Here is a 57,671-nt window from a genome sequence, read left to right on the forward strand (position 1 = left end):
CATCCTCCCCGCCGCTTTCTCTCACCGGAAAGGAATCGCTCTCCCGGTAGGAGACAAAGAAGCCGCTCCTCTCCCTCGCCTCGATATAGCCCTCTTCCTCGAGGAGGCGGCAGCAATGCTCCACCGTGATCACGGAAACCCCGTGCTCCTCCGCAAGAAGCCGCTTCGAGGGAAGTCTCTCCCCCAGGCGATATCGCCCCTCCGTGATATCCTCCCGTATCTCCCGGTAAAGCTGAAGATAACGGGGCAGCCGTCTCTCCTCCATACTCCTTCCCTCATGATTTCTATCATATCCCCGTAAAGAAGACGGGAAATCGGATCCCTGAGAGCGGTTTTTCGCTCTTTTCCCGCGGGCATGCTGTTTTTGGCATGAATTCAGTATAGCAGAAAGTTCCGGTTTTTCCCAAGGAAATACAGCTCCGTTGGCACAAAATACTCTGATTTTATAACCGCATGGCGGGCTTATCTTCCAATGTCTTATCCCGATTCCCGATCTCCAAATACCGCCTTGAGCGGGCAGAAGCACTCCCCCTGTCTCTGCCGATTACGCTGAATTTCTACCGTTCCGGAAGAGAAATTGTGCCTTCTCCCCAGCAAAATACCTGAAAAAGCACTGTTTTCACGAAAATAATTTCAATACTTGTCAAGCTTTCCTCCTATCCCTTATACTAAAGATAACGAATTCGTTTTTCACTGTCGACGGCAGCTTTTTGGAGCCGATATCTCTCGGAAGCTTTTTAAAGCTTTTCGATCCGTAATGCCGGGGTCTCCGGCGCGGCCCTTTTCCATCCGGTCCTTTGCCGCCCCCCATGCTCCTTTGATACCGGCTTTCCTTCGGGACAGTTGCAAAGTCCCAAAGAGGCGGAGTTCCTCCGTCTTCCCGGCCGAGCTTCGGGGCGCGTCTCCTCGAGATCTCCAGAGAGCGAGGAAGCCGCTTTCCCGATTGCTCAAAACCATTCTTTCTTTTGCACAGGGCGGCAGGAGCTCAGGATTTCCATCCACCCCGGGGAGTCCGCCCCCGTGCATTTTCGGAGATCACTATGTCCAGCCGAAAAGCCTCGAAAAACGAAAAACTGTCTCAGCCTGATACCGCAGTAAGCAGAAGGCAAGGGCTCTCCGGAAAGGAGAAGATCCAAAAAGCGGGCTTCCCGGCCTCTGACAGTTCCCTTCCCGCTCCGCCTCAATGGGAGACTCCAAAGCACGGACTCTCCCGCATCGCCCAGCTCGATAAGGCGAAAAAAGAGGGCGCAAAATACCGGGAGCAGAAAGAAAAGGAGCGGGATCAGAAAAAAGCGGGTCAGAACAGGTTCAGTGAAAAGCGGCAGAACGCAGGACGCCGCTCTGTGGACTCCACAGCTCCTGAGCTGCAGTTCTCCCAGACTCTGATCGACAGCTTTTTCGAAGAGAGAGAACCCATCCCTCCTCTCAGTGATGAGGAGAAGAGGGAAATCTACCGGCTTGTGAATGAATACTATCAGGAACACCCGCCCAGAGGTTCCGATTACCTCGTGAGCGGGGCGGCCTTTATCTGCAAGTATTGCCAGGAGAGGAACGGAAGCTGCAAACCCATGCAGATTCTCTATCCGGATCACGGCGTCTATGCGGACGGCGGAAGCTCCGCTCTTCTGAGCTCCCGGGACCGAATCGACAGCGACACGATCTGCGGGATCTGTCCCTATCGGCCGCAGTCCACCGCCAATGACTCCAACCTCTCCGATACCGCCTTTTGTAAAAACGCCCCGCACTGGTTTCGCACAGCGCCGGTTTTCCTCCGAGACGGAGGCAGAGCACTCACGATGGACTCCTATACCATCTGTCAATATCATCCCGAGGCTCTGATCGTCCCGATCTCCTCCGGGCAGGAGTATATGAAAAAGGTCTGGATCAACGAGCATGAGGGGAATCCCATCATTATCGTCCCCGGAATCATGGGAAGCCGCCTGTACCGAAGTGAGACCGAGTTCACGGCGGAAAACCGCATCTGGGACCCCCAGGCTTCCCTAAGCTATATTGACCGCATTCCGTCAGCTATGGCGAAAGTCGGCATCTATCTGAAACCGAATTCATCATACTCCCTCTCGGTGAGGCCCTGTGAAAACCAAAATTACAGAAAAATAATCTATGCTCAGGGGAGTGTGAAGAAATACGGCAGAGAGTATGGGGCACAGGACTCCGCCAAGGCTTTGATCGACGGGCTCTGCGATCGCAGGGAACTTCGAAATCGAAGGATCTATTTCTTCAGCTACGATTGGCGGAAAAGCAATCTGAGCACCGCGCTGAAGCTCCGGGATTTTATCGAAACGCTCTGCCGGAGAGACGGCTATGAGAAGGTAGATCTCATCGGACATTCCATGGGAGGACTTGTGATCTCCGCGCTCTATGCGGGAATCTCCGCTCTTCCCCTGGCAAAAGGAAGCTGGTATATCGATCGCTCCATCCGCTCTAAGATCGGAAAAATCATCACTCTGGGAACACCCTATGAGGGAGCGCCCAAGCTGATCCAGGCGGTTTTGACGAAGGAGGTCCTGGGGAACGAAAAAGAACTTGATATTAAGACTGGGATCGGAAATTCCCTGCTCGAGTCCTGGGGAAATCTGTCTCAGGAGATCAAGTCCGCCTTCCCCGGCATCGCAGAGCTGATCCCCACAAGGCGATATGTGGAGGCCGGCAATATCTTTCAAATGAACCTCGATCTTGATAAAAAATATGGGATGGATATCCCGCAAAGGCTCCTCCTTTATCGGATGAGCCCCGTTTCCTATCCAAAGTATCTCCATTTCCTCCGAAGGATATGGAGGGAAGATCAGATCCGAGGCGTACTGTATTTTCAGGAACTGATTCGTGAAAACGGGGTAAATGTTCTCTACCACTGCCCCGACGCCTTTTTCCTTATCGGGACGGACCTTCCGACCCCTTACCGGCTTGTTTTCAGTGTGAGCGGTGATCGGCTGGGAGATGTACTCTATGACGAGGATGAATTCGAAAAAAAGAAAAAGAAGGAGGCCAAGGAAAATGAAGGCAAGGGAAACGAAGATGAGGATGAGAAGGATAATAAAAACAGCGACGATAAAGCCATAGACTGGGAGAAAACCTGCGGAGACGGAACAGTCCCTTTTTTCTCCTCCAGCATGGGATTTAAAGTATTCGAAAGGGACAGGAGAAGAGAAAAAGAGAATATGAGAAGGTTCCGCCTGTACAGCAAAGGAAAGCATGTGGAGCTCAGTTCCAATTCCGATTGTTTGCGTGATAGAGGAGGGAACAGCATTATCGATAATATCGTGAATATCCTAGTCAACGGTGCGATGATTCCACTGAAAAATGAGAAGAAACAGAAAGAAGAGGGGAGGGCATGATGAAATCCGGATTTTTAACGTTCTTATCCCGCTGCCGGGCTTTCCTCCTCAGCTTTTCTCTTCTTTCTCTCCTCTTCCTATCTGCGCATTTTCTCATAGTGGCTCAGTCCGATTTCCTCTTCACGGTAGAGCACTCCTCCTCACACTTCCTTCTTCGCTTCCTTCACCTCCCCATCCCGGATGACACACACTATGCGGTGTTTCACGCTCTCCCTGTCCCCATCCGAGTCTCCGGCCTGGAAATGTTTCTTTTAGGGCCAAAGCTTGATGCGAAATCTGATGTCACGCCGGCTGTGCTCCATACCTATCTGAACGCCGACTACTTTTCTTCCAGGGAGATTCCGGATCCCCGACATTATAAGAAGTATCGCTTCACGAGCAGAAAAAGCTTCTGGTACTGGAGAAATCCGATCGATCCGAACTTTGAAGAGAATCTGGCGCTGATTCTCCGGATATTTGAGGAAAGAAACTATATTTCCTCTGCCAGATTTCAGATCGAAAGGATCGAAGAGCTCTCCGTCATATGGAGTGAGAAAAAAATCTACCTTTTGCATGGAGACAAACTTACACGAGTCTTCCTCTGCCAGAGAGGCGATTCCATCATAGGGACCCGCTTTATCCGAGGGGGATGATCCCCACAGCCCGCTTTTCTCTGTCCTCCTGCCCGGGAAAGGAGCCCCGCCATGTTTTTTCTTCTGAAAGCGATCTTCTTTTTAAAGCTATTTTTGCAAAAGCACAGAAAGATACTCCTCCTGCTCCGCCTCTCTCTGATCTACCTCCTGCTCCACTTCCTGATCGTCTCCAATTCCGATACCCTGCTCCGCCTGCGATGGCTTCCTCCAGGCGGCTTCCTGCCTCCCATAGTTGATCTCAGCTTCTTACATCCGGATAAATACTACGCCGTCTCCTGGGGCAGAGCCTATGAGCTTTATTTCTGGGAAAAGCCCTTCCTCCTCTCTTTTCAAAAAGAAGAAGAGCCCATCAATTCATATTTTATCTATGCCTCAGCATCCGAACAAAAAAGGGATCTGGATCGGCAGTTATTTTACCTCCGTCTCGATGACGGAAGACTGGCAGAGGTCTCGACAGAGATTGGAGATCCCTCCTATGGAAAGGAGGATCTGTATCTCTCCGTTCAATTTTTCAAAGAATATGAGTCCAATTTCCTCAACGATTATGTAATTACGCATCACAAAAATACCTGCATCCTTCAGGGATATTTCAAAACTCCCTTTATCCTCCGGGATGGGAAATTCAAGCCCCTGCTCCCGCCCCGGACAGATCTCTATGGATTTGAGGAAGTCATCTTTCTGAAGAAATGGAGCCTAGAACGCGGGGTCGAAGATGTTATTCTTGACTAACCCAGCAGCTCCATGCCAGAATGTCCCTGTTGTGAGGGAGTAGCATACGCGCTGCGCAGCAAGTCAACATACTGGCCGGATGGCCTGGCTTGCTTTAAAATGCGAGACTCATGTACACCTATGCTGTACATGAATCGGAAAAATCAGGATTTCGAGACAGGTACGGCAACCGCTGTACCTGTTTTTATTATCGGGAGAATTCAATTCCATGGAGCTTTTATTTATGCTAAACAGCGCGGCCCTCGGAGCGGGACTCAGCGCAGACGCCTTCTCCGTTTCTCTGGCAAACGGTATGAACGAACCCGGGATGTCCGCAAGGAGGATGAACACCGTGGCCGCAGTCTACGCCTTCTTCCAGTTTCTCATGCCCCTTCTCGGCTGGCTTTTCGTCCGGAGCGTCGCGGGGATCTTCCTCTCCTTTCAGAGGCTGATCCCATGGATCGCCCTTTCCCTGCTCCTCTATCTGGGCGGAAAAACGCTCCTTGGAGCCTTTCTCCCGAGGCCTGAGGAAGCAGATGCCGCGGAAAAGCTGAGCGGAAGCGAGCTCATATTACAGGGCATCGCCACCTCTATCGATGCGCTCTCCGTCGGCTTCACCTCCGCAGCCTACAGCATAAGCTCCGCCCTTCTCTCCTCTCTCATCATCTCCGCCATCACCTATCTCTTATGCTCCTTCGGAATCCGAGTCGGGCGGAAATTCGGGACCGCCCTCTCCCGAGGCTCCTCCGTCCTCGGAGGCCTGATCCTCATTCTGATCGGGCTGGAGATCTTCCTCTCCGCCTCCTTCTGAAAAAGCCCCGGAAGGACTAAATCATAGATCAATTTTATGCATCCTCGTGAAACTTCACTTCTTCGAAGCGAAGGACTCGGCTTCGCCCGGCCGGCTTCAGCCGATCTCCCTTCGCAAGACACTTCTTCTTGAGAAGGCACCAGTATGTTCCAAACTGCCGCCCTGCCTGTTTGTCTGTCCGCGCACAGGCCGTCTGACGCCCCGGCGTTTAGCGATCTGGTTTCTTAAGATCGCTTATGCGCCGCTGGTCGCGGCAGCCGGAGCGGGAGCGTCCTGTGCCGGGCGGATATGGCGCGGAGAATGCAAACTGCCTTCCGCTGTAAAAATCCGTAAATTATGCTATGATTAGGCCCGGGCTAAGCAGATCGGGAAAGGAGAGCTCATGGGCGGTTTTTTTGCGGCGGCGCTGAAGGAAGACTGTATCTTCGATCTTTTCTTCGGGACGGATTATCATTCTCATCTTGGCACCAGGCGGGGCGGTCTCGCGGCCTTTGACAGGAAGAACGGCTTCTGCCGCTCGATCCACGATATCGGAAATTCCCCCTTCCGGACGAAATTTTCCGCAGAGCTGAACGAGATGAGGGGGAATCTCGGGATCGGCTGCATCTCCGACTATGACCCCCAGCCTCTCCTGCTCCGCTCCCAGCATGGGAGCTACGCCATCGCGGCCATCGGAAAGATCAATAATCAGGAGGAGCTCCTCCGGGAGATCTGCCGGGAAAACCGCCTGCACTTCTTCGAGATGACAAGCGGAGAGATCAATCAGACGGAGCTCGTAGCGGCCCTCATCAATCAAAGGGATCATCTCGTGGAGGGGATACGTTATGCGCAGGAGAGGATCGACGGCTCCATGTCAATTCTCATCCTCACGAAAAAGGGCATCTATGCGGCGAGGGACTTATACGGCCGGACACCTGTCATCCTCGGCCGGAAGAAAGAGGGCTTCTGCGCCTCCTTCGAGTCCTTCGCCTATTTGAATCTCGGCTACCGGGACTACCGGGAGATGGGTCCGGGGGAGATTTCCGTCATAACGCCGGAGGGCGTCACCGTTCTCGCAGAGCCGGGGAAAAGGATGAAGATATGCAGCTTTCTCTGGATCTACTACGGCTACCCCTCCTCAAAATATGAGGGGGTCTCTGTCGAGGCGATGCGCTGCCGCTGCGGGGCCATGCTGGCGAAGCGGGACATAATGAGCCGGGAGGACGCAGACATCGTCGCCGGCGTCCCGGACTCCGGGACAGCGCATGCGATCGGCTACGCCAACGCCTCCGGCATTCCCTTCTCCCGCCCCCTGATAAAGTACACTCCCACCTGGCCCCGCTCCTTCATGCCTCCCACTCAGAAAAAGCGGGAGCTCATCGCGAGGATGAAGCTCATCCCGGTGAAGGATCTCATCGAGGGAAGGCGCATCCTTCTGATCGACGACTCCATCGTCCGCGGCACCCAGCTTAGGGAGACGGGGCAGTATCTTTTTGAGACGGGGGCGAGGGAGATCCACGCCCGCCCCGCCTGTCCGCCTCTCCTCTTCGGCTGCAAATACCTAGGCTTCTCCCGCTCCGGCTCTGAGCTTGAGATGATCGCAAGACGGGTGATCCGTGAGGAGGAGGGGGATGCGGCAGAGGAAAGCGTCCTGAAGGACTATGCGAATCCGGACAGCGAGCGCTTTCGGATGATGCAGAAAAGGATCTGTGAGAGAATGCATTTTACGAGCCTTCGCTATAACCGCCTGGACGATACGCTCGCCGCAGTCGGGATTCCGGCGGAGAGGCTCTGCACCTATTGCTGGAACGGAGAAGAATGAAGGAGGATACCGCCTTTACTGTCTCTCAGAAGGAGGAGGAGAAGAGCTTGCCGGAAAAGAGCAGCGGGTTTTTAAAAGAGGGAGAGGCGGGAAGCGAAGAAGAGACCGGAAAGGATATCTTCTCTTCCCTCCTTCTCCGCTGGTTCTCCCTCCACGGCCGGGATCTTCCGTGGAGAGAGGAGCCCAGTCCCTACCATGTCTGGCTCTCGGAGGTCATGCTCCAGCAGACCAGAGTGGAGGCCGTAAAGGGATATTACCGGCGCTTCCTCAGCTCTCTTCCGGATATCCCCGCCCTTGCGGCCGCGGAGGAGGAGCTCGTACTGAAGCTCTGGGAGGGGCTTGGCTACTATTCGAGAGCCAGAAATCTCCAAAAGGGTGCGAGGCTTCTCGTTTCCCAATACGGCGGAAAGCTGCCGGAAAGCGCGGAGGAGCTCCGGAGGATTCCGGGAATCGGGGACTATACCGCCGCTGCCATTGCATCCATCGCCTTTAAGGAGAGGATCCCGGCGGTCGACGGGAATCTGCTCCGGATATTTTCACGTCTCACAGCCTGCGGGAGTTCTATGAAAAGCAGCGCGGCGAAGGAAAGGGCGCGGCTCTATTTTCTGGAGAGAATACCGGATCCCCCGGCAAAGAAGCTCGTCTCAGAGGCCCGGGCACGCTATGGCTTCCTGCATGACAGCAGGGATTTTTCGGATCCCGGAAACTTCAACCAGGCCCTGATGGATCTCGGCTCCTCCGTCTGCCTGCCAAACGGCACGCCGCGCTGCGCCCTCTGCCCCCTGAACCGGCTTTGTGCTGCCCATAGGCTCTCCCGGGAGGAGGACTTTCCCGTCCGGGAGGAGAAAAAGCCGAGAAAGATCGAAAAGCTCACCGTTTTCCTCCTCCGAAGGGGCGGAAAAAGTGCTCTTCGGCGGCGCCCCGGGAGGGGACTCCTCGCGGGGCTCTATGAATTCCCGAACCTGAAGGGGCATCTCTCCGAAGAGGAGGCGCTCTCCTCTATGAAGGAGCTCGGCCTCCGGCCTCTTCATATCCGAAGTCTTCCGGCGGCAAGACATATTTTTACACACCGTGAATGGGATATGATCGGCTATGAGATCCGACTCGATGAGCTTTCCCCGGAGCAGGACAGCTTAATCTTCTACGAAAATGAGGAGATCGAGAAGAAGCTCTCGATCCCCTCGGCTTTTTCCGCCTTTTTGAAGGAGCTGTGAGCCGGAGCAGGCAGCGGGCGGGGAAGGGGAAAGCCCTCTCCTAGCCCGGCATCTCCTCCAGTCTTTTCAGGATACGGTCTCTGAAAATCTGTCTTCCCGTCTCCCTGAGCTCAAGGATGGTCACGGCCTCGGAATCCTTATAGCGAAGGATGTCCAGCGCCCAGAGGCTCTCATAGACCGGCTCGAAGCTCAATCGGAAAGCGGAGTCCGACAGGAGATAACGCTTCAGGATATCCTCTCTCCCCTCCCTCTTATAGCGGGCGGCCAGAACATTCCGAAGCTGCGTGTCGCACCAGCTCCTGGTCTTATCCCTCGGCTCCCGCTTTCCGAGCACATCAATCGCATCCATCAAGCGAAAGCGCGGTCTGTTCTCCTCCTGAATCCCGAGCTCCTTTCCCGCGCTATCTGTAATGAGGAGCGGGACTTCTTTATTCAGCAATGCCTTTACATCCATTCTCTTCCCATCCTTTCTTCCGACCTCAAAAATGCGGCCTTCCGCGGAGGCAGTATTTGATCGGGCCCGCGCCCATGATCCGCCTTCCCGCACGTGCAGCTCCCGGCGCAGTATTCTTATCCTTCCGCATGCTTAGTATAGCATATTTTCCCCGTTATATAGAAGCTTTCCCGCCGCTTCCGCCTCACTTCAGCGCACTCTTTTGGCCTATGCTCCCTCCCGCTTCCCTCGTCCGCGCTCTTTGATCTATAAGTCCTTCCCGCTTCACCTCATCTCCGCCTTTTGCTCCATCGGCTTTTCCCAAAGGATCGTCGTTCCGGCAAGTCCCTCCAGCGCTTTTAACGCATTTTCTCTCTGACAGATAATTGCTCTCCTCCCCTCCCCGGATTCTGTGAATTCGATCGCGGCCTCCACCTTCGGCCCCATGGATCCCTCTTCGAATTCTCCGGCGGAGAGGAAGCGGCGGGCCGTCGCACTGTCCAGGCGGCGAAGCCCTTCCTCCTTCTCCGTACCGTAATGGAGAAAGAGCTCCGGCACTCCGGTGGAGAAAAGGAGAAGCTCCGCGTCCAGCTCTCTCGCAAGGAGCGAGGCCGCAAGATCCTTCTCTATAAGGGCCGCCGCGCCCCGGAGTCCCGCTCCCTGCGGCATGACGGGGATGCCGCCTCCCCCGGCCGAAATGACGATCTGTCCCGCGTCGAGAAGTGCCCTCACCGCATCGAGCTCGATGATCTCCCGGGGCTTCGGGGAGGGAACGAGCCTCTGGAAGGAGCCGTCCGGGAGCGCCCTGACCTCATTGCCTCTCTCCTCCTCTTCCTCTGCCTCTTCCCGGGAAAGCCGCTTTCCGACCAGCTTTCCCGGGTGATAGAAGCTTTCGTCGTAGGGATCGACCCTCGTCTGCGTGAGAACGGTGCAGACAGGCCTCGCGGATCCCCTCCTCCGAAGCTCCGCGCGAAGGGCATTTTGAATATCATAGCCGATGAAGCCCTGACTCATCGCGGAGCAGACGGAGAGCGGCGTAGGGCAATAGCGCTCCGGATCACTGCGCCGAAGCTCCTTCATCGCCGTATGGATGAGTCCAAGCTGCGGGGAATTTGAGAATACAACCGCAAGCGCATATCCTCTTCCGGAGAGCTCCGCGAGCATCTTCGCGCTCTCCCGCACTTTGAGAAGCTGTTCCGGCAGCGTACCCCCGAGATCCCTGTGTCCGAGCGCGACAACGATTCTTTTTCTGTCCATCTCTCCTCCTCAGAATGAAGCGATATCCACAAGGCTCAGCTCTTCGATTCTACTCTCCAGAGCCTCTGCCAGCGCCCGGGCGGTATCGATCGCCGTCAGAACATAGACCCCCGTCTCCACAGCATTTCTCCGGATCTCGAAGCCGTCCCGGGATGCCCCGGCCCCATCTCCCGGGGTGTCAATGATGAGATCGAGCTCGTGACCGAGCACAAGGTCCAGAATATTCGGGGATTCCTGCTCCAGCTTCCGGACCATATGGCAGTCGATCCCCCCTTTTCTCAGAGCCTTCCAGCTTCCCCTTGTCGCGAAGATGCGGTAGCCCAGAGCGGCGAAGCGCCCTGCGATCGGGAGGATCTCTTCCTTATCCTCATCCCGCACTGTGATCACCATATTTTTATGCTTCGGGAGCTGGACCCCCGCCCCGCGGAAGGCCTTGTACAGGGCCTCATGGAAGTCTTTCGCGATGCCGAGACACTCCCCGGTCGACTTCATCTCCGGTCCGAGCGCGATATCCGCCCCCCGCAGCTTCTCAAAGGAAAAGACCGGCATCTTGACCGCGTAATAGCCTGTCTCCGGGAAAAGCCCCGGCCTATATCCCTGCTCGTGCAGACTGTGCCCGCAGAGAATCCGCGCCGCGATCGAGACGATCGGGATCCCCGTGACCTTGGAGAGGTAGGGAACCGTCCTGGAGGAGCGGGGATTCACCTCTATGACGTAGATCTCGTCCTCTCTCGCGATGAACTGAATATTGATGAGCCCCCGCACGCAAAGAGCCCTGGCAAGCTTTTCCGTCGCCTCCAGGAGACGCTTCCTCGCGAGAGGGCGGAGGCCGCGGGGCGGATAGACGGAGATGGAATCCCCGGAGTGGATTCCGCTCCGCTCGATGTGCTCCATGATGCCCGGGATCAGGATCTCGCTCCCGTCATAGACCGCGTCCACCTCAAGCTCCTTCCCCCGTACGTATTTATCTATGAGGATCGGATGCTCCTTCGCGCTTTCATCGATGGCGAGGATATATTCCTCAAGGTCAGAGTCGGAGATCGCGATCCGCATCCCCTGCCCTCCCAGGACATAGGAGGGGCGTACCAGAACGGGATAGCCGAGCTCGGAAGCGGCATGCTTTGCCTCCTCCATCGTGCGGACGCTCCTCCCCTCCGGGCGCCGGATCCCGTTTTTCTCGAGGATCTCATCGAAGAGCTCGCGGTCCTCGGCCCGGTCCACATCCTCCGGAGAGGTCCCGAGTATGGAGACTCCCATCTCCCTCAGAGCGCCCGTCAGAGAAATCGCGGTCTGCCCGCCGAACTGGACGACCGCGGCGTCCGGCTTCTCCAGCTCTACGATGTTTCGGAGATCTTCGGGGCAGAGCGGTTCAAAGTAGAGTCTGTCCGAGATATCGAAATCCGTGGAGACGGTTTCCGGATTATTGTTTACGATGATGGTCTCCCAGCCCTCCCCGGAGAACGCGAAGCTGCAATGGACAGAGCAATAGTCGAACTCAATCCCCTGCCCGATCCGTATGGGACCGGAGCCGAGGATCAGGACCTTTTTCTTCCCCGCCTGCTCCCGGCCCTCCCGCCCCGCTTCATCCTGTGAGCCGTAGACAGAATAGTAGTACGGCGTCTTCGCCGAAAACTCGGCGGCGCAGGTATCCACCATCTGAAAGGAGGCCAGGATCCCAAGCTTCCTCCGCATCTCAAGGATCTCTCCCTCACTCTTCCCGCAAAGCTCCGCGATCACGCTGTCCGGAAAGCCCAGACGCTTGGCCTCTAGGAGAAGCTCCCCCGAGAGCTCCTCCCCGAGAAGTCTCCCCTCCATCTCTGTGAGTCTCCTGAGCTTTCCGAGGAACCATAGATCGATCCCCGTGAGTTCATGGATCCTCTCAAGCTTCATGCCCCGGCGGATCGCCTCCGCGCAGACGAAGATCCTCCTCTCATCGACTCTCAAAAGGAGCTCCCCGAGCTCATACTCATCCAGCGCGCTGTAGTCATGGGAGCGAAGGCCCGAAAGATGCTGCTCCAGGGAGCGGATCGCCTTCATAAGCCCCGCCTCAAAGCACTGTGCGATCGCCATGACCTCTCCCGTCGCCTTCATCTGGGTCCCGAGAAGATGCTCCGCCGTCCGGAACTTGTCGAAGGGGAGTCTCGGCATCTTTACGACGCAGTAGTCCAGGGCCGGCTCAAAGGAGGCGTAGCCCACTCCCGTGACCTCATTTCTGATCTCATCCAGCGTGTAGCCAAGCGCGAGCTTCGCCGATACCCTCGCGATGGGATAGCCCGTCGCCTTCGAGGCGAGCGCAGAGGAACGGGAGACGCGGGGATTGACCTCAATCACAAAGTAGCGAAAGCTCTCCGGATCCAGGGCGAACTGGACATTGCAGCCGCCCGTGATTCCAAGCTCCGTGACGATGCGGAGGGCGGAGCTCCTCAAAAGCTGGTATTCCCGGTCCGAGAGGGTCTGAGAGGGGGCGCAGACGATGGAATCCCCGGTGTGCACGCCGACCGGGTCGAGATTCTCCATATTGCAGATGCTGACCGCGTTTCCCGCACTGTCCCGCATGAGCTCGTACTCGATCTCCTTCCAGCCCGCAATGCTCTGCTCCACCAAAACCTCATGGACTCTGGAGAGGCGGAGACCGTTTTCCAGGATCTCCCTGCACTGCTCCCTCTCCTGCGCGATGCCTCCCCCGGAGCCCCCCAGAGTATAGGCCGGGCGGAGGACGACGGGGTAGCCGATCTCCTCTGCCGCAAGGAGCCCCTCCGAGACGGAGCGGACGATTCTTGAGGGGGCGACCGGCTCCCCGATCCTCTCCATCGTCTCCTTAAAGAGCAGCCTGTCCTCCGCCTTTCGGATCGTGAGCTCTGTCGTGCCGATCAGGCGGACGGAATGACTCTCGAGGAAGCCGGACTCCGACAGGGCGACCGCGAGATTCAGTCCGGCCTGTCCCCCGAGAGTCGGAAGGATGGAATCTGGTCTCTCCCTCTCGATGAGCTTCTCCACGACCTCCGTGCACAGCGGCTCGATATAGACATGGTCCGCGATCTCACGGTCTGTCATGATTGTCGCGGGATTCGAGTTCAGCAAAACGACCTCCACTCCCTCCTCCCGGAGCGAGCGGCAGGCCTGCGTGCCGGCGTAATCAAATTCCGCCGCCTGGCCGATCACGATCGGACCCGATCCGATGACAAGAACCTTCCGGATGCTTTTATCTCTCATGCCCTGCCTCCATCATATCCATAAAGCGGTCAAAAAGAAAAGCGGAATCTCCGGGCCCCGGGCACGCCTCCGGATGAAACTGAACGCTCAGAATCCTCTTTCTCAGGTAGCGGAAGCCCTCATTGCTCCCGTCGTTCACATTCCGAAAAAGCTCTGCAGCGATCTCCGGATTCATGCTCTTGGCGTCCACCGCATAGCCATGGTTCTGCGAGCTGATATAGACTCTCCCGCTCTCAATATCCTTTACGGGCTGATTGCCTCCACGGTGCCCGTACTTCAGCCGGTAGGTCTTCGCCCCGACAGCCAGCGCCATGAGCTGATGGCCTAGGCAGATGGCAAAAATCGGGATCTCCGACTCATAGAGCCTTCGGACCTCCCCGATCAGCTCCCGTTCCTCCGCGGGATCTCCCGGGCCGTTCGAGAGAAGGATGCCGTCCGGCGCGAAGCGAAGGATGCTTTCCGCACGGGTCGCGGGCGGGTAGAGCGTCACATGGCAGCCTCGTTTTTGAAGGGAGCGGATCATGTTCTGCTTCGCCCCGAAGTCAAACAGCGCGACACGGAAGCGGGGTCTCTCCGCTGTCCACATTCCCCCGTCCCCGGAGGGCGGATACTCGGAGATCTCCTTCCTCCCCGCTCTCCTTACCGCATCCCTCACCCGATAGTCCCGGATCCTTCGAAGAAGCGCCTCCCGCTCCTCTCCTTCATAGTGCCTCCCGCTGATGAGTCCGTTCATCGTCCCGTGCTCCCGGAGCTGCTTTATAACAGCCCTCGTGTCCAGCCCGCTGATCCCCGGAATATCATATCGGATGAGGAAGTCGCGGAGATTTCCCTCAGAGCGCCAGTTGCTCTCAAGCTCCGCGAGCTCCCGGACGAGGAGGGCGGAGAGGAGAGGTCTTTCGGACTCCATATCCTCCCGGCAGACTCCGTAGTTCCCGATCAGAGGATAGCTCAGCACCACGGCCTGCCCTGTGTAGCTTGGGTCTGTCACAAGCTCAAGATAACCGCTCATCGAGGTGTTGAACACGATCTCCGATATGAGCTCCTTCTCCGGCCCGATAAAGCATCCGTGAAACTCCGCGCCGTTCTCCAGTAAAAGATAGGCGTCCATTGGACCTCCCTCCCAAATCTTAAAGCTCCCGCCCCGCACGGGGAAGGGGCCTGATACCAATTCTGCTTCTCCGCCGCTCTTCCTTTTGCTCTTCCTGCCGCTTATCCTGCCGCTTATCCTGCCACTTTGTCCTTTCGCTTTGTCCTTTCGCTTTGTCCTTTCGCCGGAGCAGGCGGCGATAAAGCATAGCTCTTCCAAAAGAGCGGCTCCTCCATTAGCAAAAACGCCCCGGCGGAGCCCCGCATCTTCGCGGAGCCCCGGCGGAGCGTCTCCTTCACCTCTTCCACTCGCCGCTGAAAACCTCCTCGGCCGGACCCGTCATATAGTAATGCCCGTCGGAACGCTCATAGCGGATCGTAAGATCTCCCCCGAGAAGGTGCAGCCTCACCTCATCAGAGAGCTTTCCGGACAGGATCCCCGCGGCGACGGCTGCCGTCGCGCCGGTCCCGCAGGCGAACGTCTCCCCGGAGCCTCTTTCATAGACCCGGAAATTCAGCTCCGAGGGACTCAGCACCTCAATGAACTCGGAATTTACCCGCTCCGGAAATCTCTCATGCCGCTCGAAGGCCTCCCCGAGGCGGGAGAGATCGAGAGCAGAAAACCCCCGCTCTTTGAGCGCGGGATTGTCCTCCAGGAAGTAAACCGCGTGGGGATTTCCGACATCGATCCCGATAAAGGAAAGCGGCAGACCGGAGACCGTGATCCTCTCCGGAAGCTCGCTTGTGAGCCTGGCCTCCCCCATGTCAACCGTCACCTCCTTCACCTTCCCGTCCTCAAGGAGAAGAGAAAGCTTCCGGATCCCGGATTTCGTATCGATCAGAACCTCCCTCCTCTCCTTCGGGATGAGGCCGTGCTCATAGAGATACTTCGCGGTGCAGCGAATGCCGTTTCCGCACATATTCCCCTCGGAACCGTCCTGATTGAACATATGCATATAGGCGTCAGCCCTCCCGCTTCTTTCGATCAGAATGAGCCCGTCTCCCCCGACTCCGAAGTGCCGGTCGGAAATCTCTCTGGCGAGCTCCTCCGGCCGCTCCACCCTCTCCGAAAAGCAGTCGACATAGATGTAATCATTGCCGCAGCCCTGCATCTTCGTAAATCTCATCTAAAGCTTCCTCCTTCCCGGGATCAGCCAATCTCCCCTTACGAGAGACATTTCTCTTCTTCGATGCCTCCGTCTCATCGGCAGCTGCCCGAATTTGCCGCCCTGACGCTTTGCCGATCCATAAGAAGGCCGTCTGCCGCCCCGGCGTTTAAGGACTCGGCTTCGCCCGGGAGGCTTCAGCTGACCTCTCTTCGAGAGGCACTTCTCTTTGAGAAGTGGTCAGGTACGCTCCGAGTCTGCCTGATGGCAGACTTCTACGCTTATGCGCCGCTGGATGCGGCAGTCGGAGCGAGAGCGTCCTGCGTTGGATCGACAAAGCGGAAGAAATGGCGGCAAAGCCGAGAAGACTCTTAGAAGTGAAGCGAATCGATATTTCGAAATTCTCCCTGCTCGACGCCGACGAAGAAGACCTGATCCCGAAGCGCGTTTCTCTCCTTATCGAAGCGAATCTCTCCGCTTAAGCCATGATAGTCGATATGGGAGAGCGCGCTTCTGAGCTTCTCCGGCTCTGTGCTCCCTGCCTTTTCCGCTGCATCGCAGAAGAGCATATAGCTGTCATAGGCGAGGATCGCAGTATCCGTCACGGTATCGGAAAGGCCCTTTCCCCTCAGGTACTCCCGGTAGCCGCGGATCGTTTCCCTCCGCCCGGACTCTGTCTCTAAACTCCCGGAGCCGGACTCCGCCTCTGTCTCGGATTTCCCGGAGCCGACCTCCGCTTCCGCCTCGGACTTCCCGGAACCGGCCTCTGCCTCTGTCTCGGAAGCAGTCCCGGATGCCGAGCTCCCGGCCTCTAGCTCCGTTTCCCTCTCCCCGGACTCATCCTGTCCCTTCGTTTCGTTTCCCTCTCCGCCTTCCTCTGTCCCCTCCTCCTTCTCGTTTTCCTCCGGAAGGGGGCAGCTCAGAGAAAAGAAACAGTCCTCCGCCGCTCCCTCCCCGTCCTTAAGAAGGGAGGGGAGCTCCCAGGACGGCCCCGCCGCGATCGGGGCACTGAGTGAGAGAGAGGATGCGGCCTTTAAGATGCTTATCCCCGCTTTTCCGGAGGAGGGCGCATAAACGAAGTCCGGATTCTGATCCTGCAGGGAGCCTAAGAGCTTCTTCAGCTCCTCTCCGTCCTCCGTGATCTCCCCCTCTCCGAAGGAGCTTTCCGCCGCGATTTTTCCTCCGAGCTCCAGGAAAGCACCCCGGAAGCATTCCGAAAGCGCGGCGGCGTCCGGATCGTCCTCCTGAAAGAGGATTGCGGCGTTTCGGCAGCCCTTCCGATAGGCCTCATTGGCCATGGCCGTACCCTGCAGGAGGGAGGAGGCCGCGATCCGGAAAAGCCAGGGATCTTCCCTCGTCAGATAGGAGCAGACGGAGCTTCCGTTTATCATCGGAATCTTCTGCTCCGAGAGCGCCGAGCGAAGGAGAAGCGTCTCCTCCGTCCGGAAGCAGCCGAGACAGGCCGCCGGTCTCTTCTCTTTTTCAAGGATTTCCTGCAGTGCCGCCGGATCGTTGGGATCTTTCTCCAAAAGCTCCAGCTCGTACTCCTCCCCGCCCAGCTTCAATGTCCCCCGGGAGAGCTTCGCATAGCGAATCGCTTCCAGCGCCTGCTGCCCTCCCTCAGAGCGGGGATCCTCGAAGACCAAAAGCCGAAGGCTCTTCCTTCCGCCGCTTCCCGACGCTCTCTTACAGGAGGAAAGGAAGAGGGAGGAGAGGAGGAAGAGAAGGAAGAGGGAAAAGCCCGCTCTGCCTTTTTGCCGCACATTCCGCTCCCTATCCGCTCTCATCCGCTTCTCCTCCCGCTTTTCCCGCGCTCTCTCCGCCGAAACTCTTTTTTTCTCCGAAGGAAATACCCGGGGCGCCTTCCTCCGCCCGGCGGGCAGAGGAACCCTCTCCTCTTCGCTTCTCTTCCTTTCTTCTTGCCACGAGATTTCGAAACTCTTCCTCTGACAGCTTGAGCTCGGAAAGCCTCTGCCTTCTCCGCTCCTTCATCCGCTTGGAAAGCTTCCTGTCATCGTGAATTCCCTTCGCCGTGACCGCCGCCCCTCCTCCAAAGAGAAGGACGAGCGCCCCGATCAGGACGGAAAATCCGCTGATTGTCACGACGGCAACCGCGGCCTTTGTGCTGCTGGGCGCATTTTCGAAGAGAAGTCGGATGGAGGGCTCCTTTTCGATGAAATACTCCCCGACGAGATGCTGCTCCAGAACGTATTGGATTCTCGCGACGGCCTTCTCCGGGGCGTTCTTTGGCATATTGTACTGCAGCTGCCAACTCATCCCCTCCTGGGATGCTCCCCCCGGAAGAGAGACCAGCTGCTCCCCTTCGATATGTAGGTCACTGTCCCTGCAGTTCTCATCGACGATCGTATCCTTAAGAAGCTTCTCCCTGACTGCGGAGCGGTCGAAGATCCCCTCCGCGAGCGGCTGGTTCTCCGTCTGCCCGAAGCCAAGGTCAAAGAGTGCACGGGTATCACTGTAGTGATACGGCGTCTTGTCTCCGAGCACGACCGCGATCAGACGACGCTTTCCCGACTGCGCCAGCGTTAAGAGAGTATTTCCCGCGTCCTTGGTAAAGCCCGTCTTTCCCGCCACCACTCTCTCATCATAATAGGGGGAGTTTTGCAGGAGCATCTTGTGCTCCATATAGATTGTGATCCCCTCCGGATTCCTGCGGCAGCCCTTCAGGGTATAGCTCTTCTCCTTCTCGATGTCCAGAAAGCGCTTATCCCGAAACGCCGCCTGCCCGATCAGGGCCATGTCATGCGCCGTCGTGTAGTGATCCTCCGAGAACAGCCCGGATGGATTGGAAAAATGCGTGCCGCTGCAGCCGAGCGCCGCGGCCTCCTCATTCATCATCTCCGCGAATTTCTCACGGGAGCCCGCCACATGCTCCGCGAGGGCATTCGCCGCCTCATTCGCAGACTTTAGGAGAAGGGCATGGAGGCAGTCGGAGACCGTCAGCACATCTCCCTCATCGATCTGCGCGTTGGAGGAGCCGTAGTCCACATTGTAGACCGCGTCGTGGGAGAAACTGACCTGATCCTCGAGATTTGCGTGCTTCAGCACGACGAGGGCCGTCATGACCTTGGTGATGCTAGCGGGGTACATCCGCTGCTCTCCGTTCTTCTCAAAGAGCACCGCCCCCGTATCCGCATCCATCAAAGCGGCAGAGACCGCCGTGAGATCGGCGGAGGGCCAGCTGAGCTCCGCATAGGAGGACAGGAGAAAGCAGGGCCCCCAGAGCTCCAGAAGGAGACAGAAGAGGAGGGCCGCTATGCGTTTTCCGATCCGCCGGATTCTCATAATTCCGCTGCCTAGCCGATCAGCCGAAGTCCGAGGAGGACAGCGGCGAGCCAGAAAAGGAGGAGAAGCACAGAGATAAGAGCGGCGATCCGGATGGGAAGAAGGTTTCCCCTTCTCCGGGAAAGCGCCGGGAGGAAAAGTCCCAGGCATTCCAGAGCGAAAAGAATCGCCGAAAGCCCCAGTGCTCCGAGAAAGAGCGGCCCCTCTCCCCTCCTCCCCGCGGCGAAAAGCACGGAAATGACTGTGAGCAGAAAGGAAACCGCCATAGAGGCGAGTGCAAGCCATGTACCGGCCGCAAGCTTCTTTCGGATATAATTGTAGCGCCGTCCCTCCGTAAAAACCTCCTTATCTTTCGCCTCTCCCGAGAAAGGAAAGGGCCTTCCCTATCCTTCTATCCCCATCTAGGCCCGATCCTCCCGGGATGTCCACAGTCTCCGAAGCTCCCGCAGTCTCTGTACCAGCTGAAAGAGCAGATAACCGAGAAAGGCCCCGAAGCTGTTCAGAATCAGATCGTCCACATCACAGCTCCCCGCCCGGAGCAAAAGCTGCGCGGCCTCGATCGAGAAGGAGAGCAGATAGGCGGAGATCACAGTATTGTACCAGTGCCTCCGGCACCTCCTGGAGAAAATCGGCAGGATAAATCCAAGCGGCAGAAAGCCGAGGATATTCCCCCAGAGATTCAAAAGCACACCGAAAAAGCCGATCTGCTTCCCGTGAAGAAAATAGCGCCGGATCTCCCGAAAGGGCACCAGATTATAGGTATAATCCGGCTTTACCAGCACCCCCCTCTCCTGCATCTCCGAAAAAAACATGAGGTAGAACAGAAGGCTCAGATAAAGGACAAAGAGCAGAAGTCCGAGCCAGCGATTTCTCGTCATCCGCTTCTCCCGCATCTTCCCTCCTCTCTTTTCCCTCTCTTCCTCGCTTTCTCCTCTCAGAAGGTGATCTCTCTCCTTCTCTTAAGGAGCAGCGCTCCGTTTATGATAGACAGCACGCCGCAGGCCGCTCCCAAAATCAAAAGCACAATCCCCACGATGATGGAGACCATGCCCGTGTAGCTCATCGTCTTATAGACCTTCTCCATAGTAGCTTCCTCCTTGTATGAGCTAATATACGTTCTCTGCCGCTGTCCTGCCCTTCCCTTCCGGCCTTCTGAGTCAAATCCCTGTCAGCAGCGGGATTGCTCCTTCTTTCTGAGCTTTTCGCCAAGGTCGAAGCAGCAGATCCTGTCCGTCACGATATAGTTTTCGCTCCGGTAGAGGGAGAGCGCCGGAAGATTCCGGGAATCCGCCTGGAGCAGGATCCTCCGGTAGGGCCCGGCCTTATACTGCTCTGCCTTCTTTAAGAGCGCTCTCCCGTGCCCCTGCCTGAGATAGGAATCATATACCAGGAGTCCGTAGAGGTAAAGCGTGTCCTTGCTGTAGGGCGTAAAGTGGAGCTCTCCGAAGCGGTCCGAAAGGCTGTCCCCCGGATCCGAGATCCCCCGGGGAAGAAGCTTCTCCAGGAAGAGCTCATCCTTCTTCCGCTCCGCCCCGATCGAGAGGAGGCAGTGCCTTGTGTGCTCCGGGATCTCCCCCGCCTCCTCCCTCCCCGCCGCGCATTTTACGAGGAAGCGGTAAGAGAAGGATCGGAAATCATCCCGAAGGCTGTTTAAGCAAAGGCGGAACAGCCCCTGTCTCCGGATCCCGTGGTGCGTAAAGGCGGAGACAGCGAGCCTCTCTCCCTCCTCCGCGTCTCCGCCCAGGCGGTAGGCGGAGAGGAAGGAAAGGAGCTCTCCGGAGACAGCAGTCTCCGACGCTTCCTCATTTCGGATGAGATAATAGAAGTCCCCCTCCGTCTCCGCGGAGGGATCATAATTCGTGCCGTCCGTCTCGTTGCAAAGCGCGATCAGCTCCCGCACTGCCCGGCTCTCCCGCTCCGAAAGCTCCAGCTTCAGCACTGCCTCCATGGGCAAACTCCCCTCTCCTTCCTTCTCCGAAAATCCCGCTTTCCTTACTTTTTCAGGCGGATCCTGTTAAGATGCCAGATGTCTTTGACATATTCCTCGATCGTGCGGTCGGAGGAGAACTTTCCGGCGTTCGCCGTGTTCAGCATCGCCGCCCTCGCCCACCATTTCTCATCCTGATAATGCTTCACAGCCTCCTCCTGCGCCTTTGCATAGGCGTAGAAGTCCTTTAAGATGAAGTAGCGGTCCGGGCGGTCGGATTCGTTGGTATTCAGAAGCGAGTCATAGAGCGGCCGGAAGAGCTCCGGGTCCTCCGGGCTGTAGAAGCCGTTCACAAGCTGCATCAGAACCCTGCGGATCTCCTGATCGTTATTGAAGATATCCATGGGGCGGTAGTCTCCGGAGTGCTCGAGCGCGATGACCTCATCGGAGCTCATCCCGAAGATGAAGGCATTCTCCTCTCCGACCTCCTTCACGATCTCCACATTTGCCCCGTCCATCGTCCCGAGCGTCAGCGCCCCGTTCAGCATGAGCTTCATATTGGAGGTGCCGGAGGCCTCCTTCGAGGCGGTGGAAATCTGCTCCGAGATATCCGCCGCTGGGATGATGATCTCCGCGTTCGAGACTCTGTAGTCCTCGATGAAGACGATCTTGATCTTCCCGTTGATGGAGTGGTCGTTGTTGATGACCTCCGCGACATTGTTGATCAGCTTGATCGTGAGCTTTGCGGTGCGGTAGCCCGCCGCCGCCTTCGCGCCGAAGATATAGCTGTGCGGATAGAACTCCATATCCGGATGATCCTTCAGCTGATTATAGACATACATGATGTGGAGGATATTCATGAGCTGCCGCTTGTACTCATGGAGACGCTTCACCATGACATCGAAGATGGAGTCAACATTCAGCTCGATGCCGTTATGCTCCAGGACATAGGCCGCGAGACGCTCCTTATTCCGGCGCTTGATCGCCATGAACTCCGCCTGCGCCCTCTCATCATCCACATAGACGGAAAGCTTCTTCAGCTTCGGAAGATCCGTGAGCCAGCCGTCCCCGATCTTGTCCGTGACCCAGTCCGCAAGCTCGGGATTGGCGTGCAGAAGCCACCTCCTCTGCGTGATCCCGTTTGTCTTATTCGAAAAACGCTCCGGATACATCTCGTAGAAGTCCTTGAGCTCCTGCTTCTCGAGGATTTCCGTGTGGAGCTTCGCGACGCCGTTCACCGCATGGCTTCCGACGATGGCGAGATGCGCCATCCTCACCTGCCCGTCGTAGACCACCGCCATCTTCGCGGTCTTTTCGTCCGCTTCCTCCGGATACTTCAGCTTCACCAGCTCACAGAAGCGGCGGTTGATCTCCTCGACGATCTGATAAATCCTCGGAAGAAGCTTTGAGAAGAGCTCGATCGGCCACTTTTCCAGGGCCTCCGCCATGATCGTATGGTTCGTATAGGCGCAGCTCTTCACGGTGATCTCCCAGGCCTCGTCCCAGTTCAGCCCGTAATCATCCATTAAGATCCTCATGAGCTCCGCCACCGCGACCGTGGGATGCGTATCATTCATCTGGAAGGCGACCTTCTCGTAGAGACGGTGCACATCGCCCTCGTGCCTCTTTGCGTAGTCCGCCACCGCGGTCTGGACGGAGGCACTGATGAAGAAATACTGCTGGCGGAGCCGAAGCTCCTTCCCCGCGTAATGGTTGTCATTCGGGTAGAGGACCTCCGCGATGTTCCTCGCCATGTTCTCGGACTCCACCGCCTTTTGATAGTTCCCCTTGTCGAACTCCTCCAGGTGGAAGATATCCTTCGCCTGGGCATCCCAGACCCGGAGCGTGTCTACGATATGATTGTTGTAGCCGACGACCGGAGTATCGTAGGGGATGGCCAGAACGGACTGGTAGCCCCTTTGGATAAAGTGAAGCCTGCCGTCCTCCTGAACGGTCTCCACCCAGCCGCCGAAGCGGACCTCCTTCTGGAGCTCCGAGCGGCGGATCTCGAAGGGATTTCCGTCCCTAAGCCAGTCATCCGGGGCCTCCCTCTGGAAGCCGTCCACGATCTGCTGCTTGAAAAAACCGTACTTATAGCGGATGCCGCAGCCGCAGGCCCAGTATCCGAGACTCGCCAGGGAATCCAGGAAGCAGGCCGCAAGGCGCCCCAGTCCTCCGTTTCCAAGCGCCCAGTCCGGCTCACTGTCCTCCAGCGCGTTCAGCTTCAGCCCAAGCTCCGAGATGGCATCCCGGATTCCGTCGTGGGCAGAGAGATTCAGGATATTGTTTCCGAGCGCTCTCCCCATCAGAAATTCCATGGAAAGATAATAGAGCCTCTTCTGATCCTCCTTCTCCGCCGCCTTCTGCGTGCAGATCCAGTCATCAATGATGAGATTCTGCACCGCAGCCGCTACGGCATGGCAGGCCTCCTTCTCACTCAGATCCTTGAGCTCTCTCCGAAAGAGCTTTCGGGCATTCCCCTGAATCTCCTTTTTAAATGCTGCCTTATCAAACTTTGTCATCTCTCCTCCTCTCTATCCCTGGACCTTTTTTACCGCGAGGCGAAGCCTCTCGCCGTTGATATCCCATTCCCTCTCATATCTGCCGTCGGAAGGGGGCAGTTCTCCTCGATCGGCGCTGTCTTCTCTCAGAAGCTCAAGGCGGTCTGCGAGTACGACGGGACGGATCTCCGCCTCTCTCCTTCTAAGAACCGCAGAGAGCTTCTCATTCCCCCCCGCAAAGAGCTCGATATGGTCCATGACCTCGAAGCCCGCCTCCTTCCGCATGGTCTGGATCTTTGAGATGAGCTCCCGTACAAAGCCCTCCTCCAGAAGCTCCGGCGTGAGATTCGTATCGAGAACGACCGTATATCCGCTCCCCTCCTCCGTCACGAAGCCGTCCCGCTCCGAGACCTCGATGAGGAGATCCTCTCTTTCCAGGCTCAGCTCCTTTCCGTTTGGAAGAGAGAGGCTGAGCGCCCCCTTTCTCTCCAGCTGCTCCATCGCATCCCGGCTGTCCAAAGAGGCGAGGCAGCTTCTGATCCCGCCAAGCTCCTTCCCGTACTTCGGCCCCACGGTCTTAAGCTGCGGCTTAAAGCTGTAGGAGGCAAAGTCCGAGAGATCCCCCCGGAAGGAAAGGCTCTTCACATTGAGCTCCTCCCGGACGATATCCGAAAAATAGCCGGAGAGCTCCCGCCCCGCCTTCACATACATCGCACTGAGCGGCTGGCGGTTCTTCACACCGGCCTTCTCTCTCGCGGCTCTCCCGAGTCCCACGATCGAGAGGACCTCGTTCATGTTCTCCTCCAGACCAGCGTCAATCCAGTCCTCCCTCGCGCTCGGATAGGAGGAGAGGTGGACAGAGGACGGCGCGCTCTCATCGATGGAAGAGACGAGATTTCGATAGATCGACTCCGTGATGAAGGGGACCATCGGCGCGGCGAGCTTGGATACCGTCACGAGCGCCGTATAGAGGGTCTCATAGGCATTGATCTTGTCCTGCTCCAGGCCCTTCGCCCAGAAGCGCTCCCTTGATCTACGGACATACCAGTTCGACATATCCTCGACGAAGCTCTGAAGGGCGGAGGCGGCCTCCGGAATCCGGAACTCGGAGAGCCTCTGATCCACCGCGAGGACCGTGGAATTCAGCCTGCTCAGAAGCCAGCGGTCCATCACCCCGAGTCCCTCATAGTCCAGAGAAAAGCTCTTTGGGTCGAAGTGGTCGATATTGGCATAGAGCACGAAAAAGGCATAGCTGTTCCAGAGGGTGGAGAGGAACTTCCTCTGTCCCTCGACGACAGCCTTATCGTGGAAGCGGTTCGGAAGCCAGGGCGCGGAGTTCGTGTAGAAGAACCAGCGGATCGCGTCCGCCCCATGGCAGCGGAGAGCCTCCATCGGGTCCACCGCATTTCCCTTCGACTTCGACATCTTCTGCCCGTTCTCATCCTGAACATGGCCGAGAACCAGGACATTTTCATAGGGCGCCCGGTCGAAGAGGATCGTGGACTCCGCAAGGAGGGAGTAGAACCATCCCCTCGTCTGATCCACCGCCTCACAGATGAACTGCGCCGGAAACTGAGAGGAGAAGAGCTCCTTGTTCTCAAAGGGGTAGTGGTGCTGCGCATAGGGCATCGCGCCGGAATCAAACCAGCAGTCAATGACCTCCGGCACCCTTTTCATCCTCCCGCCGCAGTGCGGGCAGCTGCACTCGATCTGATCCACATAGGGCTTATGGAGCTCGATGTGCTCATAGCCCACATAGTCCGAGGAATAGCCCTTCTCCCCCTTCGCCTTGAGCTCCGAGAGAAGCTCCCGATAATTCGTGCTCTTTTCCATGAGCTCCCGGATCGATCCGACCGCGTCCTGATGGCCGCAGGATTCGCACTGCCAGATATTTAAGGGTGTGCCCCAGTAGCGGTCCCGGGAGATTCCCCAGTCCTGGACATTTTCGATCCAGTCCCCGAATCTCCCCTTCCCGATGGACTCCGGATACCAGTGCACAGTGCTGTTGTTTTGGACCAGCTTTTCCTTCACCGCCGTCATGCGGATGAACCAGGATTCCCTCGCGTAATAGATGAGCGGCGTCCCGCATCTCCAGCAGTGTGGATAGCTGTGCGTGAACTTCGGCGCGGAAAAGAGAAGCTCCCTCTCAGAGAGATCCTTCAGGACAGCGGGGTCCGCGCTGACGGCCCCGTTTTTGATCTCCTCCTCCGTCGGCTTGGCCCGCATGCCGGAAAACGGGGTCTCCTCCGTCATTCTTCCCTTCTCATCCAAAAACTTGATGAGCGGAAGATCATTCTCCCGCCCGATTCTCGCATCATCCTCACCGAAAGCGGGGGCGATATGGACGATGCCGGTTCCGTCCTCCGCGCTGACATAGCGGTCCGCGACGATAAAGTGCGCCTTCTTCCTCTGCTTCTCCGCTGCGTCGGCGGCGCAGGAATAGAGCGGCTCATAGTCTGTGCCGACGAGCTCCTCCCCTCGGAAGCTTTCCACGATCTCATAGGCGGGATTTCCGTCACTTGCGAGAGGCCCGAGGACCTGATCGAGGAGCTCACTCGCAAGCACATAGTAATAGCCGTCCGCCGCCTTTACCTTACTGTACTCGAGCTCCGGATGGACGCAGAGCGCGGCATTGGAGGGAAGCGTCCAGGGAGTCGTCGTCCAAGCGAGGAAGTAAAAGTCCCCCTCCTTTGCCTTGAAGCGGACAATGGCGGAGCGCTCTGTCAGCTCCCGATAGCCCTGGGCGACCTCATGGGAGGAGAGCGGCGTCCCGCAGCGGGGGCAGTAGGGAACGACCTTAAAGCCCTTATAGAGGAGCTTCTTCTTCCAGATCTCCTTTAAGGCCCACCACTCGGATTCAATGAAGTCATCGTGGTAGGTCACATAGGGGTGGTCCATATCCGCCCAGAAGCCGACCTTATAGGAAAAGTCCTCCCACATGCCCTTGTACTTCCAGACGTTCTCCTTGCAAAGGTCGATGAAGGGGGCCACGCCGTAGCTCTCGATCTGCTCCTTCCCGTTGATGCCGATCTTCTTCTCGACCTCCAGCTCCACCGGGAGGCCGTGGGTATCCCAGCCGGCCTTTCTCGGAACCATCCTTCCCTTCATCGCATGGTAGCGCGGAATCATATCCTTAAAGGCACGGGTCTCCACATGTCCGATGTGGGGCTTTCCGTTCGCCGTGGGCGGTCCGTCATAGAAGACATAGGAGGGATCCCCCTCGTGTTCCGCGATGGACTTTTCGAAAATCCCCTCGGCCTTCCAGAACTCCTCGACCTCTTTCTCCCTCTCCACAAAGTTCATGTTGGTATCAACTTTTTTAAACATATTGCCGCTCTTCCTCTCTGTCCTCTCCCCCCGGCGCCGGGATCGCCTTTGACGTCCGGACCATTATATCGACGGATCCCCCATAAATCAAGCCGGGCAAAAGACGCGGCGCCTCCGGAATCCGCTCAAAGAGGCCCCCGAGTCCTCTCACGGAAAGTCCTGCGCTCTGCGCTGTCCCTTCGCAAAGAGGCTTCTCTCCGAAAGCCTGCGCTTTGCTATCTTCCTTCGCAGGGGATTCCCCGCGGCTACCTTCCTTCCCCGCGAACGCGCTTCGCCTCCCCGGTCCGCCCTCCGATCAGCCTGTCCGTACTCTATTCAGCCCTGTCCGTACTCCGTCAGAAGCCTCCTCCTGCACTCCCAGAGTTTGTCGGAGAGATCGACATAGACCTCGTGCGGATTCCGAAGCCTCCTGCTCTCATCCCAGAGTGTCTCCTGCTCTTTCCGGCAGATCTCCCGGATCTCCATGACGGAGGGACTCTCATAGACGAGCTTTCCCTCCTGGAAAATCGGGATCAGAAGCTCCCTCAGCCGATAGCTCCCCCCTCGAAAGCAGGTCTTCTTCCAGGTATCCTGCGGATCAAAGACCATGAGATCCCTCTCCGGATCCGGGTGCTCCTCCGCGAGCGTAAGATAATCGCAGAGGATCTTCCCGCTCTTCTTATCGTAGATTCTGTGGATCTGCTTGTCCCCGGGGTTCGTGATCTTCTCCGTGTTCTCGGAGAGCTTGATCTTCGGAATCCATTTCCCATCCTCTCCGCGAACCGCCGCGAGCTTATAGACTCCTCCGAAGCTCGGCTGTGTCTCCGAGGTGATGAGATTGGTGCCGACCCCCCAGGAATTGATAGTCGCACCCTGCATCTTCAAAGAGCTGATCAGATCTTCATTGAGATCATTCGAGGCGGAGATGACGGCATTGGTATAGCCCGCCTCATCCAGCATCCTCTTTGCCCTCTTGGAAAGATAGGCGAGATCTCCGGAATCCATGCGGATCCCGTAGCGGCCGAGGGAAATCCCCTCCTCCCTCATCCTGTCGAAGGTCCGGATCGCGTTCGGGATTCCGCTCTTTAAGGTATCGTAGGTGTCCACGAGGAGGATGCAGTTGTCCGGATAGATGCGGGCATAGGCCAGAAAGGCCTCGAGCTCCGAATCAAAGGACATGACCCAGGAGTGGGCGTGGGTCCCCAGAACCGGGACGGAGAAATCCCTTCCCGCCATGACATTCGAGCTTCCGCTGCATCCCCCGATCATCGCGGCCCTCGCACCGTAGAGACCGGCGTCCGGCCCCTGGGCCCTCCGAAGGCCAAACTCCATGACGCTGTCCCCCTTCGCCGCATAGACGACGCGGCAGGCCTTCGTCGCGATCAGAGACTGGTGATTGATGATATTCAAGATCGCGGTCTCCACAAGCTGTGCCTGGATCACCGGTGCGATGACCTTGACCAGCGGTTCCCTGGGAAAGACCACGGTCCCCTCCGGAACCGCATAGATGGAGCCCGTGAAGTGAAAACCCCGGAGGTAGTCGATGAAGCCCTCATCGAAGACCCCAAGAGAGCGGAGATAATCGATATCATCCTCATTAAAATGCAGATTCCGGATGTATTCTATGAGCTGGGCAAGGCCGCAGCAAATCGCAAAGCCGTTCCCCATGGGGTTCTTTCGATAGAACATATCGAAGATAACCTCTTCCTCCGTCTTATGACAAAGGTAATAGCCCTGCATCATGGTAAGCTCATAGAAATCCGTCAGTAAGGTGAGATCTCGTGCCATAGAATTCCTTTCTCTTTCCTGTAAGCATTCCCTGTTTTCCCGCCGTTCCCTCTTCCTCCCGCCGCCCCTTTCCGCCGCTCTCCCGCCGCTTTATGCCGGACGATCCTCATCGACCGGCATAAGGCCCCGCTGTCCCCTTTTCCGCCGCTTTCTCACCGCTTTGTGCCGGGCTCTCACTCCGGCCATATAACAGCGCCGATATCTGCCTTTCGCGAAAGGATCCTTCGATCGCGGGAGCATATTATCTTATGACAGCGCCGCCTCCGGCGTGTCCGTCTTCGGGAGCCTCCTTCTCACAAGGATAAAGGTTGCGAGATGGCAGGCAAAGGTCAGAGCCCAGCTCACGGGATAGCCGATATAGAGCCAGTGCAAACTGTGAAAATAAGGAAGCTGAAAAAGTGTCATGATAAAAAGGATCCTGCTGCCGCATGCCCCGATCAGACTCACAAGCATCGGCTCCAGACTGTAGCCTATCCCCCGGAGAGATCCTACAATCGTGTCCATTATGCCGCAGAGGAAATAGGGCACCGTGATGAGGAAAAGCCGCTCCCTGGCAAAGCGCGCCACCTCGGGGTCCGTCGTGTAGAAGGTCAGAAGCTGCGGAGCGAAAAGATTGACCAATCCCCCAAGGACCAGGCCGATCAGCGTCACTGCGCCAAGGCAGTCCAGAAGAATCCGGTTGATCCGGCTGTACTTTCCCGCGCCGATATTCTGACTGGTGAAGGAGAGATTTGTCTGATAGATCGAGTTCATGGCGATGTAGACAAAGCCCTCGATATTCTGACTCGCGGTCGCGCCCGCCATTGCGACCGAGCCGAAGGAATTGATCGCGCTCTGGATCACGACATTGGACAGGCTGAAGACCGTGCCCTGCAGTCCCGCCGGAAGTCCCACCCGGATGATGGAGCGGAGCTTGTCCGGATAGATGCGGAGCCTCTTCAGGTCGAGATGCAGCTTTCCCTTGTCCCGCACCAGGACGAGAAAGAGGCAGAACGCCGAGATGATCTGTGAGATGGTGGTCGAGATCGCGACCCCGGCGACCCCGATCCGGAGCACCAGAACGAAAAGGAGATTCAGGGCGACATTGACCGCGCCCGCGGCGAGCTGATAATAGAGGGGACGCTTCGTGTCCCCCGCAGCCCGCAGGATCCCCGCTGTAAAATCATAGACCATAAGGGCCGGCATCCCGAGGAAATAGATCCTAAGATAGATCGTCGAATACTCGATGACATTCGAGGGGGAGCCCATGAGCTCCAGCAAGGGCCTTGCGAGAGCCGTCCCGATGAGGATCAATAAAAGCCCCGAGAGGAGCGCTGTCATAAAGGCAGTGGAGATCGTCTTCGAAAGCTCCTTCCCCTGCCCCGCGGCATAGTTCTGCGCCGCGAGCACACTGACTCCGACGGAAAGCCCCCCGAAGAAATTCACTATGAGATTGATGAGAGAGGACGTGGAGCCCACCGCCGCCATCTGATCGGAGCCCACAAATCTTCCAACCACGATGACATCCGCCGCGTTGAAGAGAAGCTGCAGTATCCCGGAAAGCATGAGGGGCAGGCTGAAGGCCAGGAGCTTTGGAAAAATCGCTCCCCTGCTCATGTCCATCTCATAGCTTTTCGACATTCCCGCCTCCCTTCTCCTCTCCCTCTTCCCTTCGCTTCTTTCTCTCCCTCTCGAGGAGAGAGAGAAGCGAGGCCAGGAGCTCCTCCGCGGCATCCCCTGCAATGATCTGCACCGAGTTTTTCGAGGGGCGGAGGACTCCGATGACGCCGGAGCTCTCAAGCTTTTCCTGATCGACCCGGTCATAGTCCCGGATCCCTATCCTAAGACGCCTCCCCCCCGCTTCCGCGGAGCTGACATTGCTCTCACCTCCAAGTCCCAGGAGCAGGATCTCCGCCATCCTCCCGTAGTCCCCGGATTCCAGGCTGACGCGGAGCGTCCTTCCCTTCGGCGGGGCATAGCGCCCGCTCCGGATCCGCTTTCGAAAGCGCCGGAACAGGAAAAAGGCGGCGAGAAGAAGTATAATCAGCGCCGCAAAAATAAGATATTCCTGTCTCATAATCTCTCCTCCCCGGATGGGAAACGAAGCGCCCCTTCCGGAAAAAGAGGCTGTCCATCCCCCATGCCGTTCCATTCCGATCGGGGAGCGGAATGGAACGCAGATACAGGGCCGCCGCTCCGTCCCCGTGCGCCGCTTCCTTTTATCCGAATGATGTGCCGTTATCCGGAATGATGCGCTATTATCCGAAATGATGTGCCGTTATCCGGAATGATGCGCTATTATCCGGAATGATATGCTCTTATCCGAAATGATATGCTCTTATCCGGATTGATACGCTATTATCCGAAATGATACGCTATTATCCGAAATGATACGCTTATCCGGAATGCTTCGCTGCGGGGGCCGTCAAATACCGGCTGAGCTCCTCCACATAGCACTGCCCGAGCTCACTCAGCGGCATCCTTTTCTTTTTGATATAGCCGATCTGCATCTTCTCCGAAGTGTCCAGACGGATCGCCGTATAGCCGGGCCCGTTCAGCTCCTGGCAGATGATGCCGGAGCAAAGCGTGTAGCCGTTCAGACCGACCATGAGGTTCAGGATTGTCGCCCGGTCATTGACCTTGATGTATTTCTTATAATCATAGGTGCTGAGCACCTCCTCCGAGAAGTAAAAGGAGTTCCTCTCCCCCTGATCAAAGGAACAGCAGGGATAGGGCGCGAGCTCCTCCATCCGTATCCTCTTCTTCTCCGCGAGGGGATTCGACTTCGCCATAAAGACATAGATATCGCAGTCAAAAAGCGGAATGAACTCGAGGGAGGCCTCCCGGAGAATCTTCCCGATGACCTTTTGATTAAATTCATTCCGATAGAGGATGCCGAGCTCACTGATCTGCTTCTTCACATTCTCAATGACCTCGATCGTCTTCGTCTCATGGACCGCGAACTCGTATTCGCTCCCCTCCTCATAGCGCTTTACGAGCCGTATGAAGGCCTCTACCGCAAAGGTATAGTGCTGCATGGAGACCGAAAATTTCTTCTTTCTCGTACCCCCGTGCAGATACTTATCCTCCACGAGCTGGTACTGCTCGGAGACCTGTCTCGCATATCCCAGAAACTCCTCCCCCTCCGGCGTCGTCACGATGCCCCGGTTTGTGCGGATAAAGATCTCAATGCCGATCTCCTTCTCCAGCGTTTTTATGGCCGCGCTCAGACTGGGCTGTGTGATATAGAGGCGCTTCGCGGCCTCATTCATGGATCCGCAGTCCGAGACCGCGAGCACCTGACGGAGCTGCTGAAGGGTCATGATTTCACTCCCCTGACATAGCTGATGAGTCCGGCCGGATCCATGGAGACTCGCTCCGCCTGCAGATACGGATTCTCCAAAAAGCTGAGAGGATTCCTCTTCTCCACTCCCTTTTCCGTCACTCTCTCAAGCACCGCATTCCGATAGAAGCAGCCGTCCCCCTCGTAGAGAAGCGTCCCTGTCTCTCTGTCATAGAGCCGCATCGCCTTAAAGAGAATAAAGGGGAAGCTCCGGTTCGTCTCCATAACGACCTGTCCGGGGGCGCCGAATTCGATCTTCGCATCCGGATGCTCCGCCAAGATATCGATATAGCGGGCGGTCTTCTCGTTGATCTCCTCGATGGGCTTTCCGTTCTTCATCTTTGAGCCGTAGTGGGAGAGGCGCTCATTGTCCACCGTGGTATCCTTAAGAGCTGCCCCGCTCTCATCGACATAGAAATTTCCGACCCACTGCTTCTCCGCCATCCCTCCGTCCTGATTCAGATAATACCAGTTTCCCTTCCAGATGATCCAGCCGCTTAGCATCTCTCCCTGCCCGCAGTAATACCATCTCCCATTACTGAGGACCCAGCCGCTCACCGGCGTCCTCACCCCGTTCTCTTCCTCATAGCAATACCAGTGCCCATCCTGCTGCACCCAGCTTTTCTCCGCTCTTCCCGTGAGGGAAAACGAGAGGCAGAAAAGAAGCATAAAGAAAAGCAACGCTCCGCCTGTTCTCTTTTTCATCCGTACCCTCCTGCGCTCCTTGGCCGCATCCTGAAATATCCCGGAAGAATACCGGCGCTGAATATAAGCGCTGCTGCATTCTCCGGCACAAACAGCAATTTGCATCCCAATGGGAAAGCCGCGCGAAGCCCTCCGGCTAAGGCTGCAAAAGCCGCTCCGCTTCCCTGCCGCTCTCCGGATCCCAAGTGTCAAAAGTCTCCCATCCAAGACGCTCCCTTCGCGAAAATGGATGAAAGACTCTATGACGCGCCTCCCTCTATAAAAGACAGCGTCCCGTAAGCTTAGGACAGTATGGCAGAGAAAATGCCATGCGGAATCCGTCCCGGCACCTGGAGGCTATTATAGCAAGGCTCCCACTATACCGCAAGGGCGCCCAGTTCCTTACCGAAACGGCGCTCAGCCCCTCGCCTGTCCGCTCCGGAAGAATTTTTACATTTGTCTTTTCTCTCCGGCAATCATAAAATGGACAATCATAAAATGGAAGGAAGCAGCAAAAAGAAAGGAGCTTCCATGAAAGTTGTCATTGCCATCGACTCCCTGAAGGGCTCCCTCTCCTCCCTAGAGGCAGGGGCCGCCGTTCGGGAGGGGATACGAAGAGCAGATCCCGCGTGTAAAGTCGCAATTCGGCCTCTTGCAGACGGCGGAGAGGGAACCGTGGAGGCCCTGACGCTCGGCATGGGAGGCAAACTGCGGGAGCTCTCCGTGAAAGGCCCGCTCGGAGAGAGTACCCTCGCTGTATACGGGATCCTTCCCGCATCCCACACGGCGATCCTCGAGATCTCGCAGGCGGCCGGCATCACCCTCGTGCCAAAGGAGAAGAGAAATCCGCTCCATACCACAAGCTTCGGCGTCGGAGAAATGATTCTGGACGCCGTGCAGAGAGGCTGCCGCCGCTTTATCGTCGGGATCGGGGGCTCCGCGACAAACGACGGCGGGATCGGAATGCTGCAGGCGCTGGGCTATGAGTTTCTGGATGCTTCGGGAAGGCCGCTCCCCTTCGGCGCAAAAGGCCTCAGAGAGCTCTCGGAGATCCGAATCGATAAGGCTCTCCCGGAGCTCAGAGAATGCCGCTTCCGCATCGCATGCGATGTCACTAACCCTCTCTGCGGCGAAAACGGGTGCAGCGCGGTCTTTGCCCCACAAAAGGGAGCGGATCCCGCTGTGATCCCCGAGATGGACCGCTGGCTCTCCCGCTACGCGAAGCTGAGCAGAGCCTTTTTTGAAACAGCGGATCCGGATGCACCGGGCTCCGGCGCCGCGGGGGGACTCGGCTTCGCATTTCTAAGCTATACGAATGCGGTCCTCGAATCCGGCGTCCGCATCGTCCTTAAGGAGACCCGGCTCTCGGACTTCATAAAAGACGCAGACCTCGTGATCACCGGGGAAGGGAGGCTGGATGCACAAACCATCATGGGGAAGGCGCCGATCGGCGTCGCGGCAATCGCAAAGGAGTACGGAAAGCCCGTCATCGCGTTTTCCGGCTCGGTCTCCGAGGACGCCGTGAAATGCAATGCGCACGGGATCGACGCCTTCTTTCCGATCCTCCGGCGGGCAGAGCCCCTCAGCCGCTGCATGGAAGCAAAGACAGCCAAACGAAATCTGGCCGATACCGCGGAGCAGGTCTTTCGTCTCCTCAATGCGGCAAAGCAGCTCAAAGGACACTGATTTTCAAAAGCATCCGGCATATTTCCCCGATTTTCGCTTTGCAGCCTCCCTCCGAAGCCCTGATCGCTCCGGGGAGCAGTCCCGGCTGAAATCCGGATCGCTCCGGGAAGCAGTCCCGGCTGAAATCCGGCGGGTATCGGATGGATTCGGCGCCCTTTAGTCCTTTCCTGACTTTACGAGCGGCTCAGCCGCGGCGTCTTCTCCTTCCTCTCAGGATGCGTCAGCGCTACCTTTTTGAGGACGATGAGGGGACAGAGGCCTCGGCCCTCCTCGACTGGGAACTAATCCCTGCTAGAATTCCATATAATGGACGATGAGGGAACGAAGGACTCGACCCTCTTCGGCCCGCTTCCCGGAAAAGCACTGTCTCTCTAAAGGAGAGAGAAGTTCTCCAAGGAAGAAAAAAGCGAAAGGAGCTCGGAGGGATCGCCGCGAAGGCTCCCCTGCACCATCTCCGCCGTCCCCCCTCCCCGGAGGGAAAGCCTCTCTCTCAGGATTTTCTGCATCGCGCGGGCGTCCCCCTTCCGGCTCCCGAGGATATAGAAATACTCTCTCTCCGGCTTGGAAGAAGTCTCTTTCAAGCCGGAGAGCGCTTCCTCCTTCTCAGAAGGCGCCCCCTCCCTTTCTTCCAGGAGAAGGACATATTCTTCCTCTGCGCTCTCCAAAAGGACATTGCAAAGCTCCCGAAGCTCTGCCTCGGAAAAGCCCCTCTCAAAATGGCAGAGGACAGAGCCGGAGCCGCCTCCCTCCCCCCGCTTTCTCCGAAGGCTCTCGGAGAGCATACGGAAATACCTCTCGTTTTGCTCCCGGATCCTCCCCTCCTTCCGAAAAATCTCTTTTTGCTTTCTCTTAAGAGCATCCTCAAGCTCCAGAGGCTTTGCGGAGAGGGAGACCGCGCAGCGCTTCAGGACCTCCTCCTTTCGGATGAGATCCGAAAGAGCGGATTCCCCGGCTCTCATCTCGATGCGGCAGCCCTCCCTCCTCGATGTGACGGAGTAGAGCCGGATCAGGCCGATCTCTCCGCTTTGCTCCACCTGGGTCCCGCAGCAGGCGCAGAGATCCACGCCCTCAATCTCCACGAGCCGCACCGTTTCACTGAGCTCCTTTTTACTCCGGTAGTCGAGACGGGAGAGCTCCTCCCGATCAGGGTAGAGGATCCGCACCGGGTGATTCTCCCAGACCGCGAGGTTCGAAAGCTTCTCCAGCTCCCGGAGCTCCTCCTCCGTGATCCTCCCGTCGAAGTCGATCGTAAGAAGCCCGTCTTTTCCCATGTGAAAGCCCACATTGTGATAGCCAAAGCGCCTGTGCACGATGCCGGAGACGATGTGCTCTCCGCTGTGGGACTGCGTATTTCTCCTCCGAAAATCAAGGTCCAGGCGGCAGGGATAAGTACCCGGCATAAGCTCCCGATCCAGATAATGAAGGACCTCCCCCTTCTCCTCCAGGGCGTAGAGAAGCTCCGCTTCGCCTACCTTTCCCCGGTCAGCACTCTGCCCTCCCCCCTCCGGATAGAAGCCCTCCGGAAAGAGCTTCGCCGTATAAAGGGAAGAGAGCTCTCTCCCGAGCCTTTGAGATACAAGCCTCTTCTCCTGCTCCGTCGATGCCCGAAGCTCCAAAAGCTCCGCCGTGAAATCCCCTATGGGCGGCCTTTCATAATAAAGCGCGTCTCGTTTCATCTCTTCTCTCCCTTCTCCGGAAAGTATAGCGCAGTTTCCCGAAGGGCAGGCGTCCTTCAGAAAACCGTAAGTTCCCATTCTCCTTCTTCCTGATTATAATGATCCCCGTGCCAAAATTCTCCGTCCCGTAAACTCCCCTTATGCATAGCTCCTTATGGACAATGCATGCCCCCTTATAAGAATAAGATAAGGCGTACCCGCTTATCGATGTACTGCTTCTTTGGACATGGGACAGCTTGAAGGAATGGGGCGAAAGCAGGATTTTGTCCCGGGCGGCGGAAAACAGGAGCGGCGGGGATGAATCTCAGGAAGCACCAAGGAAGGAAAGAAAGAGGAAACGAAATCATGGAAAGTAAAAAAGCAGGCCTGAACCGGGCGCAGTTAAAATATCTCGCGCTCTTTTTCATGCTCTTGGACAATGCCTATCTTCGCTTTAATCTAAACAGCATCATCCACCTGATCACCCGCTTTGTCTCCCCGCTCTTTGCCTGGCTTTTGGTGGACGGATTCTTCCACACGAGATCGAGAGAAAAATACTGTAAAAGGCTCTGGATCGCGGCGCTTCTCATGCAGGCGGGAAATCTGCTCTCCTTCTTTCTCTTCCATGAAAGAGGCATCAGTGACAATATCTTCCTGACCCTCGCCCTCTCCTTCAGCATCATCTGGCTCTTCGCGCTCGCAGAGGAGCGAAAGGAAAGCGCTCTTTTCCTCCGGATCGCGGCCTGGCTCTTATTTCTCCTTGGAATGGGTCTGAGCTTTGCGGGAATTCCGCTCGGCTTCGGATCGACACTCAATCTGGAGGGCGGACTTCAGATCCTCCCCCTGGTCCTCATCGCATATTTCTTCCGGGAGAGCAGGGTAAAGCAGGCACTCTTTTATCTCGCCTACTGCTTCCTCCTCTTCTTCGTCATATACGGCGGACCCACCGAAGCTTTCTCCCAAGGGCTCGATATGTTCTTCGTGAACTCCGACTGGATGACCTGGCTCGTCATCCCCTTCTTCTTCCTCTATAATGGAGAAAAGGGGAGAAGCAGCGCCTTCGACAAGTGGTTTTTCTATCTCTTCTACCCCGCTCATCTCTGGATCCTCCTTCTGCTCCAGCAATGGATCTAGGAAAGCGGCGCCGAAAAGCCAGTGATCCCGGGACCCCGGGATAGAGGGCTTCACCGGAAAACACTGATCCCGCTATAAAGAGCTGTACCGGAAAACGTCCGCCGCCCCGGCCCGGGGAGAGAGCTTTCTCTCCCCGGGCCGGGGCGGCTTTTTCCTCCCTCCTCCCGCGCCTGTCAGTCCATTCCGGCAGAGGAAGAGGGAATTATCTTTTCTCATAGGAAACGAGGATCAGATCGCCCTCGTCGCCTCCTTCAGCCACGCGAGGATCTCTCCCTCAAAGTAGGGAGAAAGCTTCTCATAGACGTCCTTGTGATAGGCATTCAGGAGCTCGATGTCGTGCGGCAGCATGATGCTCTTGTCCAGAGCCTCCAGGTCGATCGGCGCCATTGTCAGATGCTCGAAATCCATGAACATGCCGAACTCATTCTCGATCGCCTTTTTGCAGACCATCAAATTCTCCGTCCGGATCCCGTACTGTCCCTCGACATAGAAGCCGGGCTCATCGGAGACGATATTTCCGGGGTTGAATTCCACATTTTCCAGGCGGCTCGGCAAATAGCGGTAGCGGATGCCGATCGGTCCCTCATGGCAGGAGAGGCAGTAGCCGACGCCGTGCCCGGTCCCGTGATTATAATTCAGCCCCTCCCTCCAGAAGATCTCTCTCCCGGCATAATCAAAGGTCACTCCGGAGGAGCCCTGAAGGAGCTTCGCGTCCGCAAGGCGAAGCATCGCCATGCACACCATGGTGAAGTGCCGGATCTCCTCCTTCTTCAGCGGTCCCATGGCGATGGTCCTCGTCACATCCGTCGTTCCCTCATAATACTGTCCGCCGGAATCGATGAGATAGAAGCCGCTCGCCTCCACCTTCTTGTCGTGCTCCTCCGAGGGGGAGTAGTGGGGAAGCGCCGCGTTCTCTCCATAGGCGGAAATCGCGGGGAAGCTGTCCTCCAGATAGTGCGGGTCCTCCTTCCGAAGCCTCTGGAGATAGGCCGCGCCGCTGCACTCTGTGAGCTCCGGAGCCTGCAGGATCTCCTTTGCCTCCTCCGTGAGCTTTCCGTCCCGGAAGGCGTGCTTCATAAAATAGATATACTTTGTCAGCGCGATGCCGTCTTTGATGTGGGCCGTCCTCTCATTCTGGATCTCCACCTCATTCTTGATCGCCTTGTCATACGTACTGGGGAGCAGGGCATCGACGACAGAGACCGAGGGATCGATCGAGCGGAGGATCGCATAATTGGTCTTTCCGCCCTGAAGAAGGATGGTCCTGTTCCGAAGCTGCTTCACCGCATCATAGATCCCATTATAGGGCGCAAGGCGGACCTGCAGCTTCTCCAGATAGCGCTTTACGCTCTCGTCGAAGTTCTCCTCATTGGCAAAGAGATAGCAGTTCTCCCGATCGATGAGCAGGAAGGAAAGGAAGACCGGTGTGCAGAGCACATCCCAGCCGCGGAGATTCAGAAGCCATGCGATATCATCGAGGCTTGCGATGACATGAATGTCGGCTCCCTTCTCCGTCATCTCCTCCCGAAGCCTGGAGAGCTTCTTCTCTGCACTCTCACCGGCCCACTTTTCCTCCAGAATCCAGACCTTCTCCTTCGGCAGAGAGGGCCGCTCCGGCCAGACATTTCCAACCAGATCCTTATCCGCCTGAATTTTCCCCTTTTTCTTCTCCGCGATAGCCTCAAGCTGCTTTCCGAGTCCGGAATTCACACATCTTCCGTCGAAGCCGAGCACGCCTCCCTCGGGGAGAACGGTCTCGATATACTGCGTCAGGGTCGGCACGCCCTTCTCCCCCATTTTCATGAGATCCACGCCGTCGTAGAGCTCTCTCTCCGCCTGAATGAAGAATCTTCCGTCGGTGAAAAACTTCGCCGCATCCTGCGTCACAACCACATTGCAGCTGTCCCCCGTAAAGCCCGTGATATGGCGGATCGTCTTGAAATACTCCGAGACATACTCGCTCTGATGAAAATCGTCCATGGGAATCAGATAGACATCCGTCTTCTCTCTGGCCATCTCCTTCCGAAGCGCCTGTAATGCTCCCTTCATATAGCTCCTTTCTCTTTCCGGGAATCTCTCCCTCTGCTCCAGCAGAAAATATTATGCCGAAAATACCGGCAAGTACCATAAATCATAGCCCTGCGCGCCGCTTCGCTCCCTGCATCCATGGCGCTGACAGGGATCCCCATACCGCCCTGCCGCTTTGTCCGTCCCCTAGCCCGGCGAAAGATCCCATGAAGATCTATGCCGGAACCATCGGAATCGGAATCAATATCCGTCCCCGCGCCGCACCTTCCGCTGCCAAGGCGGAAGTGCCCGTTCCTGGGCGGACAAAGCGTCAGGTCGGCACTGCCCCCTTTATAAAAGACCTGCGTAAAGGAGAGCAGTCTAGCCTCTCCCGCTCTCCTCGGTAAATCTTCGGATTCTCCCGGAGAGCTCCGCCGTAAAATCCGATTTCAGGAAGCGAAAGCTCCAGTTTCCCCCGAGGGTGGACGGCTTGTTGATGCGGGACTCTGCGCCGAAGCGGAGATAGTCCTGAAGCGGGATGATCACCGTATTCGCCTTCGTCTGCATCGAAAGCTCGATGAAGCGGTCCACATAATTCGAGCTCTCAAGCTCGGAGAGCGCAGTGTGGAGAGCCTCCGCCGCCATCTGCCGGTCCTCCTCCGAAATCTCCGTAAACCAGGCCCTGAGCACCTGATTATCGTGCGTCCCGGTGTAGCCCACCGAATTCTCCGGCCAGCCGTCCGGGGAATAATCCGCCTCCTCCCGGGAATCAAAGGCGAACTCCAGGACCTTCATCCCGGGAAAGCCCGTATCCCTCACAAGCTTCCTCACAGAATCCGTCACATAGCCGAGGTCCTCCGCGATGATCCGCTTCTCCCCGAGCGCCTCCTTAAGCGCCCGGAAAAGCTCGATCCCCGGCCCCTTCTCCCATCGTCCGCCCCTCGCGTCCTTATCCCCGCTCGGGATGGAGAAATACTCGTCGAAGCCCCGGAAATGATCCACGCGGACGATATCATAGAGCGAAAAGCAGTGCCGCATCCGTTCAATCCACCAGCGATAGCCGCTCTTTCTGTGATACTCCCAGTCGTAGAGGGGATTCCCCCAGAGCTGGCCGTCCGCCGCAAAGGAATCCGGGGGGCAGCCCGCAACCCGAAGGGGCTCTCCTTCAGGGCTCAGCTGAAAAAGCTTCGGATTCGAGAGAAGATCCGAGGAATCCTGCGACACATAGATCGGAATATCGCCGATCAGCTCGATCCCTCTCTCATTGACATAGCGCTTCAGCCTCCTCCACTGCTTCCGAAACTCATACTGCAAAAAGCAGTGGAAATCCTCGCTGTCTCCGCTCTTCTTCGCCATAAAAGCGGCGTAGTCGGGAAGCCAGAGCTCCTCCTCCTGCAAAAATTCCTGGTAGGACTCCCTCTCCGCTTCCCACGACTCCTCCCCGCAGAGCCCTCTCTGGAAGCGGGCATAGGCCTTTCGGAGGAGAGGATAGCGAAAGCGGTACTGCCTCTCATAGGAGATCCGCCTTTCCGGCTCCGAGAGCTCTCCGCTCCCGTCCTCTTTCTCTCCCTCTCGCTCCTCCGCTCCTTCCTCCAGCCCGGCCTCTTCACACTCCTCCTCCGTGAGGAGTCCCTCCCGGATCAAAGTCGGAAGATCAATGAAATAGGGATTCCCCGCAAAGGTGGAAAAGCTCTGATAGGGAGAATCCCCGTAGCCGGTCGGCCCCAGGGGCAGAATCTGCCAGTAGCTCTGCCCGGACTCCGAAAGAAAATCCGCAAAACGGAAGGCCTCCTCTCCGAAGCCTCCGATCCCATATCTTCCGGGCAGTGAAAAAATCGGGAGCAAAACTCCCGCAGCCCTTTTCCAGCCCGTCTGAGCGCTCTCCGCCCGGCTGCTATCCTCCCGGAAAGCCGCTCCTTGCAAATCTTTTTCCATTGCCATCGCTTTCTCCTTTTTCCTTTGTCATATCCTAACACTTTCGGGATGGAATAGCAACGAAAGGCGGAAAAAAGCTGTCTCTATTTCACGGTAAATCTCGCCCTTATCTGAGATAAATTACCGTTTTTTCACAAAACAGAGGGGCCGCCGAAGCGGCCCCGCATCATAAATCCTCTCTCCTCCTCAGTCCTTTCTCTTGATCCGGCTTATGATGAAGACGAAGAGCCAACTACGGAACAAAGTTCCAGTTTGAAGCAGTAACCTCTATGACTTTATAATAGATATATAAAGTCGCTTTTTTTGATTTTCCCGCTTCGGCACACCGGCGTCGACCAGAGCTCTTCAATGGCATGGATGACGTCTTCTTTCGGTTCTCCGCGATACATATATTTAAAAAAAATCTTTTTTCGAACGTCTTTCAATTGATAGATCTCTCGGCAGTAGTCAAACAGGTTCGGGTAGTGGATGAGTTTTTCATCGAGTCCCAGCCCTTTTCCGTAGTCCTCGTCCAGTCGGACTAGCGTGGAAAATAAACGAATGTCGGAATCCGAAATATGATCTCCGAGCAGAAATCTCTGTTCATCCAAGGTCTTCTCCAAGGTTTCCATGCCGGAGCGGAACTCATCGTATCCCTTGCGGTATGCGGTTTTGTTTTTTCCGAAAAACATCTTGTAAATCGAATTGTTGATATGGTCATACAGCCAGTTTCCCAGCTCCCGAATCTCTCGAAATCGGTTCGAAGGGCATAAGTTTGGCGCGCCCTCTTTGTGAAATGGCTTGAAATCGTTCTCCAAGTAATAAGTCAGGTTTTGAAAATCGTTATTCGCGATCATTTGTCTCTTGTAATCGTAGAGAACGGGAACGGCAGGGCGCCCCTCAAAATTCGGGTCGCTTCGATAATACAGCTCGCCGATGAATCGCGCCTGACTCTCCGGATTGATGTGATCCTCGGCATTGCCGCACTCCCATCCCACGGGCAGATTCAACTTCGTCCAATACACGATCTCCTCTTTGATCGCGCTTTCCAAACCGAGCATCGAGTAGACGATGGCAATTCGGTTCGACCATGCGCAGTCCTTTGCCCAAAAGAGGGTGTATCGATCTTTTTCGACCGGATTTTCCGCATTTTTGCCGAAAGTGTTTTGAAAACGGGGAATTTGCCGCTGATATTCCCCGTTTTCGTCGATCTCGTAGTCGTCCACGGCGGTCCGGACGGATATTTTCCTCCCTTCAAATTCGATATAGTTCACAGTTCTAAATTCTCCTTATTTTTCGTAAATTTTTTTAAAAACTGTGCCAGTCGTTCCGATTTCGGATGATGGAAGATCTCGTCGGGAGTGCCCTCTTCGACGATTTCCCCATTGTCCATAAACAGGATTCGATTCGCAATGTGTTGCGCAAACTCCATCTCATGGGTTGCGATAATCATGGTGGTGTCGTTTTTAGCGAGTTGATAAAGCAGTTTCAGGACTTCGCCGACGAGTTCCGGATCGAGTGAAGACGTCGGTTCGTCGATCAGCATCAGACTCGAATTGACCGCCATCGCTCTGCCGATCCCGACCCGCTGCTGCTGTCCTCCCGACAGGTGCGCCGGGTAGGCGTCGCGTTTGTCCGGAAGTCCGATGGATTCGAGAATGCGCAGGGCTTTTTCCCTTGCCGTTTTCGAATCGATTTTTTGGACGGCAACCATCGGTTCCATGATGTTTTCGAGTGCCGTCTTATTGGCAAACAGACAGTAGTTTTGAAACACCATGGAGGTGAGGGAGCGCAGGTGTTGAATTTCTTGTTTCGTCGCCGTGGAGACATCGGCTGTGACATCTCCGATGGTGATGATTCCTGCCTCCGCCCGTTCAAGAAAATTTATGCATCTCAATAAAGTGGATTTGCCCGTTCCGGACGGTCCGATAATGACCAGCACTTCTCCCTTGTTCAGTTGAAAGGATACATTTTTCAACACTTCGAGAGTTCCAAATGTTTTTTTCAGGTTCTTTATTTCGATCATATTTGTCTCTTACTTGTAATTGACATTCAGCTTTTCTTCCAGCTTCTTCTGTCCGAAGGAGAGAATGGACAGAATCACCCAGTAAACGATGATCGAGACCGTATATCCTTCCAAAAAGCGATAGGCTTTCGACGTTTCCAATCCCACTGCTGCCATCATGTCCTTATATCCGATCATGAATCCGATGGATGTGGACTTAAAGATGCCGATAAAGTGATTTGAGAGCCCCGGCGCCGCCACCCTGGCGGCTTGCGGCAGGATGATTCTTTGAACGGTTTGCAGCGGATGCATGCCTATGGAGAGTCCCGCCTCATACTGTGCCTTGCTGACCGAATTCAGCGCCGCTCGGATATCTTCCGACATAAACGCCGCGTAGTTGGCACTCATGCAGATGACCAGCGCGGTAAACGGGCTCATCACCTTGATGGCGTCAAAGATCTGTGTCAAGCCATAATAAAACCAGAACAACTGTGCGACAAACGGCGTTCCCCGAAAAAACGAAACATAGAGAGAACTCAGCGCATATAACCCTCGTATTCGATACTGACGGATAATCGCCAAAAGAATTGCGAATACGAGAGAAAAAAACGCGGATGTCAGCGCAAGACTGAAAGTTGCCGGCAAAAATTTCAGAATTTTCGGAAAAAGCTCGAAAAACAGTTTCGCATTGAATTGATCCATGCTTCACTTCTCCGTTCGCCTTATTCCATCGGGTCAAAACCGAACCATTTGATTGCCGTCTCTCGGAGAAATCCTTCTTCTTTCAGCTGTTTCAAAACTTCGCTTACTTCATTGCAGAGTCTCGTTCCCCGTTCGTCTTTGTGAAAAGGATAGGCGGCGTCTTCGGTGTAAACCACATCGCCGACCCCTTTGATTTTCAGTCCGGATTTCTTCTTGACGTCTTCGATATGCATCGAAGACATCAGCGACGCGTCCGTTCTTCCGAGGGCGACGTCGGTATGCACGGCGGTACTCTTTTCATATTCCACATATTGAATCTTGTTGTCCGGGTCAAATTGATCTTTAAACGCGTAGGCGATATCGTTCACCAATACCCCCATTTTCTTGCCGTATACGTCCTTAATCCCGTGGATAGTATCGTTGTCTTCCGCGACGACGACCCGATACGGCACATAGAAATACACTTCGCTGAAGTTATAGACTTTTTTACGCTCGTCGGTAACCCCGATTTGATCCGCCACGGTGTCCACTCGTCCGGCTTCCAGCAATTCGAGGATTCCCGGGAATCCCGCGAGTTCCCATTGAATTTCCCAGTTCTTTCTCTTCGCGATCTCGTTCCACACATCTATTTCGTATCCTTGAAGTTCTCCGGTCTTTTCGTTTGTTTCAGAGAAAAATGTGTGATTTCCCGTGGTGGAAATTTTAATGACCTCTTTGGCTTCTCCGCTCGTATCGGTGCTGACGGTCTGTTCGGTACTTTGAGAACCAGACTCCTTGGAAGTCGAGTTTCCGGAACAGCCCGTTATCCACATAATCATCAAAATCGATGCCAACACGATACTTCCCGCAATCCACTTTTTCTTCATCATTTTCTCTCCAATTTTTTAGTTTGAGATCTGTCTTCTTGCCATTTTCCTCATGAGTTGATATCGTGTAAAACACATTGATAGATTACAATTATATCACTTGTATTTTTTAGTGACAAATAGTGAATATCTATTAAAGATTTTAATTACAATAAAGTTGATCTATACCATAGCTTCAAGTGCTTCCTGCACGCGCTCATCCGGATCATCTCGAAGCGACAGGTAAAAAGATATAGGATCTGCTCTTCCATTCTTTCCATATCCCAGAGGGTTGATCCCTCCGAGGAGTAATTTGATTCTATCCCCATAATATTGATTGATATCACTGTTAATCTTTCTGATACTTTCAATATTACTTTCTGTCAGTCATCTGGACATGGTGAGCAGGTTTTCTTTTCCTTTTTGCCATAATAAAAGGCCTTCTATGATTTTGATTGCATCATAAAAGACCTTGTGCTCAGATGTTTTCAAAACTTCATCATAGTCTCGGTTAATCCGTTACTTCAGCGCCATCATCTACCCTTTTTATGATAAATAGGGCTTTAACCGTTATGGCTTTTATGAGTTTTCTTAACTAACGAAACGGCATATCGAATACAAAGCCTTTCGATCATCGTGAAAACACTCAGCAAAACCACTATTGCAATACCAAGTTGCCATTCTCTCGAAAAAAAGAATGCAGACATCCCAGCGATAAAACCGCTATTTACAATGCCGTATCCATTCCAATTCTCGGCAAAACCATAGAAGAAACCGAGATCTCCGATGATCTCCCATACTGTCAATCCCACGCTGACAAGACATAAACCAGCGCCAACCGCAAGCTCTAACACCAAAGGGAGGGAAGGTGACATAGCCATTCTGATACCTATACAAACGCATCCAACCACGAATACATATAAAGCCATCTTATAGTCAACTGCAAATTTCATAAGGCCTCTCCTTCCTATGGAAATTTCCATTAACTTCCTTCCTGATGGTAGAATTGTATCGCTCATAACCCCCTTTCTATTCCTCACCACATAAGATAGGGTGAATAGCAAACGCCTTTATAACAGCACATCTCAAATTATCTTTTCAATCTATTAAATATAACATTTTTTACTTCTCGTTCTCGTTATTCTTTTGTCTATATTATAGTGAGAATGCGAATGGATTTCAAGCTTTCAAGTCTTTTTTCTTCTAAGTTATGACTCCTAAAATGAAGTTGAGAACTCCACTCTCTTTTAAATTCAGAAAGGATGTGTCATGTTTTGCGGCATGAATTTTACAGCGTTCTTGATCCTTTCGAAAAAGAAACGGAGCCGCCAAAGCGGCCCCGCATCATAAATCCTCTCTCCTCCTCAGTCCTTTCTCTTGATCCAGCTTATGACAAAGGTAGTCAGGAATACAATTCCGTAAATGTACAGGACAAAAAGGATCGACGACGGTCTCCAAATCATAAACTTTTGGCCGCAAAAAAGCATCCTCGTAAATGCCTCTCTCATCAACTGACTCTATGATAAAATTCCGTCAGCTATATATCCCCCTTATTCACCTTCTCCTGACAAATAGCACCTTCTCAGACGGTCGATCATTTCTTTTTTTGTTCTTCTCAATCCAAGCTGTTTCACGTCTAACCCTTCATCTCCCATCTTCAAAAGGAATTCTTCAATATCCTTTTTGATCGCCCCCTTTGCTGGAAGTACCGTCTCTCCCCCCAGCAGAGTAGACATTCGAAAGACATCATTCTTATGCTTCCGGATATTTTTGCTGTCTATATTCTCTCCCTTTACTCGCCTCTTTGTCAGATCCAGCCAGGCTTTCATCTTAAATGGAATCAGATAGGGCGTATCCAGTATCGCCACCCCATCTATCACGATCGATCCCTTCCTCAGGAATTGATAATACATCTCATCCAGCAAAATAGCAGATAAGCTGGACACTTCCTCCTCTATCGGGATTGGAGTGAGTACTGCTTCTTCCGGCAAAAGAATCCTCTCCGTCCTTCTCGAAAACAGTTCAATCATCGCAGGATAATCCCCGTTCTTTGGTTTTGAAAAACGATAGAACTGGCTCTTTCCGCTACTCTTATCCCGATGCTCATATCCCGCATCTTGAATGTAATCCCAAAACCTTCTGCTAAACTCCGGTGTCAATTCCTCAAGAATCAATACCAGATCAATGTCTTTCGTTGCACGAAAATCCAAATCGTAATCCGACATCAATAGATCGCAGGCCGTACCACCGATAATCGTATAGTTTGCTTCAAACCCGGCGAACCAGTCCCTAAAACTTTGAAAGCCTTTAAGCATGATACTCCCTCCAGAAGTCACTCATCATAGTATCAAGTGCTTCCTGTACGCGCTCATCCGGATCATCTCGAAGCGACAGGTAAAGAGAGATAGGATCTACACTTCCATTCTTTCCAAAAAGACAGGGATCATATATCCACTGTTCGATCTGAATCTCTTGATCTGCGTCCGTCATCTCCTCCATGTATTCTGCCGGAAGATTGTTTACCGCATAAACATTGGTCCTCGGGGCACTGAGCATAGAGTACTCAGACAGCGCCAGGTATCCTGCCTTCAGACAATTCTCAAAAGCCTTATCTTTTGTGACATACAGCTTCCGCCCGACAGGTGATATCAAAAAGCTCTCTGCTTTTCGAAAAAGAGCTTGCCCCTGATTCGTCATTAAAATAATTTTATGCACACCCTCTTTTTGTGTCTTGATCATCCCGGCATCTTCCAGCTGTCTGACGGCTCTTGAAGCAGTCATCGCCGTCAAGTTTAATTCCTTTGCCACATCCTTCAGCAGGATTTTATTCTTTGCTCCATAAAGCAAATGCAAGAAAACAACCTGTGCCGACGGCGTCAGCTGCGTGCGAAATTCCGCTGGTCTTGAATATTTTTCGCGCAGAGCAACGCCCATAAATGGAAGAAAGATCTGTGTTCCCTCCACGATAAATGGGATTCCTGCACGGATCAGACTCTCGCGCTGTCTTGGAAGACATGTTTGAAGCACCAGTACCAGCGGAACTCCAGCTAACGATCCTGCCTTTCTCACATGCGCCTTGGTATTAACCAGACTCTCCATTGATCCTTTAACATACATGAAGACCGTTGGAACTTCGTCAAGAAACACCCTTTGAAAATCATAGCGATCGGTGATCAGGAATGGCAGTTTTTTACTATCCTTCCATTGACTGTAGATGGCTTTTATTCCAAGCACTTCTTCCAGATAACTCATCTCGCCCCCCCTATGATAACATCATAAACGCATATTAACACTAATTATGTTAAAGTGCAATTCATTTGTTATTTGATTCTATCTCTATAATACTGATTGATATCACTGTTAATCTTTCTAATATTTTCAATATCGCTTTCTGCCAGCCATCTGGACCTGGTGAGCAGGTTTTCTCTTCCTTTTTTCCATAATAAAAGGCCTTCTATGATTTTGATTGCATCATAAAAGACCTTGTGCTCAGATGTTTTCAAAGCTTCATCATGGTCTCGGTTAATCCGTTACTTCAGCGCCATCATCTACCCTTTTAAGGAGCGGGACCGCCGAAGCGGTCCCGTTTCACAGATTCTTCCTTCTCTTCAGTCCTTTCTCTTGATCCAGCTTATGACAAAGGTAGTCAGGAATACAATTCCGTAAATGTACAGGACAAAAAGGATCGACGGCAGTTTCCCCCCTCTTAGGAGTGTGGAGATCAAGGCAACGATGAAGAAGGCTATGTTCAAAAGGACAAATGTCTTTACGCTCACTGTGAATGCCTCCTTTCCGAAAACGGCTTTTGTCCCTCTCTTCCTGTTCTCCAAGGCAGAGGATCTCAGCAGCGCTCAGCTCCCCGTAAAGGTTCTTCCTCTTCAGTATCGTTGATTTGCCAAGGAATGGCAAGGAAATCTTTTCTGACGAAAGCTTTTCTTTTTCGGGCTCTCCCCGCTGCCTTACGGCAGCATGGATCGAATTTCATCCTTCTTTGCGATCGTGTCACAGTAGATGCAGCGGTACTGCCTTCTCTCCCGGTCTGCAAGGCGGAAGATATGGGGGAGCTCCTGCTCCGTGGAGGTGATGCAGCGGGGGTTTCTGCAGCGAAGAACATTCCGGAGCTTCTCCGGGAGCTCCAGGCTCGCCTTTCTGACCTGCTTCCCATCCTTGATGTAGTTCACCGTAATGCCGGGATCGATATACCCCAAGACCTCCAGGTCGAGATCGATATTCTCCGAGATCTTTACGATATCCTTCTTCCCCATCTTATGGGAGACGCAGTTCTGTATCATGGCGACCTGGCTTTTCACCCGGTCTAGCCCCAGATAGCGGTAGACCAGCATGCTTCTCCCCGCCTTGATGTGGTCCAGCACAATTCCATTCTCTATTCCGTCTATCTTCATCCTGTCTGTCCTCCTCTCTTATTCATCCAGTCCCAGAAGGAAGAGGATGAGGGCCATCCGCATCTGCTTTCCGCAGAGAGTCTGATAGAAATATTTTGCCCTGGGGTCTCTGTCCACCGCGACGGAAATCTCGTTGACCCTCGGGAGAGGATGCAGAATCGCGAGGCTCTCCTTGGAATTCCTCAGCTTCTCCGGCGTCAGGACATAGATATCCTTTAAGCGAAGATAATCCTCTTCGTTGAAGAAGCGCTCCTTCTGGACCCTCGTCATATAGAGGATATCAAGCTTTGGGATCGCGTCCTCCAAAGAGGTCGTCTCCTCAAACTCCGCGCCGGAGGATCTGAGCTTTTCGATCTCATACTCGGGCAGTCTGAGCTCCTCCGGGGAGATCAGGATATAACGGTTCCTCGGATAGCGAAGCATTGCATCGATCAGGGAATGCACCGTGCGCCCGAACTTCAGGTCCCCGCAGAGGCCGAGTGTGAGCCCCTCCAGCCTCCCGCAGGTCCTCCGCACCGTCAAAATATCCGCGAGAGTCTGCGTCGGATGGAAGTGCCCGCCGTCCCCCGCATTGATGAAGGGAACCGTGCTGTTCTGTGCCGCGACGACCGGAGCGCCCTCCTTCGGATGCCGCATGGTGATGATGTCCGCGTAGTTGGATACGACCGCAATCGTGTCCGCCACGCTCTCCCCCTTTGCCGCGGAAGAGCTCGAGGCCCCGGCGAAGCCGAGCACCTGTCCCCCGAGCTCCAGCATTGCCGCCTCAAAGGAGAGCCTTGTCCTGGTGGAGGGCTCAAAGAAAAGTGTCGCGAGCTTCTTATAGCGGCAGCGATCCCGGTACTCCTCCGGCTGCTTTTCGATCCGGTCCGCAAGATCCATGAGATGTTCGAGCTCACCCACCGACAGATCCAAGATATTGATGACGCTCCTTAGCTTTCCCTGCATCGCATTGACTTCCTTTCTTCATACTGTACTGTATCCGTTCTCTCTTTCCCCGCTGCCCTTTCATCCATGCTGACAGCGCTAATTCCGACAGGAAAACTACGCCGTCTCCCGCTCCCCTATCGCATCCAGCTCTCGTCCGCCGGATCGTCCCGGAAACGAAGCAGCTTCCCCTCGTCCTCGGGGCGGATATAGCCTTTCCGGAGTGCGACCTTTAAGAGCGTGTCCAGATCGCAGAGACTTTTGTTCCGGACTTTGGCGCTGTCCAGTCTCTCCAGTCCCTTCTTCATCCCATAGGTGAAGATGCTGACGATCCCGAGCACCTCCGCTCCCTCCTCCCGGAGCGCTTCCACACAGTCCAGGACCGAGCCGCCGGTGGAGATCAGATCCTCGATGACGACGACCTTCTCCCCCTTCGAGAGCCTCCCCTCGATCCGGTTCTTCCTCCCGTGGTCCTTCGCCTTTCCGCGGACATAGCCCATGGGAAGCCCGAGGAACTGAGCGGCGATAGCCGCGTGCGCGATACCGGCCGTGGCAGTGCCAAAGAGCGCCTCCGCCTCCGGATACTCCCGCTTCACCGTCTCCGCGATTCCCTCCTCTATAAGCGTCCTCACCGATGGAAAGCTCAGAACCAGGCGATTGTCACAGTAGATCGGGGAGCGAATGCCGGAGGCCCAGGTGAAGGGCTCCTCCGGGCGGAGAAAAACTGCCCGGATGGAAAGCAGTGCCTCCGCTGCTCTTTCTCCGATCTCCTCTGTCTTCCCAAACGCTGTCTTTTCCTCTCTTTCCATTTTTAATCCTCCCGCTTCTCATCCGGCACTGTGCTGCCCGGAGCCGCCGAAACCCCTGTGAACTCCTCCATCGCCCTCCGATAGGCCGAGACGGGATCCTCCGCCCGCGTGATGGGGCGTCCCATGACGATATAATCCGCGCCGAGCTCCTTCGCCCTCTCCGGCGAAGCGACGCGGGACTGATCTCCGGCCTCCCCTCCCGGAAAACGGACGCCGGGGCAGACACTCAAAAAGTCCCGTCCGAGGCTGTCATGAATCCTTCCCGCCTCCAGCGGAGAGCAGACGACCCCGTCCAGTCCGGCCTCGCGGGCCCTCCTGGCATAATGCAGAACCACCTCGTCGATCGGCTCCCGGATCAGAAGATCCCGCTCCATTCTCTCCTGTGAAGTCGAGGTGAGCTGCGTCACCGCAATGAGGAGCGGGCGTCTGCCATCCGGTCTCGTGAGCCCCTCAAGCGCAGCCTCCATCATCTCCTTCGTCCCGGAGGCGTGGACATTTGTCATGTCGATGTCCAGCTCCCGGAGAGAACGCATCGCGGAGCGCACCGTATTCGGGATATCATGGAGCTTCAGATCCAGAAAGACCGGATGGCCCAGCTCCTTCAGCTCCCGCACAATCCGCGGCCCCTCCGCGTAGAAAAGCTCCATGCCGATCTTCACATAGGGCTTCCTACTCTCCCCGGAAAAGTACCGAAGAAAACGGAAAAGCTCCTCCCTCCCCGGAAAATCCAGCGCTATGATGACATCTCTTCCCATCCCTCTCCTCTCCTTCCACTCCTTCATCGCCGTGCCATAAGCAGTCCATTTTCCTGTGCTCACGTGCCATAGGCGTGTGCCTCAAAAGGCACTCCCGTTCGGGGCTCCACGCAGCGGTACTAAATTCACACTTCGTTCTACTCGTGTTCATTAAGTACCGGCGTTCCGCACGCTTTTGCGGCATCACGCCCGCTGGCACGTAACTTTCCCGATTTAATCAGTGTTTTCCTAAACACAGGCTCCCGCAATACCGGGCTGCACTGCTGCCAGGCCGAAACCACCTCATGCCGCCCTGCCGGACCGGTCGATCCATGAGCAGGCCGTCTGCCGCCCCGGCGCTTAAGGACTCGGCTTCGCCCGGGTGGCTTCAGCCGACCTCCCTTCGGGAGGCACCACTACTCTCTTACTCCACACAGCCGATAATGTCCGAGAGCTTTTCGATGCCGAGCTCCCTGCATTTTTCCGGGAGCTCCCGGATGATCCTCTGGCAGATCAGGGGCTCCGTCAGGTTCATCGCCCCGATCTGCACCGCGGAGGCCCCCGCCATCATCATCTCGATCACATCCTCCGCGGAGGAGATGCCGCCCATGCCGATCAGCGGAATCTTCACGGCCCGGCGGACCTGATAGACCATGCGGAGCGCGACCGGGAATATCGCAGGTCCCGAGAGGCCTCCCATCCGGTTCTTTAATACCGTCCGCCTTCTTTGGATGTCGATCCGAAGGCCGAGCAAGGTATTGATGAGGGAGATGCCATCCGCCCCTCCCTTCTCGCAGGCCTTTGCGATACTCACGATATCCGTCACATTGGGACTAAGCTTCACATAGACCGGCTTTTTCGTGGCCTTTTTCACCCCGCAGCAAAGGGTATAGACATTATCGGCATCGGTCCCGAAGGCGAGCCCGCCGCCCCGGACATTGGGGCAGGAGACGTTCAGCTCCAAAATCCCCACATTCTTTACCTGATCCATCTCCTCCGCAAGCTCTATATACTCCGCGATGGAAAAGCCGGAGATATTCGCGATGACCGGCTTATGGAAGAATTCCGAGAGCTCCGGAAGCTCGTGCTCTATGACGTTCCGAAGCCCCGGATTTTGCAGCCCGACGGAATTGAGCATGCCGGAGGGGCACTCCGCGATCCTCGGGAGCTCATTTCCGTAGCGGGGCTTCAGCGTCGTCCCCTTGATCGCGATCGAGCCGAGAATGTTGAGGTCATAGAGCTCCCGAAACTCCTTTCCATAGCCGAAGGTCCCGGAGGCCGGAATCACGGGATTATCCAGTTTGAGCCCCGAAAGCTCCGTGCTGAGATCTACCATACTATCTCCTCCCGAAAGAAGACCGGCCCTTCCGTACAGACCCTCTTCCATCCGTCCTTCGTCCTCCTGCTGCAGCCCATGCAGGCGCCAAAGCCGCAGCCCATCCGTTCCTCGAAGCTGAACTGCCCGTCCTCTGTCCTATCATAAAGCGCGCGGAGCATCGGCTCCGGCCCGCAGCAAAGGGCGTAGCACTTTTCTTCAAGGAGTTCTGTGACAAAGCCCTTTTTCCCATAGCTTCCGTCTTCCGTCGTAAGCTCGACCGGGACTTTGAGCGCCCGGAACTCCTCCTCATAGAAGACATCCTCCTTTGAGCGAAAGCCGAGGAGCACATGGGGATGCTTCCCCAGCTGCACCAGCTTCCGGCAAAGTCCATAGAGCGGCGGCACGCCGACCCCGCCCCCGCAGAGAACCGGGCGGGGCGGGATTTTCGAAAGCATGTAGCCGTTTCCCAGTCCCGTGAGAGCGCGAAGTATCTCCCCTGCCTCCCGGCGGCTAAGCTCCTCTGTCCCATGCCCCACTACCTTATAGATCAAAGTGATTTTCCCCTCCTCCCAGTCACAGACTGAGATCGGCCTTCTGAGAAAGCTCCCGGGGATGTGCAGATTCACAAACTGTCCCGGCGCCCTGATCTCCGAGCTGTCCCCCCCCAGCAGCATGCGAAAGACCCCTCTTGCGATCTCCCGATTTTCCAAAATCCTGTATTCTGCTTCCTTCATCTCCCTCTCCTGCGAAGACTCTCCTCATCGTAAATCCGCCGAAGAAAGACTCCTCCCCTTCCTTCCCCGGCATGCGCTGTCCCCGATTCCGCATCCTTCAGCACATATCTTAATTTCCCAAGCCTGTAAGAGCGAAAAAATGTCCCCATCCTTTCGGGGGAGCCGGCTCCTCTGTCCGGCAGCGGATATCCGCCGGATTCCCATTGACGCGGAGCCCGCCCTCAGGCTCGCTCCCTTCGGATCCCTTCTTTCCTGTCATAGACCTCTCTTCCCCCGACATAGGTCTTTACGACCTCGCCGCGGACCTCCATGCCGTCAAAGAGGGTGCTCTTCCCCATCGACAGGAAGCCTTCCGACTTCACCCGGTAGATAGGCGAGAGGTCCAATACCGCGAGATCCGCCTCCTCTCCCTCTTCGATATAGCGGGGCCCCGGGAGGGAGAAGATTTCCCTCGGCCGGACCGACATGAGATGGATGAGCTTCTCCAGGCTGATCGCGCCCTTCCCCCTTGGCGCCTCTTTGGTGCGATCGATCCTCTCCTCCGTGCTCTCCGGATCCCTCAATACAAGATTATGGTAGAGGGCGGGGAAGGAGCACTCGAGCCCGCTGATTCCGAAGGCAGAGCCATCCAGGCCCTTTGACTTCTCCTCTTCGGAGTGCGGTGCGTGGTCTGTGATAATGCAGTCTATCGTCCCATCCTTTATCCCCTGTAGGAGTGCCGCGCGGTCCTCTTGGGAGCGGATCGGCGGATTCATCTTCCAGCTTCCGTCCTCCTCCAAGAAGCGGTCCGTAAACATGAGATAATGCGGACCGGTCTCCGCCGTTACGAGGACGCCCTCTTTCTTTGCCCTCCGGATGAGCTCTGTGCTCTCCTTCGTGGAGACATGGCAGACATGATAGCGGGCGCCGGTCTCCTTCGCGAGCCGGAGATCCCTCTCCACCTGCTTCCACTCCGAGGCGCTGTTGATCCCGACGTGCCCCTTCGCTCTCGCGTATTCTCCATCGTGAATGCAGCCGCCCGGGCGAAGCTCCCTCTCATCCTCACAGTGGGCGACGATCATCTTTTTGAGGCGGGCCGCCTCCTGCATCGCCGCTCTCATCTCGGACTCCTCCTGCATTCCCTTCCCGTCGTCGGAGAAGGCGCATACATAGGGGGCGATGTCCTCCATATCCGAGAGCTCTCCCCTCCCCCTCTGCTCTTTTGTGATCGCGCCGTAGGGATAGACGTGGATCAGCGCATCCCTCTCGATCAAAGAGAGCTCCGCCCTCAGATTCTCAAGGCTTGATGGCACGGGGGAGAGATTCGGCATCGCGCAGACCGCGGTATAGCCCCCTCTCGCCGCGGCCTCCGTCCCGCTCTTTATCGTCTCCTTATAAGAAAAACCGGGCTCCCGCAGATGCACATGCACATCCGCGAAGCCCGGAACGATAAAGAATCCGTCCATATTGAGATCGGCCGCCGCCTCTCTCTCTTTTTCCGAAAAATTCAGGAGAATCCTCCCCTCAAGGATCATCAGATCCCTCTGTCGAAAGCCGTCCCTCGTAAAGATCTGAGCATTTCTCAGTAATATCCTTCCCACCGGCCCCTCCCTCTGAAAAGTGAAAGCTTCCCGCAAGGTTCCGGGATAGTGTAGCATAAAGGCCCTCCGAAGACAAGGCTCATTCCTCCCAGCCCTCCCTGGGCATGAGGAAGGCCAGCATGGTGGCTTTCTGCCCGGGCTTAAGCCGGATATCATCGAGGTGAGTCTGCATCGGGAAATCAGCCTGATCCTCCGACTCCGCAAGGAGCCAGTTCACTCCCGCATATCTCGCATTCTCCAGCGCGTCCTCCAGGTCCGCGCCCTCCCCATAGCAGCTCTCTAGGTCGATCACGTCGACCCGGTAGCCCCCCTTTTCCTTCTTCGTAATCACCGCAGGATAATAATATGTCATTTTTCCCCCTCCCCCGAGAGCTTCCGGTAACGCTTCGGCGTCACACCGCAGGACGAGCGGAAGAGCCGGATGAAGTTTCCGATATTGTGAAAGCCGCAGCGCTCCGCGATCTCATAGACCTTTTCATCCGTGTTCCGGAGTGCCTCCTTCGCGCGCTCGATCCGGTAGGCATTGATGTAGTCGAGCGGAGAGCTTCCGATCGAGGCCTTGAAAAAGCGGATGAAATACTGCTCATTTAAGCCGCTCTTTTCGGAGAGATCCCGGATATAAATCTTCTTTTGATAGTTCTCCCGGATATAGCGGATGCTCTCCCGGAGCACTCTGGCCTGCCTCTCCCCGTCCCCCTCCTCCTTTTCCTTCTCCCGGAGCATACCGCAGAGCTCCAGGATTCCGATCAGTTTGAGAAGCCCCGCCCGGAGGAGGAGCTGCTCCCCGGGGCTTTTCAGCTCCAGTCTCTCCCCTCCCGAGGAGACGGGACTCCTTCTTCCGCTCAGATGAAAGCGGCGGATCAGCTCTGAGAGCTCCCGCAGAAGCTCGATATAGCCGATATCGGAGACCGAGACGAAGCGGGGAAAGCAAAGCCTTCCCTCCCGAAGCGGTCTCATCAGCTTCTCCTCCAGCGGATCCTCCGGAGAAAAGCAAAGAGAGCGAAGGTCAAAGCGAAGCGCATACTCCGCGCTGTCCTCCGAGAGAGCGCGGATACTGCGAAGCGTCCCCGGAGAGACGAAGCAGAGGCACTCCTGCCGGATCTCGCACTCTCTCAGGTTCAGCTCCAGGAGAAAGCCCCCGCTCTTAAAATAAAAGAGCTCCGGCAGCTCGTGCCAGCTCAAGGGGAGGAAGAGCTCTCCCTCCCCCTCATAGAGCACGGCATCCAAGCTCTCCTCTCTCCGGCCCTCTCCCTCCCCGGAGTCTATTCTCCGATCCATTCGCTCTTCTCCCTTCCTTCATGAAGCTTTACTTGAAATCACGTCTCTTCCGTGGCATAATGCTTCCGTCAGATTCTCAAATCAATGCGCTATACCAATTTTGGATAACAGCAGGAGAACATCATGAAAACAAAAAAAGAAGTTATTTCCGTGTCTCAGCTCGTCGGCACCGCGATCCTCGCGGCGCTCGTCCTGATCCTCCAGCTCCTCGCGGGGAGCATCCGGGTGGGGAGCTTCAGCATTACGCTGACACTGGTCCCCATCGTCATCGGAGCCATCCTCTACGGCCCCTTGAGCGGTGCGCTGCTCGGCCTCCTCTTCGGAATCCTGGTCGGCATCTCCGTCGCTTCCGGAGCGGACGCCGGGGGCTTCCTCCTCTTCAGCCTTCACCCCATTATCACCATCCTGATCTGCCTTTGCAAGAGCACGCTGGCCGGTCATCTCTCGGGCCTTGTCGCAGAGGGCCTCTCAAAACGGAATCTCCCTCTCGGCGTCTTTCTCGCCGCGCTCACGGCTCCCATTGTAAATACCGGTCTCTTCCTTCTGGGGCTCACGCTTTTCTTCCGGGAAACGCTCTCCCAATGGGCCGCGGGCTCCCGGAATCTCACAAGCTATATTCTCTTCGGCCTGGTCGGCGTCAATTTCCTGATCGAGCTCGGCGTCAATATCGCACTCGCTCCGGTCATCGTCCGCATCGTCCACGCCGCTCATCAGATGAAAAATCAGGAGGAAATCTAATGGTGCTCTTACTGGACTGCGGAAACACTCACACCGTATTCGGCTGTGCCGATTCGGAGGGAAAGCTCTCTCAGATCTTCCGCATGGAGACAAACCGGAAGAAAACAGGCTTCGAGTATGCCTCGGATATCCGGCAGATCTTTGCGCTTCTTAAGATCGACCCGGACGGCTTTTGCGGCGCCGTCATCTCCTCCGTCGTCCCTCAGCTCACGGAGCCCTACCGAGAAGCGCTCCGGATGGCAATCGGCCGGGATGCCCTCGTGATCGGCCCCGGCATCCGCACGGGACTCCGCATCCGGATCGATGATCCCGGCACCATCGCGCCGGATCTGGTCGCGGGCGCAGTGGCCGCGAAGGCGAAATATCCGCTTCCGGCCATCATCATCGACATGGGCACCGCGACGACGATCACCGTCGTCGACCAAAATGGGGATTATATCGGAGGTGTGATCCTCCCCGGTGTCGGGATCTCCATGAATGCGCTCGCCTCGGAGACCTCTCTCCTCCCCTCGATCGATGTCGCCCCCTCCAAGAAGCTGATCGCCACCTCGACCGGCGACGCGATGCGCTCCGGTATCGTCTACGGCACGGCGGGCGCGCTGGACGGCATCATCGACCGCTTCCTGTCGGAGCTTCACACGGAGGCGACGCTCCTTGGGACGGGGGGACTGGCCGGAGTGATCTGCCCCTACTGCCGCCACAAAATCCTCGTGGATGAGGAACTCCTCCTCCACGGACTCTGGCATCTCTTTCAGCTGAA

The 57,671-nt window shown here is 55.7% G+C and carries 49 protein-coding genes (2 of these 49 running past the window's edge); 11 read left to right on the top strand and 38 right to left on the bottom strand.

Going from position 1 to position 57,671, the window contains the following annotated elements:
* A protein-coding gene (gene pdxR, locus GCWU000341_RS08680; RefSeq protein ID WP_009215559.1) for a MocR-like pyridoxine biosynthesis transcription factor PdxR crosses the window boundary here: on the bottom strand, positions 1 to 265 show its beginning. 851 nt of this gene lie to the left of the window's left edge; 265 of the gene's 1,116 nt are visible here — the first part of the coding sequence; the start codon lies at positions 263 to 265; its stop codon lies off the left edge, out of view.
* Between the two features lie 775 nt (positions 266 to 1,040).
* Between pdxR and GCWU000341_RS08690 the strand changes: the two genes are divergently transcribed.
* The 6 genes from GCWU000341_RS08690 (at position 1,041) to GCWU000341_RS08715 (ending at position 8,519) form a co-directional block, all read left to right on the top strand.
* Positions 1,041 to 3,353: a lipase family alpha/beta hydrolase gene (locus GCWU000341_RS08690; RefSeq protein ID WP_009215561.1), complete on the top strand. Its 2,313-nt coding sequence runs from the start codon at positions 1,041 to 1,043 to the stop codon at positions 3,351 to 3,353.
* Complete coding sequence (locus GCWU000341_RS08695) at positions 3,350 to 3,985, top strand: hypothetical protein (RefSeq protein ID WP_009215562.1); 636 nt, start codon at positions 3,350 to 3,352, stop codon at positions 3,983 to 3,985. Before GCWU000341_RS08690 ends, GCWU000341_RS08695 begins: the two co-directional genes overlap by 4 nt.
* A gap of 51 nt (positions 3,986 to 4,036) precedes the next feature.
* On the top strand, positions 4,037 to 4,714 hold the full coding sequence (locus GCWU000341_RS08700; RefSeq protein ID WP_009215563.1) for a hypothetical protein: 678 nt from the start codon (positions 4,037 to 4,039) through the stop codon (positions 4,712 to 4,714).
* 208 nt (positions 4,715 to 4,922) lie between these two features.
* The gene (locus GCWU000341_RS08705; protein ID WP_009215565.1) at positions 4,923 to 5,504 is read left to right on the top strand and encodes a manganese efflux pump MntP; all 582 of its coding nucleotides are present in this window, start codon (positions 4,923 to 4,925) and stop codon (positions 5,502 to 5,504) included.
* Between the two features lie 382 nt (positions 5,505 to 5,886).
* Positions 5,887 to 7,305: an amidophosphoribosyltransferase gene (locus GCWU000341_RS08710; protein WP_009215567.1), complete on the top strand. Its 1,419-nt coding sequence runs from the start codon at positions 5,887 to 5,889 to the stop codon at positions 7,303 to 7,305.
* Positions 7,302 to 8,519, top strand: a complete 1,218-nt coding sequence (locus GCWU000341_RS08715) for an A/G-specific adenine glycosylase (protein ID WP_009215568.1) — start codon at positions 7,302 to 7,304, stop codon at positions 8,517 to 8,519. The genes GCWU000341_RS08710 and GCWU000341_RS08715 overlap by 4 nt, the downstream gene beginning before the upstream one ends.
* A gap of 40 nt (positions 8,520 to 8,559) precedes the next feature.
* Here the strand turns inward: GCWU000341_RS08715 and GCWU000341_RS08720 are convergent, their stop codons facing one another.
* The 18 genes from GCWU000341_RS08720 to GCWU000341_RS08805 form a co-directional block, all read right to left on the bottom strand.
* On the bottom strand, positions 8,560 to 8,973 hold the full coding sequence (locus tag GCWU000341_RS08720) for a hypothetical protein (RefSeq protein WP_009215569.1): 414 nt from the start codon (positions 8,971 to 8,973) through the stop codon (positions 8,560 to 8,562).
* 264 nt (positions 8,974 to 9,237) lie between these two features.
* Positions 9,238 to 10,209: a carbamate kinase gene (gene arcC / locus GCWU000341_RS08725; protein WP_009215570.1), complete on the bottom strand. Its 972-nt coding sequence runs from the start codon at positions 10,207 to 10,209 to the stop codon at positions 9,238 to 9,240.
* 9 nt (positions 10,210 to 10,218) lie between these two features.
* A complete protein-coding gene (carB, locus tag GCWU000341_RS08730; protein ID WP_009215571.1) occupies positions 10,219 to 13,422 on the bottom strand; it encodes a carbamoyl-phosphate synthase large subunit in 3,204 nt (1,067 codons plus the stop codon).
* Complete coding sequence (locus GCWU000341_RS08735) at positions 13,412 to 14,530, bottom strand: carbamoyl phosphate synthase small subunit (protein WP_040653943.1); 1,119 nt, start codon at positions 14,528 to 14,530, stop codon at positions 13,412 to 13,414. The genes carB and GCWU000341_RS08735 overlap by 11 nt, the downstream gene beginning before the upstream one ends.
* Before the next feature lie 274 nt (positions 14,531 to 14,804).
* On the bottom strand, positions 14,805 to 15,635 hold the full coding sequence (gene dapF, locus GCWU000341_RS08740; RefSeq protein WP_009215573.1) for a diaminopimelate epimerase: 831 nt from the start codon (positions 15,633 to 15,635) through the stop codon (positions 14,805 to 14,807).
* Positions 15,636 to 15,985: 350 nt separating this feature from the next.
* Entirely contained in the window at positions 15,986 to 17,401 is a 1,416-nt protein-coding gene (locus GCWU000341_RS08745) for an ABC transporter substrate-binding protein (protein WP_009215575.1), read from the bottom strand.
* Positions 17,388 to 18,917, bottom strand: coding sequence for a D-alanyl-D-alanine carboxypeptidase family protein (locus GCWU000341_RS08750; protein ID WP_009215576.1), 1,530 nt, complete (start codon positions 18,915 to 18,917; stop codon positions 17,388 to 17,390). The genes GCWU000341_RS08745 and GCWU000341_RS08750 overlap by 14 nt, the downstream gene beginning before the upstream one ends.
* Positions 18,918 to 18,928: 11 nt before the next feature.
* A complete protein-coding gene (locus tag GCWU000341_RS08755; RefSeq protein ID WP_009215577.1) occupies positions 18,929 to 19,183 on the bottom strand; it encodes a hypothetical protein in 255 nt (84 codons plus the stop codon).
* Between the two features lie 135 nt (positions 19,184 to 19,318).
* Entirely contained in the window at positions 19,319 to 19,810 is a 492-nt protein-coding gene (locus GCWU000341_RS08760; protein WP_009215578.1) for a VanZ family protein, read from the bottom strand.
* Between the two features lie 41 nt (positions 19,811 to 19,851).
* Positions 19,852 to 20,001, bottom strand: coding sequence for a hypothetical protein (locus GCWU000341_RS13775; RefSeq protein WP_009215579.1), 150 nt, complete (start codon positions 19,999 to 20,001; stop codon positions 19,852 to 19,854).
* A gap of 84 nt (positions 20,002 to 20,085) precedes the next feature.
* Entirely contained in the window at positions 20,086 to 20,865 is a 780-nt protein-coding gene (locus GCWU000341_RS08770; RefSeq protein WP_009215580.1) for a GNAT family N-acetyltransferase, read from the bottom strand.
* Between the two features lie 44 nt (positions 20,866 to 20,909).
* The gene (locus GCWU000341_RS08775; protein ID WP_009215581.1) at positions 20,910 to 23,366 is read right to left on the bottom strand and encodes a glycogen/starch/alpha-glucan phosphorylase; all 2,457 of its coding nucleotides are present in this window, start codon (positions 23,364 to 23,366) and stop codon (positions 20,910 to 20,912) included.
* A 12-nt stretch (positions 23,367 to 23,378) separates the two neighbouring features.
* Complete coding sequence (gene ileS, locus GCWU000341_RS08780; protein WP_009215582.1) at positions 23,379 to 26,672, bottom strand: isoleucine--tRNA ligase; 3,294 nt, start codon at positions 26,670 to 26,672, stop codon at positions 23,379 to 23,381.
* Positions 26,673 to 26,987: 315 nt separating this feature from the next.
* Positions 26,988 to 28,439: a nicotinate phosphoribosyltransferase gene (locus GCWU000341_RS08785; RefSeq protein WP_009215584.1), complete on the bottom strand. Its 1,452-nt coding sequence runs from the start codon at positions 28,437 to 28,439 to the stop codon at positions 26,988 to 26,990.
* A gap of 246 nt (positions 28,440 to 28,685) precedes the next feature.
* Entirely contained in the window at positions 28,686 to 30,059 is a 1,374-nt protein-coding gene (locus GCWU000341_RS08790; RefSeq protein ID WP_009215586.1) for an MATE family efflux transporter, read from the bottom strand.
* Entirely contained in the window at positions 30,043 to 30,495 is a 453-nt protein-coding gene (locus tag GCWU000341_RS08795; protein WP_040653946.1) for a hypothetical protein, read from the bottom strand. Before GCWU000341_RS08795 ends, GCWU000341_RS08790 begins: the two co-directional genes overlap by 17 nt.
* Positions 30,496 to 30,814: 319 nt before the next feature.
* Positions 30,815 to 31,741, bottom strand: coding sequence for a LysR family transcriptional regulator (locus GCWU000341_RS08800; RefSeq protein ID WP_009215588.1), 927 nt, complete (start codon positions 31,739 to 31,741; stop codon positions 30,815 to 30,817).
* Complete coding sequence (locus GCWU000341_RS08805; RefSeq protein WP_051273824.1) at positions 31,738 to 32,466, bottom strand: hypothetical protein; 729 nt, start codon at positions 32,464 to 32,466, stop codon at positions 31,738 to 31,740. The genes GCWU000341_RS08800 and GCWU000341_RS08805 overlap by 4 nt, the downstream gene beginning before the upstream one ends.
* A gap of 510 nt (positions 32,467 to 32,976) precedes the next feature.
* Between GCWU000341_RS08805 and GCWU000341_RS08810 the strand changes: the two genes are divergently transcribed.
* Positions 32,977 to 34,131, top strand: a complete 1,155-nt coding sequence (locus GCWU000341_RS08810) for a glycerate kinase family protein (protein ID WP_040654078.1) — start codon at positions 32,977 to 32,979, stop codon at positions 34,129 to 34,131.
* A 371-nt stretch (positions 34,132 to 34,502) separates the two neighbouring features.
* Here GCWU000341_RS08810 and GCWU000341_RS08820 read toward each other — a convergent pair whose 3' ends face one another.
* Entirely contained in the window at positions 34,503 to 35,807 is a 1,305-nt protein-coding gene (locus GCWU000341_RS08820; protein WP_196794832.1) for an alanyl-tRNA editing protein, read from the bottom strand.
* A 345-nt stretch (positions 35,808 to 36,152) separates the two neighbouring features.
* On the opposite strand from GCWU000341_RS08820, the gene GCWU000341_RS08825 reads away from it, so the two are divergent.
* Complete coding sequence (locus GCWU000341_RS08825; protein WP_036598513.1) at positions 36,153 to 36,920, top strand: TraX family protein; 768 nt, start codon at positions 36,153 to 36,155, stop codon at positions 36,918 to 36,920.
* 228 nt (positions 36,921 to 37,148) lie between these two features.
* Here GCWU000341_RS08825 and GCWU000341_RS08830 read toward each other — a convergent pair whose 3' ends face one another.
* The 9 genes from GCWU000341_RS08830 to GCWU000341_RS08870 form a co-directional block, all read right to left on the bottom strand.
* On the bottom strand, positions 37,149 to 38,969 hold the full coding sequence (locus tag GCWU000341_RS08830; protein ID WP_009215595.1) for an aminopeptidase P family protein: 1,821 nt from the start codon (positions 38,967 to 38,969) through the stop codon (positions 37,149 to 37,151).
* Positions 38,970 to 39,308: 339 nt separating this feature from the next.
* Positions 39,309 to 40,868 carry a 4-alpha-glucanotransferase gene (gene malQ / locus GCWU000341_RS08835; protein ID WP_009215598.1) on the bottom strand — a complete coding sequence of 520 codons (1,560 nt, stop codon included), beginning with the start codon at positions 40,866 to 40,868 and terminating at the stop codon, positions 39,309 to 39,311.
* 269 nt (positions 40,869 to 41,137) lie between these two features.
* Positions 41,138 to 42,115 (bottom strand): glutathione S-transferase C-terminal domain-containing protein, encoded by a 978-nt coding sequence (locus tag GCWU000341_RS08840; protein ID WP_009215599.1) that lies wholly within the window; start codon positions 42,113 to 42,115, stop codon positions 41,138 to 41,140.
* Positions 42,112 to 42,867, bottom strand: a complete 756-nt coding sequence (locus GCWU000341_RS08845) for an amino acid ABC transporter ATP-binding protein (RefSeq protein WP_009215600.1) — start codon at positions 42,865 to 42,867, stop codon at positions 42,112 to 42,114. Before GCWU000341_RS08845 ends, GCWU000341_RS08840 begins: the two co-directional genes overlap by 4 nt.
* A gap of 9 nt (positions 42,868 to 42,876) precedes the next feature.
* Complete coding sequence (locus GCWU000341_RS08850; RefSeq protein WP_009215601.1) at positions 42,877 to 43,548, bottom strand: amino acid ABC transporter permease; 672 nt, start codon at positions 43,546 to 43,548, stop codon at positions 42,877 to 42,879.
* A gap of 20 nt (positions 43,549 to 43,568) precedes the next feature.
* Positions 43,569 to 44,417, bottom strand: coding sequence for a transporter substrate-binding domain-containing protein (locus GCWU000341_RS08855; RefSeq protein WP_009215602.1), 849 nt, complete (start codon positions 44,415 to 44,417; stop codon positions 43,569 to 43,571).
* Positions 44,418 to 44,956: 539 nt separating this feature from the next.
* Positions 44,957 to 45,346: a hypothetical protein gene (locus GCWU000341_RS08860; protein WP_155812755.1), complete on the bottom strand. Its 390-nt coding sequence runs from the start codon at positions 45,344 to 45,346 to the stop codon at positions 44,957 to 44,959.
* A 597-nt stretch (positions 45,347 to 45,943) separates the two neighbouring features.
* Complete coding sequence (locus GCWU000341_RS08865; protein ID WP_009215606.1) at positions 45,944 to 46,708, bottom strand: hypothetical protein; 765 nt, start codon at positions 46,706 to 46,708, stop codon at positions 45,944 to 45,946.
* Positions 46,701 to 47,645 carry a MarR family transcriptional regulator gene (locus tag GCWU000341_RS08870; protein WP_009215607.1) on the bottom strand — a complete coding sequence of 315 codons (945 nt, stop codon included), beginning with the start codon at positions 47,643 to 47,645 and terminating at the stop codon, positions 46,701 to 46,703. Before GCWU000341_RS08870 ends, GCWU000341_RS08865 begins: the two co-directional genes overlap by 8 nt.
* Positions 47,646 to 48,059: 414 nt before the next feature.
* On the opposite strand from GCWU000341_RS08870, the gene GCWU000341_RS13575 reads away from it, so the two are divergent.
* On the top strand, positions 48,060 to 48,284 hold the full coding sequence (locus tag GCWU000341_RS13575) for a hypothetical protein (RefSeq protein WP_009215610.1): 225 nt from the start codon (positions 48,060 to 48,062) through the stop codon (positions 48,282 to 48,284).
* Positions 48,285 to 48,352: 68 nt separating this feature from the next.
* On the opposite strand, the gene GCWU000341_RS08875 is transcribed toward GCWU000341_RS13575, so the two are convergent.
* From GCWU000341_RS08875 to GCWU000341_RS08915, 9 genes are all read right to left on the bottom strand, one after another.
* On the bottom strand, positions 48,353 to 48,796 hold the full coding sequence (locus GCWU000341_RS08875; RefSeq protein ID WP_009215611.1) for an aspartate carbamoyltransferase regulatory subunit: 444 nt from the start codon (positions 48,794 to 48,796) through the stop codon (positions 48,353 to 48,355).
* A gap of 18 nt (positions 48,797 to 48,814) precedes the next feature.
* On the bottom strand, positions 48,815 to 49,741 hold the full coding sequence (gene pyrB, locus GCWU000341_RS08880) for an aspartate carbamoyltransferase (RefSeq protein ID WP_009215612.1): 927 nt from the start codon (positions 49,739 to 49,741) through the stop codon (positions 48,815 to 48,817).
* Between the two features lie 116 nt (positions 49,742 to 49,857).
* Positions 49,858 to 50,529 (bottom strand): orotate phosphoribosyltransferase, encoded by a 672-nt coding sequence (pyrE, locus tag GCWU000341_RS08885; protein WP_009215613.1) that lies wholly within the window; start codon positions 50,527 to 50,529, stop codon positions 49,858 to 49,860.
* Positions 50,530 to 50,531: 2 nt separating this feature from the next.
* Positions 50,532 to 51,284 (bottom strand): orotidine-5'-phosphate decarboxylase, encoded by a 753-nt coding sequence (gene pyrF / locus GCWU000341_RS08890; RefSeq protein WP_050761989.1) that lies wholly within the window; start codon positions 51,282 to 51,284, stop codon positions 50,532 to 50,534.
* A gap of 403 nt (positions 51,285 to 51,687) precedes the next feature.
* The gene (locus tag GCWU000341_RS08895; protein WP_330360392.1) at positions 51,688 to 52,650 is read right to left on the bottom strand and encodes a dihydroorotate dehydrogenase; all 963 of its coding nucleotides are present in this window, start codon (positions 52,648 to 52,650) and stop codon (positions 51,688 to 51,690) included.
* Positions 52,593 to 53,315 (bottom strand): dihydroorotate dehydrogenase electron transfer subunit, encoded by a 723-nt coding sequence (locus tag GCWU000341_RS08900; RefSeq protein WP_009215616.1) that lies wholly within the window; start codon positions 53,313 to 53,315, stop codon positions 52,593 to 52,595. Before GCWU000341_RS08900 ends, GCWU000341_RS08895 begins: the two co-directional genes overlap by 58 nt.
* Before the next feature lie 221 nt (positions 53,316 to 53,536).
* A complete protein-coding gene (locus GCWU000341_RS08905; RefSeq protein ID WP_040654090.1) occupies positions 53,537 to 54,895 on the bottom strand; it encodes a dihydroorotase in 1,359 nt (452 codons plus the stop codon).
* A 79-nt stretch (positions 54,896 to 54,974) separates the two neighbouring features.
* Positions 54,975 to 55,247, bottom strand: coding sequence for a type II toxin-antitoxin system HicB family antitoxin (locus tag GCWU000341_RS08910; protein WP_009215618.1), 273 nt, complete (start codon positions 55,245 to 55,247; stop codon positions 54,975 to 54,977).
* Positions 55,244 to 56,173 carry a helix-turn-helix transcriptional regulator gene (locus tag GCWU000341_RS08915; protein ID WP_009215619.1) on the bottom strand — a complete coding sequence of 310 codons (930 nt, stop codon included), beginning with the start codon at positions 56,171 to 56,173 and terminating at the stop codon, positions 55,244 to 55,246. The genes GCWU000341_RS08910 and GCWU000341_RS08915 overlap by 4 nt, the downstream gene beginning before the upstream one ends.
* A gap of 123 nt (positions 56,174 to 56,296) precedes the next feature.
* Here GCWU000341_RS08915 and GCWU000341_RS08920 point away from each other — a divergent pair, with 123 nt between their 5' ends.
* Positions 56,297 to 56,911, top strand: coding sequence for an ECF transporter S component (locus GCWU000341_RS08920; protein WP_009215620.1), 615 nt, complete (start codon positions 56,297 to 56,299; stop codon positions 56,909 to 56,911).
* Positions 56,911 to 57,671, top strand: the 5' portion of a protein-coding gene (locus tag GCWU000341_RS08925) for a type III pantothenate kinase (protein WP_009215621.1). The gene runs 10 nt beyond the window's last position; 761 of the gene's 771 nt are visible here — the first part of the coding sequence; it begins with the start codon at positions 56,911 to 56,913; its stop codon lies off the right edge, out of view. Before GCWU000341_RS08920 ends, GCWU000341_RS08925 begins: the two co-directional genes overlap by 1 nt.

It is taken from the genome of Oribacterium sp. oral taxon 078 str. F0262 (assembly GCF_000160135.1).
In the GTDB taxonomy this organism is placed as follows: Bacteria; Bacillota; Clostridia; order Lachnospirales; family Lachnospiraceae; genus Oribacterium.

Coding starts and splice junctions, on each gene's coding strand:
- GCWU000341_RS08690 (WP_009215561.1), top strand. CDS start 1,041: ATGTCCAGCCGAAAAGCCTCGAAAAACGAAAAACTGTCTCAGCCTGAT.
- GCWU000341_RS08695 (WP_009215562.1), top strand. CDS start 3,350: ATGATGAAATCCGGATTTTTAACGTTCTTATCCCGCTGCCGGGCTTTC.
- GCWU000341_RS08700 (WP_009215563.1), top strand. CDS start 4,037: ATGTTTTTTCTTCTGAAAGCGATCTTCTTTTTAAAGCTATTTTTGCAA.
- GCWU000341_RS08705 (WP_009215565.1), top strand. CDS start 4,923: ATGGAGCTTTTATTTATGCTAAACAGCGCGGCCCTCGGAGCGGGACTC.
- GCWU000341_RS08710 (WP_009215567.1), top strand. CDS start 5,887: ATGGGCGGTTTTTTTGCGGCGGCGCTGAAGGAAGACTGTATCTTCGAT.
- GCWU000341_RS08715 (WP_009215568.1), top strand. CDS start 7,302: ATGAAGGAGGATACCGCCTTTACTGTCTCTCAGAAGGAGGAGGAGAAG.
- GCWU000341_RS08720 (WP_009215569.1), bottom strand. CDS start 8,973: ATGGATGTAAAGGCATTGCTGAATAAAGAAGTCCCGCTCCTCATTACA.
- arcC (WP_009215570.1), bottom strand. CDS start 10,209: ATGGACAGAAAAAGAATCGTTGTCGCGCTCGGACACAGGGATCTCGGG.
- carB (WP_009215571.1), bottom strand. CDS start 13,422: ATGAGAGATAAAAGCATCCGGAAGGTTCTTGTCATCGGATCGGGTCCG.
- GCWU000341_RS08735 (WP_040653943.1), bottom strand. CDS start 14,530: ATGGACGCCTATCTTTTACTGGAGAACGGCGCGGAGTTTCACGGATGC.
- dapF (WP_009215573.1), bottom strand. CDS start 15,635: ATGAGATTTACGAAGATGCAGGGCTGCGGCAATGATTACATCTATGTC.
- GCWU000341_RS08745 (WP_009215575.1), bottom strand. CDS start 17,401: ATGAGAGCGGATAGGGAGCGGAATGTGCGGCAAAAAGGCAGAGCGGGC.
- GCWU000341_RS08750 (WP_009215576.1), bottom strand. CDS start 18,917: ATGAGAATCCGGCGGATCGGAAAACGCATAGCGGCCCTCCTCTTCTGT.
- GCWU000341_RS08755 (WP_009215577.1), bottom strand. CDS start 19,183: ATGGCGGTTTCCTTTCTGCTCACAGTCATTTCCGTGCTTTTCGCCGCG.
- GCWU000341_RS08760 (WP_009215578.1), bottom strand. CDS start 19,810: ATGCGGGAGAAGCGGATGACGAGAAATCGCTGGCTCGGACTTCTGCTC.
- GCWU000341_RS13775 (WP_009215579.1), bottom strand. CDS start 20,001: ATGGAGAAGGTCTATAAGACGATGAGCTACACGGGCATGGTCTCCATC.
- GCWU000341_RS08770 (WP_009215580.1), bottom strand. CDS start 20,865: ATGGAGGCAGTGCTGAAGCTGGAGCTTTCGGAGCGGGAGAGCCGGGCA.
- GCWU000341_RS08775 (WP_009215581.1), bottom strand. CDS start 23,366: ATGACAAAGTTTGATAAGGCAGCATTTAAAAAGGAGATTCAGGGGAAT.
- ileS (WP_009215582.1), bottom strand. CDS start 26,672: ATGTTTAAAAAAGTTGATACCAACATGAACTTTGTGGAGAGGGAGAAA.
- GCWU000341_RS08785 (WP_009215584.1), bottom strand. CDS start 28,439: ATGGCACGAGATCTCACCTTACTGACGGATTTCTATGAGCTTACCATG.
- GCWU000341_RS08790 (WP_009215586.1), bottom strand. CDS start 30,059: ATGTCGAAAAGCTATGAGATGGACATGAGCAGGGGAGCGATTTTTCCA.
- GCWU000341_RS08795 (WP_040653946.1), bottom strand. CDS start 30,495: ATGAGACAGGAATATCTTATTTTTGCGGCGCTGATTATACTTCTTCTC.
- GCWU000341_RS08800 (WP_009215588.1), bottom strand. CDS start 31,741: ATGACCCTTCAGCAGCTCCGTCAGGTGCTCGCGGTCTCGGACTGCGGA.
- GCWU000341_RS08805 (WP_051273824.1), bottom strand. CDS start 32,466: ATGAAAAAGAGAACAGGCGGAGCGTTGCTTTTCTTTATGCTTCTTTTC.
- GCWU000341_RS08810 (WP_040654078.1), top strand. CDS start 32,977: ATGAAAGTTGTCATTGCCATCGACTCCCTGAAGGGCTCCCTCTCCTCC.
- GCWU000341_RS08820 (WP_196794832.1), bottom strand. CDS start 35,807: ATGAAACGAGACGCGCTTTATTATGAAAGGCCGCCCATAGGGGATTTC.
- GCWU000341_RS08825 (WP_036598513.1), top strand. CDS start 36,153: ATGGAAAGTAAAAAAGCAGGCCTGAACCGGGCGCAGTTAAAATATCTC.
- GCWU000341_RS08830 (WP_009215595.1), bottom strand. CDS start 38,969: ATGAAGGGAGCATTACAGGCGCTTCGGAAGGAGATGGCCAGAGAGAAG.
- malQ (WP_009215598.1), bottom strand. CDS start 40,868: ATGGCAATGGAAAAAGATTTGCAAGGAGCGGCTTTCCGGGAGGATAGC.
- GCWU000341_RS08845 (WP_009215600.1), bottom strand. CDS start 42,867: ATGATCGAAATAAAGAACCTGAAAAAAACATTTGGAACTCTCGAAGTG.
- GCWU000341_RS08850 (WP_009215601.1), bottom strand. CDS start 43,548: ATGGATCAATTCAATGCGAAACTGTTTTTCGAGCTTTTTCCGAAAATT.
- GCWU000341_RS08855 (WP_009215602.1), bottom strand. CDS start 44,417: ATGATGAAGAAAAAGTGGATTGCGGGAAGTATCGTGTTGGCATCGATT.
- GCWU000341_RS08860 (WP_155812755.1), bottom strand. CDS start 45,346: ATGAAATTTGCAGTTGACTATAAGATGGCTTTATATGTATTCGTGGTT.
- GCWU000341_RS08865 (WP_009215606.1), bottom strand. CDS start 46,708: ATGCTTAAAGGCTTTCAAAGTTTTAGGGACTGGTTCGCCGGGTTTGAA.
- GCWU000341_RS08870 (WP_009215607.1), bottom strand. CDS start 47,645: ATGAGTTATCTGGAAGAAGTGCTTGGAATAAAAGCCATCTACAGTCAA.
- GCWU000341_RS13575 (WP_009215610.1), top strand. CDS start 48,060: ATGTACAGGACAAAAAGGATCGACGGCAGTTTCCCCCCTCTTAGGAGT.
- GCWU000341_RS08875 (WP_009215611.1), bottom strand. CDS start 48,796: ATGAAGATAGACGGAATAGAGAATGGAATTGTGCTGGACCACATCAAG.
- pyrB (WP_009215612.1), bottom strand. CDS start 49,741: ATGCAGGGAAAGCTAAGGAGCGTCATCAATATCTTGGATCTGTCGGTG.
- pyrE (WP_009215613.1), bottom strand. CDS start 50,529: ATGGAAAGAGAGGAAAAGACAGCGTTTGGGAAGACAGAGGAGATCGGA.
- pyrF (WP_050761989.1), bottom strand. CDS start 51,284: ATGGGAAGAGATGTCATCATAGCGCTGGATTTTCCGGGGAGGGAGGAG.
- GCWU000341_RS08895 (WP_330360392.1), bottom strand. CDS start 52,650: ATGGAAGAGGGTCTGTACGGAAGGGCCGGTCTTCTTTCGGGAGGAGAT.
- GCWU000341_RS08900 (WP_009215616.1), bottom strand. CDS start 53,315: ATGAAGGAAGCAGAATACAGGATTTTGGAAAATCGGGAGATCGCAAGA.
- GCWU000341_RS08910 (WP_009215618.1), bottom strand. CDS start 55,247: ATGACATATTATTATCCTGCGGTGATTACGAAGAAGGAAAAGGGGGGC.
- GCWU000341_RS08915 (WP_009215619.1), bottom strand. CDS start 56,173: ATGGATCGGAGAATAGACTCCGGGGAGGGAGAGGGCCGGAGAGAGGAG.
- GCWU000341_RS08920 (WP_009215620.1), top strand. CDS start 56,297: ATGAAAACAAAAAAAGAAGTTATTTCCGTGTCTCAGCTCGTCGGCACC.